Genomic DNA, 56,448 nt, shown 5'->3' on the forward strand with positions numbered 1-56,448 from the left:
GGGACGTCTCGTTTCGGTAATATTCAATCGTCAACGTATCGAAGTTGTTGAGACCGCGCTGCGACGGCAGATCCTTGCCCCAATAGTCAGGGTTGCGCTTGTAGATAATACGCTGGCCGGGCTGTACGCCGGAAACGAGATACGGGCCGCTGCCGACAGGAGGTTTCAGGGATGAATTGCCGAAGGTTTCGCGATCAATGGCGTGCTTTGGCAGCACGGGCATGATGGACGCGATCAGCATCGGAAATTCTCGATCCGACTTGTCGTTGAAGGTGAAGCGAACGGAGCGCTCACCCGTCCTTTCGATCTTATCGATTCGACTCATCCGGTTGTTGTAGGGAGGGCGTCCCTTTTCCGTCAGGATATCGTAGGTGAAGAGAACGTCATCTACCGTCACCGGCTGGCCGTCTGACCATTTCGCCTTCGGGTTCAGGGTGAACTCGACCCATTTGCGATCAGGGTCGATGGAGACTTTTTCTGCAAGCAGGGGATAGAGCGTGAAAGGTTCGTCACGCGACCGCTGCATCAAGGGTTCGAAAACCAGATTGCCCAAATCACCGTCGAGAAAAAGGCCGCGCGCTGTCGTACGCATGCTTTTCAGAACAAATGGGTTGAGACTGTCGAAAGTGCCGACAACGCCCATTGTGATGGCGCCGCCCTTCGGGGCGTCGGCATTTGCATAGGGGAAATGGGTGAAGTCAGCCGGCAGCGCCACATCTCCATGCATGGAGAGCGCATAGTTCGGCTGTGCTTCGGCTATCGCCTGCGCCGGCAGCACGCCGACGACAGCTCCGGTAAGGCTCGCAAGAACCACTTTGCGGAGAAAGGCAATCAATCCGTTCAACTTCAATCGTCCATTGTAAATAAGTTTGATGGTCGCCGCCTGGAAGCGTCGATTCGGAACCGAAAACTAGCATGATCGTACATTAAGTGCGGAATTAGGGCGTGTCCGTCACGCGACAGTAGGGGCTAAAATAAAGATTTTGGCGGATTCCGGGCATGGAATGTCGAAACTCATCTGGATTCATACCCCTAGTCGTTGTAACACGGCTCCGGATTGGGGCCCGCAAGGGTCCGGATGGGGGCTAAAATCCCCAAGGTCACGCTGTTGCCGCATTTTAAAACCAGTGACGGTCTATCGCTGACTTATAATACAGAACGGGAACTATAGATCAGAGCGTTGAAAGGAACCTGTTGATCATGTCCAGCACTAAGACAATCGCTGCCGCATCTGCCATTGCTGGCGCGTTCGCCCTGCTTGCCTCCGCGACGATGCCTGCATCGGCACAGCAGCCGCCACAGGGCTGGTTCAAGGTTTGCTCGAAGCAGGAAGACAATGACATCTGCAACACGCAGAACATCGTCACCGCGGATTCTGGCCAGCTCCTGACTGCCGTCAACCTCATCGAGATCAAAGGCAAGATCAACCGCAAGATCTTTCAGGTGACCGTTCCTATTGGTCGTCTGATTCCTGCCGGCGTCGGCCTCCAGATCGACAACAACAAGCCGGTCAAGCTTGAATACGGCATCTGCTTCCCGGATCGCTGCATCGCAGAAGCTCCGCTGACCGACGATCTCATTAATGCGCTCAAGAAGGGCGGCAAGCTAACCCTGACTTCGGTCAACTATCAGAACAAGCCGAACCCGATTCCGGTTGCACTCACCGGCTTCTCTGGCGCTCTGACCGGCCCGGCTCTCAAGCAGTCGGAACTGGAAGAACGCCAGAAGGAACTTCAGGACGCCGTCCAGAAGCGCCAGAAGGATTTCGAAGCCAAAATGAAGGCTGAACAGGACAAGGCAAAAGGCGCAGCCAACTAAGCTGCTGTCTGTCCAGTGTGTTATGAAAAAGGGGCGCTTTGAGCGCCCCTTTTTTGAACCATCACTTTAGAAGATAGTGCTATATTAGTTAGAATGTTGCGACTTTACGCGATAGGAACCATTGTCCTGTCGATCAAACATCTCCTCGATCTGAGGATGGCGCAAAGGCTCGCCGCTTAAATCCGGCACCAGGTTCTGCTCCGATACATAGGCGACATATTCGGATTCCGCGTTTTCTGCGAGCAGATGGTAAAACGGCTGGTCGCGATGCGGGCGCGCTTCTTCCGGAATGGACTCATACCATTCCTCCGTATTTGCAAATTCGGGGTCTACGTCAAAGATAACCCCGCGGAAGGGGAATAGCCGGTGCTTGACGACCTGACCGATCTGAAATTTCGCGTGCTTTATCTGTGTCATACCCATGCAACACTATGTAGTTCACCGCGTGACAAATTAAAGTCGGCGGCAACCGGCAATTCTGTCTGTTCGATGTCTCGGATGGTCCGAAAATCAAGTTAGCTTGAACGTTTGCCGTCGCTTCGGTGTGGAAGGCTTGGCAGTTTCGGTAGCAGATGCGAGAAACCGCTGCCAGGACGAAGCCCCTCACGCATGAAGAATGCGCGCAGCGGTGCGAATGAGCGAAGCATTTCCAATCCCACTCCACGCGCGATCTGCGCCGGAAGCATGCCGGAGAGAAGCGAACGATTGAGCGCATCGACAGAGCCGGTGCGGGCTAGAATATCCGGACGTCTTGCGCGGTCATAGGCGCGAATGACCCGATCTGAGCCCGGGTCGACAGGATCGCTTTCGATAGCCTTGACCAGCGTTTCGACATCGCGGGAACCCAGATTGAGGCCTTGTGCGCCAATCGGTGGAAACACATGCGCGGCTTCACCAATCAGGATCGTGCGCTTGGCTGCAAAGACATGGGGCACGAGGCCGGAAAGGGGCCAGGCTTGCGGCTTGATCTCGAGGTTAATCTTGCCCAGCATGGACTGCATCATGTCTTCAATGCGCTGAGCGAGCGTGGCTTCGTCAAGCGCAAGCAGTGCTTCGGCGCGACCGGGATTGACCACCCAGACGAGGCTTGAGCGTTTGCCTTTCAACGGCACTTGAGTGAAAGGGCCTTCTTCGGTGTGGAACTCCGTCGAAATATTTTCGTGGTCGACGCTATGCGAGAAGGAAAGCACGACGGCTGTTTGCGGATAGCTCCAGCGGCGTGTGCGGATGCCTGCCGCTTCGCGGGCCATCGAATTGCGCCCGTCGGCAGCCACGACCAGCCGCGTATGCAATGTGTCGCCACCCGAAAGCGTGATGGTTACGTGGTCACCATTGTGGCGGTACTCGATGACGGAGGCATTGATGCGCTGGATATTCGGATTGCGGGAAACGGCTTCAGCCAGCTTCTCGTTCAAAACGGCATTGGGGATATTGTAGCCGAACGCAGTCTCATCGATTTCGCCCGCACGGAAGGTGACGACAGGGCTTCTCACGAGGCGCCGCGTTGCGTCGACAATGCGCATGGAAGCGAGGGGGGCTGCTTCCGGCTCGATATCCGACCAGACGCCCAGTCCCTCCAGTAGTCTGATGGCAGGCATCATGAGTGCGGTGGTGCGGCGGTCACCCTTATCGGTCTCCGGTCCAAGCAACACGGTGCGATAGCCTTTTGCGCCAAGCGCCAGCGCTGCCATCATCCCGGCAGGCCCGCTGCCGCTGATGACAATGTCAGTGAGAGGCTTGTTCACAACAAGATCGTTCATCGTGTTTCATCCCTGGTCCGACAGTGCAGACCTCGTGACCGTTCGCTATGCATATCGCATTGTCTGATGATTCCAGACGGATGCGTTTGAGCTGCACTTAAACCGAATTGCAGGCAAAAGACCATTCTTCCGTGGGATTATGGCGGATTTGCCTCACGCCTTACTTGCTCTTTTGTGCTTATTCAGGGAAAGCTGCTGCAGGATCATGGCTTTTCCTGGGGGAGAAGCTATTCAACGATCTTGAGGGTTGGGGACGTCAGTTTGTTTGGTGTACGCGTTCCCCGTTTGATGAAATTTACTCGCTGCCTTAGAGCGCCGTGCGTCCTTGCGGACGCACAAAGGACGCTCTAACTTGTTGAATCTACGCATCGTGCTTTTCAAAAAGCGATTCCGATTTTTGAGCCGATGCGGGGAATGTCTTGGGCGGGATATGCGCGGCGACAAACTGAAATGGCGGACGGCGTGAAAACCAAACTGACCGGAAAACTCAAAGCCAAAAAAGTCACCGCGCCGCAAGCCAAGGCGTTTTCGGTTCATCTTCTGACGGCATCGGGTTCGTTTCTGGCGTTCCTTTCCATCGTGGCGGCCAGTGATGGGCGCTATACGGCGATGTGGTGGTGGCTGGGGCTGGCGCTTTTCGTCGACGGCATCGATGGCCCCATCGCGCGCAAGCTCGAAGTCAAATATGTTCTGCCGAACTGGTCTGGCGAGCTTCTCGACAACATCATCGACTATGTCACCTATGTTCTGATACCGGCTTTCGCGCTTTATCAAAGCGGGTTTATGGGGACTTATCTGTCCTTCATATCCGGCGCGATCATCGTGGTTTCGAGCGCGATCTATTATGCCGACACCGGCATGAAGACGAAGGAGAACTTCTTCAAGGGGTTCCCGGTCGTCTGGAACATGGTGGTCTTTACGCTTTTCATCGTCAAACCGGGCGAGTGGGTCGCCTTCGCAACCGTTGTCGTATCGGCAATCCTGTCGTTCCTGCCGATCAATTTCCTGCATCCAGTGCGCGTTGTGCGCCTGCGACCGCTTAATCTGACGGTTTTCCTGCTCTGGTGTGCCTTTGGCGCGGCTGCGCTCTATTATACTCTGGACGCGCCGCTGTGGGTTCGCGTCGGTATTTCCGTGACGGGCCTCTACATCTACTTCATCGGCGCTGTCATGCAGTTTTTCCCAGGATTGGGACGGACTGCGACCGTCATCGCGGCTGAGAAAGCCGCTGCCGCAAAGAAGAGTGGAGAAGCATGATGATCAATGCCATTCGCGTCCATCAGACCGGTGGGCCGGAAGTCATGAAGTATGAACAGATCGAGATAGGCGAACCCGGTCCGGGCGAGGCAAAAGTGCGCCATGAAGCCGTCGGTCTGAACTTCATCGACGTTTATTTCCGCACCGGGCTTTACAAGGCAGCCCAGATGCCTTTCACGCCCGGCAATGAAGGCGCGGGCACAGTCATTGCGGTTGGTCCGGGCGTTGAGGGTGTTCGTGTCGGTGACCGTGTTGCCTATGTGGCGACACCGGGCTCCTATGCAGACGAGCGCATTCTGCCAGCGGACCGGCTGGTCAAGGTTCCGGATAATGTCGATCTGAAAACCGCCGCCTCCATGATGCTGAAAGGCATGACGGCGCAATATCTTCTGCGGCGTACATTCAAGGTGGAGCCGGGGCAGACGATCCTGTTTCATGCCGCTGCTGGCGGTGTAGGCTTGATTGCCGGACAATGGGCGAAGCATCTTGGCGCCACCGTCATCGGCACGGCGGGATCGGAAGAAAAGATCGCGCTGGCCAGAAAGCATGGCTACGACCATGTCATCAATTACCGCACCGAGAACTTTGCCGAAAAGGTGAAGGAACTGACGGGCGGAGCGGGTGTCGATGTTGTCTATGATTCTGTTGGGCGCGATACCTATATGGGCTCGCTCGACGTGCTGAAGCCGCTTGGCATGTTTGCCTGCTTTGGCCAATCGTCGGGTGTCATTCCGCTGTTTGATCTCGGCATTCTGGCGCAGAAGGGTTCGCTCTTTGCCACGCGTCCTACGCTGTTCAATTATATAGCCAAGCGTGCGGACCTCGAAAAGTCGGCAGCAGAGCTTTTCGACGTGGTCGGAAGCGGAGCCGTCAAGATCGAGATCAACCAGACCTACGCGCTCAAGGATGCGGGCAAGGCGCATGAGGATCTGGAAGGCCGCAAGACGACGGGAACCACCGTTCTGCTTCCATGATCGGGCTGATGATTGCAGCAGTGTGTATATGTCCACCGCTGCTTGCTTTTGGGCTTTTCAAGAGCCGAGTTGCTGGATAAGGTCGCTCAAAAATATAATTTTGGGGAACAATGACAGCGCCTTTAACCGACCGGCCTCTTCTGGATGTCCGCCGGCTCACGAAAGTATTTGGTCAGCTGCGGGCCTGCGATGGTGTCGATCTCACCATCGGGGAAGGCGAAATTCACGCGCTTCTGGGTGAAAACGGCGCCGGAAAATCCACCTTTGTGAAAATGTTGTTCGGCGCGTTGCAGCCACTTGAAGGCGAAATCGTCTGGAAGGGGCAACCTGTCACGATAGACGAACCGGCCGCCGCAAGAAAACTTGGCATAGGCATGGTTTTTCAGCATTTTTCGCTGTTCGACTCGCTGACTGCCGCTGAGAACATTGCCTTGTCGCTCGACCGTTCGCTGCCGCTTTCAGACGTTGCGAAGCGTGCGCGTGAGGTTGGCAAGACGTACGGTCTTCCGGTCGACCCGCAGGCCCATGTTGGTGATCTGTCCGTCGGCGAACGTCAGCGTATCGAAATCGTGCGCTGTCTTCTTCAGGAGCCGGATCTCATCATCCTTGATGAGCCGACTTCGGTGCTGACGCCGCAAGAAGCCGACAAGTTGTTTGAAACGCTGGAGCGCCTGAAAGCCGAAGGCAAGTCGATCCTCTATATCAGCCATCGTCTGGAGGAAGTGAAACGCCTCTGTGACCGCGCAACCGTGTTGCGGCATGGCAAGGTCGTTGCGCATTGCGATCCGCGCAAGGAAACCGCCGCGTCGCTCGCCCGTATGATGGTCGGTAATGATATCAATGTTGTAGCACGCAGTCCTATCGCGGCGGCGGTAGATGTCGGTAATGACGCGCTTTTTGAAATCAAGTCACTGTCGCAACCGCCGCGTGGGCCATTTTCGACGGCATTGAAAGATATTTCTCTCTCGGTCGCCGCAGGCGAAGTCGTTGGCATTGCCGGTGTTGCAGGCAACGGGCAAGGTGAATTCTTCGAAGCTGTTTCGGGTGAAGTGCTGCAGTCAAATCCATCGAATGTGCGCATTCGCGGGAAGGATGCAGGCAAGGCCGGCATCAGCGACCGCCGCATGATGGGGGCAGCCTTCGTCCCGGAGGAGCGGCTTGGTCACGGTGCTGTTCCGACCATGACGCTGACCGACAATCTGTTCTTGTCGCGATACAAGACCGACGCAAAGATGTTCCTGCGTGGTGGCAAGATGAAGCTGATCGCAGAGAGCGCGCTTCGATTGGCTGCAAAACGCATCATTGAACGGATGGATGTGCGCAAGAGTGCTGAAAATCCGCCCGCATCTGCACTTTCTGGCGGAAACCTGCAGAAATTCATTATCGGGCGCGAGCTTGATCGCTCACCATCGGTCATGGTTGTGAACCAGCCGACATGGGGCGTGGATGCCGGTGCCGCAGCACATATCCGGCAGGCACTTGTCGATCTTGCGCGCTCCGGTTCCGCAGTTCTCGTCATCAGTCAGGACCTTGATGAGCTTCTTGAAATCAGTGACCGCATTGCCGTGATGAATCATGGCCAGCTCTCCGATCCTCTGCCGATTGCCGATGTAACGCTGGAAAAGATCGGTCTTTTGATGGGCGGTATCTCAGGAGAGGCGGGAGCTGCATGATGCGGATTGAACTCGTCAAACGCCCGCAGCCGTCGAGACTTTTCAGTGCTTTGTCACCATTGCTGGCACTGTCGTTGACACTGATTTTCGGCGGACTTGCTTTTGCGCTGATGGGCAAGGATCCGTTGCATGCGCTTTATGTCTTCTTTGTCGAGCCTTTGTTCGACATCTGGTCTTGGCATGAATTGCTCGTGAAGGCTGCGCCGCTGATCCTGATCGCGGTCGGCCTCTGCGTCTGCTTTCTGTCCAACAACTGGAATATCGGTGCCGAGGGGCAGTTCATCGCCGGTGCCATAGCGGGATCGATCCTGCCCGTCATGTTCCCTGATCTGCAGTCTTGGGTGGTTCTGCCCCTGATGATGCTGATGGGGATGGCAGGCGGCGCGGCCTATGCATCCATTCCCGCTTTGCTGAAAGTGCGCTTCAATACCAATGAAATCCTGACCAGCCTTATGCTTGTCTATGTCGCGCAGCTGTTCCTCGACTGGCTGGTGCGCGGGCCATGGCGCAACCCGGAAGGATATAATTTCCCGGAAACTCGCCAGTTCAGCGATAGTGCCATTCTGCCGGAAATCTGGAGCGCATCGGGCCGCGCGCATTGGGGCTTCATCTTTGCGCTCGTTGCAGCGGTTGTCGTCTGGCTCCTGCTCAAGCACACGCTGAAGGGTTTTGAGGTCAAGGTGATCGGTCAAAGTCCGAGAGCAGGGCGTTTCGCGGGTTTCAGCGCGGGCAAGATAGTGTTCTTCGTCTTTGCGGTTTCCGGTGCCCTTGCCGGTCTCGCGGGCATCGCGGAAACCTCCGGTGCCATCGGTCAGCTTCGTCCGGTCATATCTCCGGGCTACGGTTTTACGGCGATCATCGTCGCGTTTCTGGGACGCCTCAATCCGCTGGGAGCAATAGCAGCCGGTCTGGTGTTGGCGCTTTCCTATCTTGGAGGCGAAGCTGCACAGGTTGCTATCGGCATCTCCGAAAAATCTGCGCGCGTGTTTCAGGGCATGATCCTGTTCTTCGTTCTCGCTTGCGATACACTCATCCTTTATCGCATTCGCTTCATATCCGGTCGCCAAGCGGGAAAGGCCTGATCCCATGGATTTGACGCAGGCTATTCTTCTCACAATTGCAACAGCAGCGACGCCGCTCCTGATCGCTGCCATCGGCGAACTGGTTGTTGAACGTTCCGGCGTGCTCAATCTTGGTGTCGAGGGCATGATGCTGATGGGGGCCGTGTCCGGCTTCGCCATTGCACAAATGACCGGTTCGGCCTGGTTGGGCTTGTTTGCCGCCGTTCTGGTCGGTGCGCTTTTCTCCGCTATTTTTGGCTTTCTGACGCTCATACTCGTCACCAATCAGGTCGCAACCGGGCTGGCGCTGACGATCCTTGGCGTTGGAGCATCGGCCTTGCTCGGTGAAAGCTTTGTCGGGCTTCCCGGTGTCCGGCTTGAAGCCATCCATATTCCCTATCTGACCGATCTGCCGCTTGTCGGGCGGTTCTTCTTCGGACAGGATCCGATCTTCTATCTTTCGATCCTGCTGGTCGTCGGCGTGGCATGGTTTCTGTTCCGTACGCGGGCAGGGCTTACATTGCGCGCCATCGGCGACAGCCATGGCTCGGCCCATGCGCTCGGCGTGCATGTGGTGCGCACGCGCTTTCTGGCGGTTTTGTTCGGCGGTGCTTGTGCTGGTCTTGCAGGCGCGCAATTGTCACTCGTCTACGTGCCGCAATGGGTGGAAAACATGACGGCCGGTCGTGGCTGGATCGCACTTGCGCTTGTCGTGTTCGCATCGTGGCGGCCATGGCGCGTATTGATCGGCGCTTACTTGTTCGGTGCGGTGACCATCGGTCAGCTTCACGCGCAGGCGCTGGGCTTTGGCCTGCCATCGCAGTTTCTGTCTGCGCTGCCTTATCTCGCGACGATTGTGGTGCTGGTCATCATATCGCGCAACAAGCGCCTGACGATGATGAATACGCCGGCTTCGCTCGGCAAGCCGTTCGTGCCAGACCGGTAGAACGAACGGCTGAGGGGTAGACGTAAACCGTCCCAAGGGTTTTCGTTTTGGTTAGAGGGTAAAAACAAGGAGTGCAGGGAACATGAAAAAGACGCTTATGGCGATTGCCACTGCGGCGAGCTTTATGCTCGGCGGCGCGGCGCATGCAGAAGAAAAACTGAAGATCGGTTTCATTTATATCGGACCTCCGGGCGATTTTGGCTGGACCTATCAGCACGATCAGGCCCGCAAGGAACTGGTCGAGGCACTCGGCGACAAGATCGAAACCACCTTTCTGGAAAGCGTTCCGGAAGGTGCCGATGCTGAACGTTCCATCGAACGTCTGGCGCGTGCTGGCAACAAGCTGATCTTCACGACGTCGTTCGGCTATATGGATCCGACCCTCAAGGTTGCCAAGAAATTCCCGGACGTGAAGTTCGAACATGCGACCGGCTACAAGACTGCCGACAACATGTCTGCCTATAATGCGCGCTTCTATGAAGGCCGTTATGTGCAGGGCGTGATCGCCGCCAAGATGTCGACCAAGGGTGTTGCCGGTTACATCGCCTCCGTACCGGTGCCGGAAGTCGTTCAGGGCATCAATGCGTTCATGCTCGGCGCGCAGTCGGTTAATCCCGACTTCAAGGTCAAGGTGATCTGGGTCAATTCGTGGTTCGATCCGGGCAAGGAAGCTGATGCAGCCAAGGCACTGATCGACCAGGGTGTAGACATCATCACCCAGCACACCGATTCCACCGCTGCCATTCAGGTGGCGCATGATCGCGGCATCAAGGCTTTCGGTCAGGCTTCGGACATGATCAAGTTTGCGCCTGACACGCAGCTTACCGCTGTCGTGGACGAGTGGGGCCCTTACTACATCGATCGCGCCAAGGCTGCTCTCGACGGTTCGTGGAAGAGCCAAAACATCTGGTGGGGCATGAAGGAAGGCCTCGTGAAGATGGCGCCTTATACCAACATGCCGGACGATGTGAAGAAATTGGCCGAAGAAACCGAAGCCAAGATCAAGTCGGGCGAACTGAAGCCTTTCACCGGTCCGATCACGAAGCAGGACGGTTCCGTCTGGCTGAAAGAAGGCGAGCAGGCTGACGACAAGACCTTGCTTGGCCTCAATTTCTACGTCGCTGGCGTGGACGACAAGCTGCCGCAGTAAGCGGTTCCATACAGAAACAAAGAAGGGCGCTCAAAGCGCCCTTTTATTTTCTTACAAAATATTGAAGCTATTTGTTAAAGCGATAGCTTAAGTCCTTCATGACTATCGGTGAAGCCGAGCGACTGATAAAAACGCAGCGCGTCGGAACGCGACTTATCGGTCGTCAGTTGCACAAGGCCGCAGCCGCGTTCACGGCATTGCTCGATTGCCCAAACGATCATCTGACGGCCTACTCCGCCGCCACGAATATGGCTCGCAATCCGCACGCTTTCGATCTGTCCGCGCCACATGCCCATCCGCGACAGGCCGGGTATAAAGCTGATTTGCATGCAACCAATGATCTCGCCATCATGTTCAACGACAGCCAGGAGCTGATTGGGATCGGCATCGATTGCCGCAAAGGCGCTGCGATAGGAATCCCGCAAGGGGAGGCTCGCATCTTCGCGCTGTGCGCCGAGCGCATCATCGGCGAGCATGGCGATAATTGCCGCCACGTCAGCCGCGGCGGCTTTTCTGATCGCTATGGCAGCTTCCGCCGCCATCAGACCGCGATACCATGCAGATCGTAAGCGTCGCTCGCCTCGATCTTCACCGTTACGATGTCGCCGACGCGTAGCGGGCGGCGCGACTGGATGTGAACGCTGCCGTCGATTTCCGGAGCGTCATAGCGTGTACGGCCTTTGCCGATTGTGCCGTTTGCTTCATCAATGATGACCGGCAGGCGCTTGCCAACTTTCTTCTTGAGGAGATTGGTCGAAATCTGCTGCTGCTTGGCCATGAAACGATGCCAGCGGGCTTCCTTGATTTCTTCTGGAACCTGCTCAAGACCGAGGTCATTGGCTTTTGCGCCCTTGACCGGTTCATATTTGAAGCAGCCGGCGCGTTCGATCTTGGCTTCATCGAGCCAGTCGAGAAGTATTTCGAAATCGTCTTCCGTTTCGCCGGGATAGCCGACGATAAAGGTGGAACGCACGGCCAGGTCCGGGCAGGTCTCACGCCAGGCCTGAATGCGGCGCGAGGTCTTTTCCTGATGTGCCGGACGGCGCATATTCTTCAGAACCGCCGGGGAGGCGTGCTGGAAAGGAATATCCAGATAAGGCAGAATCTTGCCTTCAGCCATCAGCGGAATGACTTCATCGACATGCGGGTAAGGGTATACGTAGTGCATACGCACCCACACGCCCATATCGCCCAGTTCACGCGAGAGGTCGAGGAACTTGGTGCGAACCGTGCGGTCCTGCCACATGGCTTCCTGATACTTGATGTCGAGGCCATAGGCGCTCGTATCCTGCGAGATGACGAGGATTTCCTTCACGCCTGCATTGACCAGCTTCTCCGCTTCACGCAGCACCTGATCGATCGGGCGCGAGACGAGATCGCCGCGCAGCGCCGGAATGATGCAGAAGGAGCAGCGGTTCGAACAGCCTTCGGAGATTTTGAGGTAGGCATAATGGCGCGGGGTCAGCTTCACACCCTGCGGCGGCACCAGGTCCACAAATGGATCGTGCGCGGGAGGGACGGCTTCATGCACCGCGCTCATTACGCTTTCATAAGCCTGCGGGCCGGTGATGGCCAGTACGTTCGGATGGCGCTCACGGATGACATCGGGTTCTGCGCCAAGGCAGCCGGTTACGATGACCTTGCCGTTCTCGTTGAGAGCAAGGCCAATGGCATCCAGCGATTCATCGCGTGCGGAATCAAGAAAGCCGCAGGTATTGACGATCACCAGATCGGCACCGTCATGCTTGCGGGAGATTTCATAGCCCTCGGAGCGAAGGCTGGTGATGATGCGTTCGGAATCGACAAGCGCCTTCGGGCAGCCAAGAGAAACGAAACTGACGCGCGGTGCGCTCATTGGGAGAACCTTGCAAAATATCGGAAATTGCGCGCGCAATATCACGATAAAGGGGCAACGGTAAAGTTGAGATGATAAAAAAAGCCGGAGCGCAAAGCCCCGGCTTCCATTCGCAAAGCGGATTTGGCTTACTCAGCCTGATCGGCTGGAGCCGCATTGAGCTGGCCATAACGCTCTTCGCCGATCTTGGCGAGGAGGTCGAGCTGGGTTTCGAGGAAGTCGATATGACCTTCCTCATCCGCCAGAAGCTCATCGAAAAGCTGCTTGGAAACATAGTCGCCGAGTTCGTCGCAGATTTCGCGGGACTTCTTGTAGGAAGCGCGTGCGTCGTACTCACCTGCAAGGTCGGCTTCGAGAACTTCCTTGACGTTCTGGCCGATGCGCAGCGGAGCTACGGTCTGCAGGTTCGGGTGACCTTCGAGGAAGATAATGCGGTCAATCAGCTTGTCTGCGTGATGCATTTCTTCGATGGATTCTTCACGTTCCTTCTTGGCAAGACGCGTGAAGCCCCAGTCGTTGAGGAGGCGGTAGTGAAGCCAGTACTGGTTTACAGCGCCAAGCTCGAGGAACAATGCCTCGTTAAGCCGCTCGATGACCTTTGGTTCGCCTTTCATTCCATGAACTCCCGAATTTGTCGCGTAGAGAACGTACACGATCCATGAACTGGACCACGTTTTCGTCCATTTGGTTATGACGAAGATGATACTCTTCAGTCACCCTTATGATCGTTTCCACGACGTTTGGGAAGCAGCCACAGCAACGGCCGCGTTTGGACATGACATTATAGACGGTGCCAGGAACGATAAGTTGCCAGCAATCCTGATCGAGAAGCTCAATAACAACGGCTTCAATGTCTTTATCGGTAATAACGTTACAGCTGCAGACTAGCATGAGGAAGTATCTCCCATGCCCACAAAGCAGAAATCAAACGCAAAAAGCGTCGACTGGAGAGACTTTACCGGCTCGCTCTTTACTTCAACTGTGTTGCTGACCTGAAAAACTGGCAGCTTTATTTTACTCGTGGCGCAAGGCCGAACTGAACCGGTCAATGGTTCCTCCAACTGCAAGGGTTAAAGGCCCGAACATTAAAGGCATTACTTAAGTGGCGTTTATAAAACCCACCAAATTAAGTCAGGTTATGGCCGGTAGGGCTCCGTTCTGTCAATTTTTATGTTTTTGAAATGTTCTAAAAATCAATAAGTTAGAATCATTCTAAATATGAGTTAACTACCCATCTTTAAAAGATAATTGGTGCTTTACTATCGTCATAGCGGCCTCCAAATGGCGCCGCTATGACATTATGCGCTATTTCGCCGCACCTTGTGGATAGGCGTTTCTACCGTGCGTCAGGAGCTGAGAACGGCGCTGAAGCCTTCAAACTGCGGAGGTCCCAGATAGAGCGGCTTGTTGTCTCCGGCATTGCGATGCGCATCGCGAAACTGTTCGGACTTCGTCCAGGCGACGAAATCATCGCGGTTGCGCCAGACCGTGTGCGAAGCATAAAGCGTGTAGCCTTCCTCTTCATTGGTAGCACCGCGGAGAAGGTGAAAACTCTCGAAACCGGGAAGTTCGGACAGTTTCGAGTCGCGGTTTTTCCATACGGTCTCGAAGTCGGCTTCGCTGCCGACGCGAACCTTGAAGCGATTCATGGCTATGAACATTGCTGATCCTTTTCCATCAGGTTTGGGATTGGCTACTTTATATAACTTTTGGCGAGTGCAGCGGTAGGGGCCGCACCCGCCGCGTCACATCTCGGGATCAGAAGGCCGCCGCGGTCAGGTTGGTCGGTCTTCGAAGATGTGACGATCATGAACGGGAGGCGAGAACGCCTCCCAAAGTTTTAGAACTGGAACTGTGTCGAGACGAGGAATGTACGTCCGCGACCAGAACCATAGGTGCTGAGGGCAGGGGTATATTCCTTGTCGGCGATGTTCAGCACCTGAAGCGAAAGATCGACCGTGTCGGTGAACTTGTATTTCGCGAAGACGTCGACCAGCGTGTAGGGATCGGTATCGTTTCCGCTGATGCTTTTGCCGCTCGAAACGTGCTGAACGCGCAGACCGCTTTCGAGCTTGCGCTCGAAGAAACGCGCACCGGCGGTAACCGTTACGACATCTTCCGGCAAATACTGGTTTGCGCCCATGCCAGCTGTCTGCTCAGGCAGTTCAGAGGTGGAATGCGTATAAGCAATGCCACCGAACGCGAAGCCCGCATCATAACGCGCGTCGAGTTCGAAGCCCTTCACTGTCGAAGTGCCGTCGACATTGATGAACTGGCTGTAGTCGGATGCAGCCGTGATGTAATCCTCAACACGCATCGTGTAGTAATTAGCCTTGAGGCGTAGTCCGTCTTCAGCAGTCAGGATGCCATCGCGAGCGATATTGACGCCGAATTCCCAGCCGCGCTGCTTTTCAGGACGAAGATTGGGATTGCCGTGCATTGGCTGCTGACCGGTATGCGCCACACCACCAAGGAATGTTTCCTGTAGGCTCGGCGAACGCATGGAATGCGCATAGGTGATGTAGGGCTGCAACCAGTCGGTCAGGTTATAGGCAACGGTGACTTTGGGGCTGAACTCGCTGTCGCTGTTCGAAATCGAGCTGTCGTCGCTTTCGAGCTTGAAATAATCATAGCGGAGACCGGTGACGACCTGCAGGGCCTGATAATTCCATGTCGCTTCCGAGAAGACCGCGCCGCGATTGGATGTGGCATCTGTCGGGTTGACGCCCGTTTTGGTGCCGCCAGCGGTGTCGCGGTTGATTTCAAAGCCGTTCTTCCACGCGACCGCCACTTCGCCGAAGGTGAAGCGCGACGTGTTCGAGGCCGTCATGCCGGTGGTTTCGGTCGAAACCTGCCGTCCTACGAAGCTACCATTGCCGTCTTCCCAGTTCTGCAATGTGCTGTTGTGGTAGAGGTTGACGTCGAGGCCGATAAGATCGTTGTCGGACGGATTGTAGTTGTACTGTGCGAAGAACGTGCGGTTCTGCAGGAACATATCGTAGATCGTATAGGTTCCCGGACGGTAGCCGTTCGCATATGTTCCGTAGTGGTTGTTGTAGAGCACGCCACCAAGCGTCAGCTTCTGGTCTTCGCCAAGGCCGAACTCAGCTTTGAACAGGCCGGAAGTCAGTTCTTCGCCGGTTTTCTCGACGGTCACGCCGTCGCCGTTCTTGTAATCGTTGGAGTCGTGACGACTGATGGCAGCAACAATCCCGATGGAATTGACGCGGGCGGCACCGGCCAGCATTTCGGAGAAGCCGGTTCCATTGCTACCCCAGGAAGCGCGGCCGAGAACACCCTTGTCCTTGCCATCCAGAATGACATCATCGACGCCGAGCGTGCGGAAATTGACGCTGCCTGCAAGGCCAGTGCCGCCTTCGGTCGTCACAGCGCCGCGCGCCACGTCGATTTCAGATAACAGGTTCGGGTCGATGTAGGCATAGCCCTGCGCATCGTGCGCGGTGTTGCGGTAGCTCTGCGGTACGCCGTCGATCATCATGTTGACGCGGCCGGAGCCTTCAAAACCACGAATATTGACCGCAACGCCGGGATTGGAAGCATTCTGCAAGGTAAACACGCCAGCGGTGCCGCGCAACACGTCGTCGAGCTTCGCGCCGCCGAAACGATTGATCTCTTCGCGGTCAACCCTGCCAACCGGTGCCGCAACGGAAGTCGGCGCCTGAGCGTCGTTCGCTCTGCGAATGGTGATCGTCTTCAACGCGACGCCAGCTTCTTCTTCAGAAGCTTTCTGTTCCTGCGCAAAGGCTTGTGACGTCAACGCCACAAGAATGACAGCAAGCCCCGTGCTCGCCAGAATTGACCGTTTGTGAACCCCACCAGTCGCCCGCATTTCCAATGTTTCCTTCATGACCCAGACGCGCTTCGCCGACCCGATGGGTGACGAAGAAATTAAAAAATTCAATTGTTTATGACTTCCCCCTCGGGAGAAGGCGCGTGCTGGCTGGGAAGAGGATTTCTTCCGGGCTTGCGCGGAAAAAGCGAGATTTAAACTTGACTCGATTATTCCAGTAATGCAGTGATTAATAAACATGACTGTTGATGTCAACAAAACAAATTTGCTGTCATCACCGTGTGGAAAGTCGATGCTGAGGCGAGAAAATGAACAGGCGAATCCATATCGACATGCAGGTGCGGTTACCACGCGGACCCGTTTCCGAACGAGCCGCAAATCGCATTCCTGAAAGCCAGCTCCGCAGCGATTCAACCGGGTCTGTCCCAGTTCAGGCGAAACCTCGCTTCGGCGAAGGCGGTCTTGAGCCGCAATTGAAAACCTATGGCAGCCGCGAACTCTTCGACGGCTCCCGGGAAGTGGGCATAGAGCACGGCGGTTCGCTCTATCGTCTCAAGATCACCCGCCAAGGCAAGCTCATCCTAAACAAGTAGGCAACCATCAGATGACGACCCATTCCAAGCCCTCCCCAGAGCAAATCCTCAAGGCACGGGCTGATAATCCGAAAATGCGCGAACGTGATTTTGCGCAGAGCCTCGGTGTATCAGAAGCCGATTTTGTAGCAGCACATTGCGGACAGGATATAGCAGCCCCCATTTCGGCGCGGCGTATTCGCGCCGATGTCGAAACGCTGTTGAATCGCATTGCTGCTGTCGGCGAAATCATGGCGCTGACGCGTAATGAGAGCGTCGTTCATGAAAAGATCGGGCCCTTTGAGAAGACGATCTGGGGCCAACATGCTTCGCTGGCGCTCGGCAAGGAAATCGACCTTCGTATTTTCCCGAAGCATTGGGTTCACGGTTTTGCCGTTGCCAAGCAGGATGGCGAAGCAACGCGTCGCAGCCTGCAATTTTTCGATGCCACGGGCGAGGCGGTTTTCAAGATTCATCTGCGCCCAGCTTCGAACGTTGAAGCCTATGAGGCTCTTGTCGCCGATTTGCTGCTGGACGATCAGTCGCCAGCTGTTGAGACCAGCGCGCTTGCAACAAAGGGACCGAAGGCAGACGTATCGCTTCTCGATATCGACGCATTCCGCGAACGCTGGGGCGCACTCACCGATGTACACCAGTTCGTTGGCCTGTTGAAGGATTTCGGTGTGGACCGCCATCAGGCCGTGCATCTTGCCGGTCATGATTTTGCCTGGCGTGTCGATACGTCCTCGGTCGAGGCCATGATGAACCATGCGGTGCAGGAAAAGCTGCCCATCATGTGCTTTGTCGGAAGCCGTGGCTGCATCCAGATTCACACTGGCCCAATCCATGAAATCAAGATGATGGGCCCGTGGCTGAACGTGCTGGACCCGACGTTCCATATGCATCTGCGCATCGATCACATCGCTGACGTCTGGGTTGTGCGCAAGCCGACGAAGGACGGGCATGTGACGTCGCTGGAGGCCTATGATGCCAATGGCGAACTGATTGTTCAGTTCTTTGGTGAGCGTCATGAAGGCGAAGCCGAACTGGCCGACTGGCGCATGATCGCGGAAAATCTTCCGCGTTTGCCACAGTCTTCCGCTGCATAAGGTGACGGCAATGTCGTTCATTTCCTTGCGCTTCAGGCGCGGAGCTGCTCTGGCTGCCATCGCTTTGTCGCTGGCAGCTGGTGGTGCTGCACGCGCAGAAGCCGTCGACCATTTCGGCGATACGTCGCGCATCGTTTCCGTCGGCGGCTCGCTGACGGAAATCGTCTACGCTCTTGGCGCAGAAAAGATGCTCGCCGCGCGCGACCAGACAAGCGCCTATCCCGACGCGGTAAAGAAGCTGCCGGATATCGGATATATGCGTCAGCTTGCACCAGAAGGTGTGCTCTCGGTCAATCCGACCGGCATTCTGCTCCTTGAAGGCAGCGGCCCACAGGATACGCTCGATGTTTTGAAGAAAGCGTCTGTGCCAATGATCGTTGTGCCGGAAACCTATACCGGCGAAAGCGTCGTCAAGAAAATCGAGATCGTGGGCGAGGCTCTCGGTCTGGAAGAGAAGGCCAGGGCGCTTGCGAGCGAAGTCTCACGCGATATCGAAGCGGCTGAGAAGGCCGCAGCTGGCCACAGTTTGCGCAAGCGTGTACTTTTCGTTCTGTCGGCGCCCGGCGGGCGCATGATGGTTTCGGGCACAGGCACTGCGGCCGATGGCATGATTGAGCTTGCCGGTGGTGAAAACGTCATCACCGAATTTCACGGATATAAGCAGCTAACCGACGAAGCCGTCGAGAAGGCCGCGCCCGATATGATCCTGATGATGGATACGGGAGCGGACGGAATGACGCCGGAATCGCTGTTGAAGAATCCCATTATCGCTGCAACACCGGCAGGGCGTAACAAGAATGTCGTTTCGATGGAAGCGTCGTATCTGTTGGGATTTGGGCCTCGAACTGGTTCTGCCATTCGGGACCTGTCAGCAAAACTCTATGGCGCCTCTGCAGCGCAATAACATAATCAGACTTGCGGGATTGAAGAGCACGCAAGTCTGATTGTAAGGATTATTCGAAATGACCAGCCAAGGTCGCGTAGCGCGCGAACAGCGCTTTGCAGCGCGTCAATCAGAAAATGAAGTCACCACCTCAGAAGGTGACATCACGGGAGACCGCGCTGCACGTGCACGGTTCACCATCATATTGCTCGCCGTTGCTTTATGCATCGCGGCTTTGTTCAGCCTGACAGCAGGCGCTTCGGATGCGTCCGTGCTTTCGGTTCTGCGCGCTCTGACCTCCTCCGGCGCAGCCGAAGGCGCGGATGCATTCCGTCGCGATCACCTGATCATCATGGAGATTCGCCTGCCGCGTATCGTCATGGGTATGCTGATAGGGGCGGGGTTGGCGGTTTCCGGTGCCGTGATGCAGGGCCTTTTCCGCAATCCGCTGGCCGATCCGGGTCTCGTCGGGGTGTCTGCCGGGGCAGGACTTGGCGCGGTATCGATGATTGTTCTGGGCGGCACTTTTCTTGCTCCCGTTATTGCGATCCTTGGCGTCTATGCCTTGCCTCTGGCTGCATTTCTGGGCGGGCTTGCCAGTACCTTGCTGCTCTATCGTGTCGCGACGCGTCGGGGCCGCACGTCTGTTGCAACCATGCTGCTCGCAGGTATTGCACTTGGCGCCCTGGCGGGCGCTGCAACCGGCGCGCTCATCTATCTGGCTGATGATCGACAGTTGCGCGACCTGACATTCTGGGGGCTTGGTTCGCTTGCAGGTTCCACTTGGGCCAAGATTGGCGCTGCGGGACCAATCATCGCCATCATTCTGGTGGTTTCACCTTTGCTTGCGCGTGGTCTCAACGCACTGGCGTTGGGCGAGGCTGCAGCCGGTCATCTCGGCATTCAGGTGCAACGCATCAAAAACATCGCTATCGTTACCGTAGCGGCAGCTACCGGCGCGACTGTCGCCGTTGCTGGCGGGATCGGCTTTGTCGGCATTGTGGTGCCGCATATGCTGCGCCTCAGCATTGGTCCGGACCATCGCTATCTCCTGCCAGCGTCAGCGCTGCTCGGCGCTACGCTTCTGCTTCTGGCGGATGCGGTAAGTCGGACGATTGTGGCCCCGGCAGAATTGCCGATTGGCATCATCACCGCACTTTTTGGCGCGCCGTTCTTCCTCTGGATATTGCTGCGCCAGCGCGGCCTGCTCGATCTGTGAGGTTATCATGATTGAAACAAAGGCATTGGGCGTAAGCCTGTCAGGCAAGACCATCATTAGCGACATTGCCTTCTCCGCTAATCCGGGCGAGGTGACCGCAATCGTCGGGCCGAACGGTTCAGGCAAAACTACGCTGTTGCGTGCGCTTGCCGGTGACGTCGCTTACACGGGAACAGCCTATCTGGACGGTCGCTCCTTCGCTGAAATCAAGCCGTGGCAGATGGCGGCGCGGCGGGCGGTACTTCCACAGGCAAGCGCCTTGTCGTTTCCCTTCACGGTCCGCGAGATCGTGAAGATCGGGCTCACCGGCGGCTATAGTGGCGTTTCTCGCGAAGAAGAAAAGCGCTTGCCCGATCTCGCTTTGCAAAGGGTTGATCTCGCTGGCTTCGGCGGTCGGCTTTATCAGGAACTTTCCGGCGGAGAACAGCAGCGCGTGCAGCTTGCCCGTGTTCTTTGTCAGGTCTGGAAACCGGTTGTGGATGGTGAGGCGCGCTATCTTTTTCTGGATGAGCCGATTTCAAGTCTCGATATACGTCACCAGATTGTGGTGATGGAGATTGCAAGAGATTTCGCGGCAGCGGGCGGCGGGGTGATTGCTATCCTGCATGATCTCAACCTGACTGCCATGTTCGCCGACCGTATTGCGGTCATGAACAGAGGCAAGCTTGATGTGATGGGCACACCGCGCGAAGCACTGACCGACGAGCGGCTCGAACGTGTTTATGAATGCACGTTGCGGGTGGGTGTCCCGCCGGAAAAGGGGGTGCCTTTTGTATTGCCCCAGTCTGCCTATCGCGCAGCCGCAGAATAAAAAAGGTCCGGCGTAAAGCCGGACCTTTTCATTTCAAACTTCGCGCTGAATTATCAGCTCGCTACGCGCTCTTCTTCCATTTCATCGAGACCAAGCAGGTGTCGCACGTTCGGGCGCGCCTTGACGAGGTCTGCGATGCTGTACTTCATCAGCACGGCGAAGAATGCATTGAGTGCCTCGCGCAGCGCTGAATTGAGTGCGCAACTGTCGACCAGTGGGCATTCGGTGGCATCGTTCTCGAAGCACTCCGCCATGGCGAAGTTTTCTTCGGTCACACGCACAACATCGAACAGCGAAATGTCCTGTGCTGCACGTCCGAGGCGTACGCCGCCATTGCGGCCACGCACAGTTTCCACCAGCCCATGTTCAACGAGCGGCTGAAGAATCTTGAACAAAAACAGCTCAGAAACGCCGTAGGCGCGTGCGATTTCCGGAATGCGGCTGAGCTTGCCGTCATTGGCAGCACAATACATGAGCATACGAACGGCATAATTCGTCTGGCGGGTAAGACGCATCACTGTTCCTTTCAACACGTCTCGGAACAACTGCAACCTCGATGCCGAGGACGCGATGCTCCAATCCTTGAGTTCGCAATTCCAAACCGAAAGCGGTTTATCCCTGTTTCGGAACTGCTCCAAAATTCTGGTCTTGTCGCATTTGCGATCCGGAAAGGTTCAAGGCTCGATCGGATCATGCGCTAAAGCGGATATCTGTTTCTTAACCCACTTTAGAATCATTCTTAAAATATATGAAGTCTTTTCTCACCTTTAAAGGGGAAAAGTTGTTACCGGTATCAAATAACCGCGAGTTCCTCCCAGACCCGCTGCAAAAGCCCATTCTGACCTACTGGCAAACGTCTATCCATTCGGCGCTGACCAGCTCAGCCATTTTGTGCGGAGCGATGCGCACGGCACTGTTGGTCGCTCCGGCAGCGGGCACGACTTCCTCGAAATTCTTCAGCGATACATCGCAGTAAACGGGCAGGGCGCTCGGCAGGCCGAACGGACATACGCCTCCGACCGGATGGCTGGTTTCGGCAAGAACGGTCTCGGCATCAAGCATACGAGGCTTGGTTCCGAACTGATCCTTGAACTTGCGATTATCGATACGCGCATCGCCACGGGTGACAATAAGAATGGTCTGGTTTTTGGCGGAAAAAGAAAGCGTCTTGGCGATCTGTCCCGGTTCCACGCCATGTGCTTCGGCGGCGAGAACAACGGTGGCGGTGCTCGTCGGCAGTTCAATCACTGCGATTTCAGGCGCTTTGGCCGCAAAAAAAGCCTTAACGGAATCCAGACTCATAGCTTCCCTTTTTCTTATTTTGATTATTAAACTCAAGTTTAAGCCGCAATATGGCAAAGGACAAGCCCGGTCGCTTCCTTGCGGCGTTTTGGCATTGAGTTTCTAACAGATCGAAGTCTCGATCTGCAACAATGCGCCAGGACCGAGAATGGGAAGCAGGTGAGGGGAGTTTGTCTCATAACACGGCTGCCATTGGCCCCGTGTTATGAGGGGCTTTGCGCTTTGCTTCAAAGATCGACAGGGCGGCCGGATGCTTCCTCTTCCAAGGTTACTGCAATATCTGCATTAGCCGACAATCTCACCTTGTCACCCTCGACGTCGGCAACAAAGCCGAGTTCGATATAGTGATGATGGTCGCTGTGCATACCGGAATTATCGGTTTTCTTCAGCTTGATGCGGTTATCTTCGATGTGATCGACCGTGCCGACATGTACGCCATCGGCGCCGATGACTTCCATATTCTCCTGGATTTTGTGCTGCATGGGGAATCCTCCGTGTTGAATGATGCCGGAACGGCAATCTGCAATTGAGGCTGCGTGAGAGAAGTTAGCGCGTTTTCAGAAACTGACCATGGTGGCCACACTGAAAGTTGTATTCCTGAAGGCTGGATCGAACTCTTTTGATCGTGATCGGATGCTGGTTTCGTTCCGTGTTGTTCAGAATGCTGGCAAATGAAACAGTGCACGTTGACGCCGCAAGAAAAGCTGCTAAGAAGTCACTCGCTAAGCAATTGGGCGCAAATCGATAGCTTGCTGTGATTTGCTGTTTTTCCAGACTTGTGAAAAGCATAGATAAAACAATTGCCTGGAGGGGTGGCCGAGCGGTTTAAGGCACCGGTCTTGAAAACCGGCGTGCAGGAGACTGTACCGTGGGTTCGAATCCCACCCCCTCCGCCATTTACCTTTATAAACCATTGAAATCATTGATTAAATGAAGCGCGGGCGAAGTTGCCCCGCACATTTACCCACAAAACCAAATCCGCATCCATACCGCAAATATGCGTCGGCTGGCGAGTCGAGTGCCGCCAGTTGCCCGGGGGAGTCTTTTCCTCCGCTTCTAACGTTATGACTCCCAACGCCATCGCCGCATTATGACTCATTAAGACGTTTGACAAGCGAGTAAGGATAGGTCAACGTAAATCAAATAGAAAGTATAGATGGTTATGGCTCCGCCATTCAACTGTCTTAATGAGGTTTTAGGTATGGTTCTACGCTTGATGCGTTAAGCCATATCACCCTCAATCATCGATGAAATCTTTGAGTTCAACGTAAGTTAGAGTCTCCTTTGCTCGGGTTTGGATCACCTAGCGCAGGTTTAGTTCCGCAATAAACAAAGTATGGTCTTTTAATATTTTTATTAGTTTAATTACTTTAGAATAGTATTCTTTTTACAATAGTAAATAGGAATATATTGTCAATTTCGCATGGGTTTCGCTGGGGAAGTCTGGAGATGTGCTTTTGACAATCGGAACGTTTCAACATTTACTATGCATTATCGGATCGCACCGAAAGAATAGTGCAAGTAAATGCGGAGACGCCAACATGAAAACTTTTATTCGACTACCTGACGTGCGCCGCGCCACCGGCCTTTCCACATCCACCATTTACGAGGGGATGCGGGATGGCTGGTTCCCAAAGCCCGTCCGGCTCGGCCCCCGCGCTGTTGGCTGGGACGAGGATGTGATTGCGGCATGGCAGGAGAATTGCATCGAACGAAGCGGCGCGGCGAGCGCATAACTTTAGGAGGCGAAAGCCATGAACCACATTTCAGACGACAAGATCGAAAGCGCTCGGCTGGAGGCCAAGCTCGGAAGTTTTCGATCCGGCCCCGGCATTTCAGCGACTGATCACCTGAACGGCCAGACGGTGCCGGAATACGACAAGTCCTCGGACACGGTGGCGCTGGGCATCAGCGATTGCGCCGCAATGCATAACCGAGAGATGGAACGGGCGAAGGCACGAGAAGCGGTGCGGGCCTCGGTCTTTGCTGCTTTCCCCGAAGCTCCAGCGGAGCTTCAGTCCATTATGTACAACCATTCAAAAGTTGAGGCGTGGCTCGCCGCGCTGGCTGAAAAGGAGCAAGCCCGATGAAATCCGAAGACTTCTATCATGCCGCCAGCGCGCGCCTCTTCACCCGCCAGCAACTCGACCAGATTGCGTACCGCTATCAGCAGTCGGCGGCGCTTTACCCAGAAGAGCACGAGCGCGTTGCCCGGTACATTCAGGACCATAAGCTGGTCGGACACCGCGAAGTGCTGGAGCACTATCTGCGTTCTAATCTGCCGATGAGCGACCACGCCCTGAACGTCATCAACGCGTTTGCCGACTCCACCGCCACTGGTGCTTATGACCGAGGGGCGGAGCGCGGTGCGCCGACGCATGGGCTGGAGACCTATGGCGGCGTTGAATCGGCAGCAAGCCGTCTGTTTAGCAGCACGGTGAAACCGGAGGAACGGTGATGGCACGGACTCCGTTCGGGGCGCTGCTGGAGGAAGCCGAGGCTGCGTTCATTGCCGGGGATGATGCGGGCTGGCGGGACGCCATGCGGGTGGCGCACCGGGCCGTGGCGAAGGTTCGGGCCTCGTCCGATCCGGTCAAGCAGTTCATGGCAGGACTTCGAGGGCTGCGGGAGTTGCGGGACTGGCATCGGCGGGCGGGTCGGGAAGTGTTGGCGCGGGATGCGGAGCGAGCGGTGGAGGTGCTGGAGGACTTGGCCGCGAAGCTGGTGGCTAGGTCGATGAATTGAGGCGCGGGCATGGCCCCCGCGACGGGGACTGGCGGGAGGTATCTAATGTCTCGTTCCGCCAGTCCTCTTTTTCCAAAGGTAGCGAGGTGAACGGTGATGACTGCTGACGTAATTTCACTGGACGAAGCCCGGAACCGGTTGCGGGTGCAGCCGGAGCTGGTTGCACAGGCGGAGTTTTTCCGCGGCATGTATTTGCTTCGGGAGGCTTTGGAGCTGATCGAAGCCCTGCCGGGAAAGCGGGCCGAAGATGCCTACGACCGCCTATGCCAAGGAATGCGGGTGGTTTTTGATCGCGAACGGAGGCTGGGCCGTGGGTGAGGTTTTGAAAATGGACAAGGAAGTGATGGCAAGGGTGGTGCGGGTGCTGGATGTCACGGACCTTACGCTGGTGACGGCAGACGATCTGGCTATGAAAGACTTGCTGCCGGTTTCGTCGAAGCCGAATGAAGTGCAGACCTTTAGCTCATTTTTGGACCGCAAGCAGGCGCGAAAGGGCAAGGCGCAGGCGGAATTGAACCGCCAAGCAAATCCGGGCGGCTTCGCGCCTTCGGTGGCGAACGCGAAGCTGGCGATCAGCAAGCTCGGCATTAGCATGAAGTTTGACAAGTTTCACATGCGGATGGAGATCGAGGGTTACGATAAGCCCGTTGGTGAGGCTTTTGCGGACACGGTGCTGAAGCTGCGCGATGTTGTGATTGAGAATTTCGATTTTGATCCCGGCCAGCGAAACGTGGAAGACGCGGCAAGGCTGCTTGCGATGCAGAACGCGTTCGATCCGGTGCGGGATTATCTTGATGGGCTGGTTTGGGATGGAACGCCGAGGCTGGACACTTGGCTTTCGGTATATCTTGGCGCGGCAGATGACGAATTGACCCGGGCCATTGGCCGGGCCGTGCTGGTTGCCGGGGTTCGGCGCGTACGGCGTCCCGGCTGTAAGTTTGATGCAATGCTGGTGCTGGAAGGGCCGCAGGGCCGCGGAAAGTCATCGGCGCTCAAGGTGTTGGCCGGAGGCGATGACAATTTCACCGACGCCCTCGATTTCCGCCAGAACTATAAAGAGCATCAAGAGCTGCTGCTGGGAAAGTGGATTGTCGAAGCGCCGGAGCTGGATGGGCTGGGCCAGTCGGACGTGCGGCGGGCAAAGCAGTTTATTTCAAAAACCCATGACCGAGCGCGCGCGGCCTACGCCCGGACGGTTGAGGAAGTTCCCCGTCGCTGCATCCTGATCGGCACGACGAACGACGACCATTACCTGAAAGACCCGACCGGAAACCGGAGGTTCTGGCCGGTCGTGACGGGAAAGATTGATCTGGCGGCGCTGCGCGATGCACGTGATCAGCTTTGGGCCGAAGCCGCGATGGTGGAACCGGGTGAAGCCGACCCGGTGACAATCCCTGAGCATCTGTGGACGGTTGCCGCCCAGCGGCAAGCCGAACGCGTTGAGGCCGATCCGTGGGAAGATACGCTCGCCGCGCTCCTACCGAAGCTTGCTAAGCGGGCAGAAGGCGAGCTTCGCATCGCCACGAGTAACATTTTCGCATCGGCGTTGGCGATGGAGATGCCGAACGTAACGACGCGGGATAGCCGGAGGCTGGGCGATTGCATGAGGCGGCTGGGGTGGACCGGGCCGAAGCTGATCTGGGCGGGAGGTAAGCCGGTTAGAGGGTATGTTAAAGAGGATGGTATGGCCCTAACGGATGATGAATGAAAAAGTGCAATAAAAACAATGATCTAACAGCCTAACTGTTCCTAACGGTTATAACACGAACTTTATAGACTTCCTAGAACACTAAATTCCTTCAATCCCCCTATCAGTTAGATCAGTTAGAACGGTTAGGATTCATTCCATCCCATTGAAAACATAGGATTTTCATCTCTAACCGAAACCGGGGCATTGTCCCTTTCATAACCGTTATGTGGAGGCAGAAGAATGGCCGAGGGTGAAATCCTAAGCCCGGCGCTCGCCGCGCTGTTGCAAATCATGACCTCGACCGAGGTAGCAGAGGCCAAGTGCGTCGAGGCCGCGAAAGCGATTATTGAGTATGAAGCGCCGCAAGGGGTCTACGACCTCACCCACCGATATTTGATCGGCGTGGCCGAGGATGACGAACAATCAACGGATTTGCGGCTGGAGGCGTTGAAGCTGCTGCGGAAGGTGGAGGCGAGACGGGTTGTTCCGGGAGTGGCGAAAGGCGAAGATACGGAAAAGGCGAAGCGGCTAGCGCAAAGGCTGGAAGCAGCGCGAGAGCGGGTGGAAAGGTTTCGGAGGGGGATCAGTATCTAAGTTGTTGAAATCTTGTTACTTCCCACCCGCTAATTCCGTGAAATAATTCCTAAAACCTCTCCGGTTGCATAGAAACTTTAAGCATATCTCACCTCTGGCATAGGATCATAAATTGAAACATCTATTATTCTCTTCATTAAATCGCTATCGCTGTAATTTTCATATATAATATTAGCAATCCTTACACATTCACGTCGGGTTAACGTAAGAGAAATATTTCTCTGCTCGTCATCTGATTGTATATCGTATGAATAATCTGACCATATGACAGACACTCCTTCAATCAGACGATCTATTCCGTCGCTGTCGATGCTCTTACTTATTAATAGTTCTCGTGCTGTACCTATATTGTAATATAGATGCGGTTCCTTCATGGTTTCACATGCTGATATGATGTCTGAGACCAATAATTCAGGAACAGTGACGTTGGATTCGCGCGCTGCTTTTGCAAAGCAACGAACAGCAAAGAGGCCTGATCCAATAGTCGGCGCATCTTTGCTGTAGATCGATTTCCTAATCGCGCGAACAGCATCCTGCAACTTGTCTGGAAATATTCGACTGTATTCATAAGCCGTTGCAACAATTTGCCCATCCATCATGAGCTTCTGACCCCATAACTGCTTATCTTCCGCTGTAAAATCTTCCGCAGACATCTCTGGCAGTATCGCAGAAGATAAGGTATTTGAGATTGCAAATCTCATATTATCATTTTCTAGCTTTGAGTTATTCCAGAATAAAGGAGATTTCTCAGTCTTCTTATTCCAGTTTAAGCATGATCGGAAAATAAAAATAAACTTATCTTTAAAAGAATTTACAATTTCATTGGAAATAATAACTCCGCCGTGAAGCGTTAATAATGTGTCTGCGTGTAGGTTTCCGTTGGATATTACGTTAATTACTTTAAATCCAAATATGTCTATTGATTTCCCGGGCTTATCTTCAGGAAGCTGTAAGAAGATATGTGGCAAAAGTCCGGTGCATTCCGGCCAGCTCTGGTCGTTGTCTGACTTTTGCCATATGGCTGAAGCTAGTTCCGAATTTTCATCATCTGTTAAAGCATGAGCTTGATAGAGAAGACGGAGTCTCATAAGAGCGCGAGATCGGTTAAGTGAATCCCCCGAGCGAACTGCATTAATTAGTTGAGCAATACGTTCCGACCATCTAAGGTTATTGGTAGGACGCGCGATATCATTAGCTTCAAATTTACTAATAAGTTCTGGCCAGTCGCGCTCCAAGCCGCCGTTGCTTATGTCCCCCGGAAGCGGCAAGAATAGTGCAGTTTCTGCCAATTCTGCTTTTGCATGTCTCGGGATGGCTTCTAGTGCGCGCTCCAGCAGATTTTCCAAATTTTTGAATAGTGTCCAATGAATATTTTTCTGCTCGCTGATCCAATCAATGGTCCAATTGTATAACTCTTTCGCTAAGTCAACAGAAAGACGGACAGAAAGTCTGGACAGGATCTCAATGCCGACTTTTATTTCTTCTATATATTCGAAGGTATTTTTGGAATTACCCCTGTTAGTAAAATATGTTACGTAAATTTTTATTCTATCTACAAGGACATGGACATCTGAAATATCCATATTTGCAATCTCAATTCGATTAAAAGCAGTGTCAATCAGTCCTTCTTTTGCATTGTGAATAAGTGTTGATGTTAAAGAAATGCTTTGTCTCCCTGATGCCCATTCAGCTTCCATGGACGAGGATAGACGCGTTTTAAGTAAGTTCGTGTAAGCTAGACTACTGGGGATACCCACGGTTTCTTGTAGCCGGATAAAGATGTCCAGCGTGCTGACATTTGCATGGTTCACAAAGTATGTCGTATTGCTTGAATCTCTGTAATCTCCGGCGTTAAAGCCCGGTGTCTTCCTCACGCGCTCCTTATGAAGCTTTTGAAAGGCCTCTGAAGCAAGTCGGTCCGTATAAGATATATACTCCCACGGGTCGCAATTTTTGATTGAGAAACGAGTCGGCCAATCTCCAATATAAGGTTGCTTTAAATTTCGACTACGGAGCACATGCTGAGCTGAATGATAAATCCAGAGTGCCCATGCTTCTCGGGATAACAACCAGATAGAATCTCTATCTTTCGTGCGCCGTTTTTTTACCTCTACTAGCGCTGAATGAATACAATCAGCAGATACTTCTTCGTCACGAAGAAAAGAATAGATCATGCCTTGACGCAGCTTCCATATTGGATCGTCGCCAATTATCTGAGGGGCCAGCTTTTCCATGGTTTCGTAGTCAAACTCTCTCCTCGCATTTAGAGCTCGATTGTATACGGCTTCAACTGTTGCCACCTGATCCTCAAATGATTTTAAAGTCGAAATCCAGAATTCAAATCCCTCGTGATCTTCATCTCGCCGACATTCGGCAGTCAAAAATGCGCACAGTCTAACTTGTTCGGCTCTTGTTAGATATCCAGCGTGACCTTGAAGGTACTCTTGTCGAATGGCATCGCGATAGCTACGGGACAGCGGCCAAAAACATGTTTCGTGACGCCAAGCTAATTCAAACAAGAACGACATCCTCTCGAATGGATTAACCTCGCTAGCCTGTGGCAAAGAATAGTGGCGATCTGTTTCGTAGCGGCATGCTGCTTGGATGGAGCCGGGAGTAACGAGCCAGCCCGGGTGGTTCTCACGATCTTGTCGCCATGACTCAATGATTTCCTCCAGAGTAGGGTTCGTGTCCGCAGTGCCGCTGTTCGTCTTAAGCTGCTTAGATGAAGGCCTATTCCATTGGCGGATGTCGCGAGGTTTTGCGGCGAGCAGCGCCTCGAGAAAGTGTGACAAAGCGATAGAATGTTTCACGTCTCGTGGTTGGTTGGTGACTAATGGCGCCAGATCAATCGCTGTGACGTTTTGTTGCTTTAACATTTCTCGCCGGGAGGGCGACAATTCCAACACGCCGACGAGCCTAACTTGGCGAGACGAATCTCCCAAATGGTCCCGGACCCATCCTGCCCATTGGAGAAAATTCGGATCATCACCAGAAAATCCAATGAGACATAATTCATTTTCTAACAGCACTTGCTGAGCTAAATTAACGAAGGGTGCAAAGCGCTTTGGGTATGTGCGATAGTCTTCCTCTGTAAATATAAAGGGTTTGTTGGCAGGAAAACTCCCATGCAATTTGACAATACGTGGCGATCTGGTGCGGGCAATATCATCCACAGTCCTTACGACTTCATATGCACGTTCTGTGTCGAGTAACTCAGTGCGTTCCAGAAGTGTATCCCAATTTGTGGTCAAAACATCAGCCCACGGCAGAGAAAGTAATGCTTGATGCATTTCTCCTGGCTGCCATTGATCGTCTCGAATGAGACTTCGGATAAGGCCGTCAATCGCTACCTCACCTAAAGCTGCTTTATATTCTTGCGCGAGTCTTAACGGGTCGTCAGGCGAGGCACCGTGTGGGTAGAGCTTTTGCTTCATCGCGTCGCTAAAGTTATCCCAGAGAGGCGGATAAGGTGTTAATTCAGTGTTGCGAAGGGCCATCCTACTGAAGCCCGCTCCCACCATAACAGCTGCTCCTCGCACATCGCCTTTCTGCCATAAAGAATCTTGAATTTGTTGTATTGCGGGAAAGTCTGGAAGTTCCGAAATGTCCATATGTTGCCCCTGCCGCAAAAAAAAACATCGATCATAACCAGTATGATCACTTTATGAATGTCGCTCGAATCCGACAACTTCTGATCAGCGCTCCAAAATGTCTCTTCAAGACCTAAGCTTATCGATCCTCGTTTCACTCCGGTCAGATTGCGCGTTACTGCCGTAGATTCGCATGCATATTAGCATGGCTCCAAGGGACAATTTTACTCATGTTGACGAGCTATAACGTAGCTTCAAAATCCTAAACACGCTCGCCCGACCGATCCCCAGCTTCGTCGCGATTGCGTCAGCCGTCATTCCTCCAGCCTTCAACCGCAGCACTTCCTCCGCTTTCGCCCGCGCAGTCGGCGCTCGCCCCTTATATTTCCCCTCAGTTTTGGCCTTCGCGATCCCCTCGCGTTGCCGTTCCAGCATCAATTCCCGTTCAAACTCCGCAATCGACCCTAGCAAATTAAGCATCAGCTTGCCGGTCGGTGTGGCGGTGTCGAGGCTCATCGATAGGATGCGGAGTGCCACACCCTTCGTGCGAAGCGTCTCGGTGATCGCCACGAGGTCTGCGACGGATCGCGCAAGGCGGTCCAGCTTGGTGACGATAAGCGTGTCGCCCTCGCGTACGTAATCCAGCGCCCGCTCCAGTTCCGGGCGCTTGGTAGCCACAGACGACAACTCCTCTTGGAATATGCGCGAAGCACCTGCGGTTGACAGATCGCGGAGCTGGGCTTCAAGTCCAGCTTTCTGGTCGGTGGTTGAAGTGCGGGCGTAGCCAACTATTGCGGCGGTGGACATGATGGACTCCGATAGTCTCACATAACTCTATAAGATAGTGATACTGGTGTATCAAAAAGTCAACTCCAATGTGTGTGATACCATCAGTTGGCTTTTCTCCGAGAATCGCTAGGGCTTGCCCTATTGATACTGCGCGGAGATACGGTGCTGTGAGGTTGAGCCATACGCATGGGTTCGGGCGTAGGATGGCATGGCTAGCCATGGATAGAATGTATCGGGAAACGGGACGGAATGGTGCCGCCATCAAGCGCGGGGATGATAGCCCCTAGTTCTATCCATCGAATGACATATCGCGCCATGCGCCGAATGCGGGGCGAAGATCGGTATGGTCCAGCATTGCCCTACCGAGTTTCATTGCTTATTGTGTTCCATTATGGGACTGGGTGGGACTGACATTTATTCGGCAGTCTGCATGGCCGTGCGGAAGGGGGAACTGGCGGAGCCGTTTCGCGCCTTAGATGTGCGACGGGTTGCACCCGGCTGGACCTATCCTCGGTATTTCGAATTCCTCGCTGACCATTGCACAGACAAGCAGTCGCCAGATGTTGCGCTGTTCGTTCGCGTCGCCAAGGGACGCTATCGGCTCAACGATCAGAAGGCTGAGTAGGCAGAGGCCCTCCCGCCCCCTTAAGGTTTTGGGCGGCGATGGGGCCGTTTCGCCGGATGGCACCCCCCGTCTGCCTGACCATGCCCCTCGCAAATTTTGTGAAGCATTTTGGATGGTATGGCTCAGCCTGAGCTACTGCTAACTTTTACGCCTGCCTGCACCGAGCGGGGCGATTGGCTCAGCATCTTTCGGGGGAATGGCGAATAACTCGGAAACGTCGCAATCGAGAACCGTAGCCAGTTTATAGAGCGTGACGATTGTCGGATTTTTCTTGCCGCGCTCGAGGTGGCCGACATAAGCGCGCTCGACCTCTGCGGCAAACGCAAGGTGATCCTGCGATATACCTTTTTCGACCCTTAAGCGTCGAAGGTTCCAGCCGACTCGTTCTCTGACATCCATATTATCAGAGCACCATCTGGACTGTTATGAAACCACGTCCTATAAAACCATGATTGGGAAACTTAAGAGGGACTGATATGGGGATCGATGAGAACAGAACCAGCAAGCGTGTAATTGCCGTCGCAAGCTTGCTTCTTCTATCCGGTAGAGCGTTTGCGGGGAATGAAGCGTACCCAAGTTTGGACGGCCTAACCTTATCTGAGAAAAAATCAGTCGTGTTGTGTGTGCGCGGAACAATCAGCAATAACTATCGCGACACTGTGGCCCATAATCTGGCGGAAGGAGGAAGCGACGCGACGTGGGCGATGAAGGTCAACGCCCTCGAGAACGTTCAAATGTCTGATTTAGCTCGAGCGGCTGACTGGATTGATTTGGAAACCTATTACCGGCAAGAGACTGACAACATCCAAGAACTGATCCGGGGTAAATCCGACATCGAAAATTACAAATCTGTTTCGAAGCAGAACTCCCTGAATCTCGGCAAAATTCTGGAAAAAGAGCAAGCCAATCAAAGCGAACATAAGAAGAATTTTCAAAAATTTGCATCGGTTTGTAAAAGCATCGCTTCAACAATAGTGGCGAAGGCGAAGGTCGTTTCTTCGCAGTAATTTCGAGCTGATCGGCCAATGCATATGTGTCTAGTCGAACAAAGCTACCAGTTCTTTTCCTAAGAGTGCTTGACGACTGTGGCACTAGTCTGATTGAAAAATCGTTGATCAGAAAGCTTTTAAGGGGGGTATAATGGGTCCGATAGTGCTGGGCTGGGTATTTGCTGGATTTATCTATTTCAAGGTCGCATTTCAGGCGGGGACAAATGCAGGAATTTCAATCCTTGCCTCACTGCTTATCGCCGCGATCCTCGGACTGACGGTCTTTCTTGCATCAGGCATCTATGCGGCGAAATTACTGCCTTACAATTGGGAGCCCGGACGCGTGAATGCATCTTGGGGACAGCTAATTGCAAGGACCCTTTTTTGGTTTTTGATAGTGACAATCGGTTTTGTTTTGATCAGCCGGGTTATCATTTTCGGATTTTCCGAGGAACTGAGCCGCGCTATCAAGATGTATCGCTGGAGGAGACTGAACGACGAATTTATCACTTTCGTCATAATCAGTGTTCTTCCAGTACTCGTGCATTACATAATGTGCTTATTCTCAACGCATCGCAACGCGAACCAGTCCGTCTGACGCGGAGCAATTTTAGCTCATGCTCTTGCGGGAGAGAGGAAGCACATTCTGGCTTGAAGCAGGGGCGCTGACCAAAAAACTAGCCCACGCGCTCATGAGCCTGCGTCGCTTTTCCAGCATGTCGCCACGCTGATATGCCGCCTCGGTTTTGTCGCGGACGGTGTGGGCGAGCGCGGCTTCGGCAATCTCGCGAGGGAAGCTGGAACGCTCCGCCGCCCAATCCCTGAATGTGGAGCGAAAGCCATGAACGGTTAGTCCCTCAGTGCCGTCCATTCCTCGAAGAACTTCTAGCATTGCCATGTTGCTCAGCGGCTTGCCTCGTTTCGCGCCGGGGAACACGTAAGGGCTGCGGGCCTCCATCGGTGTTGATTGCAGGATTTCGACGGCGCGGTCGGACAGAGGGACGCGGTGCGGCCTATCCGCTTTCATGCGCTCTGCCGGGATCGTCCAGACCTTCTCGACTAAGTCGAACTCGGCGTCGGTTGCGCCGATGGCTTCGGACGTGCGGACAGCCGTGAGGATTGTGAACTCAAGGGCACGGGCGGCTATGCCCGACACCTTTCGGAGTCGGGGCATGAAGGAGGGGAGGTCAGTATATGCCATGGCTGGGTGATGCCGAACTTTGGAAACCTTGGACCGGGCGGGAAGCAGCTTGTCTAGGTGGCCGCGCCAACGAGCGGGGTTTTCGCCGTTCCGGTAATGGCGCGCTTTGGCCCAATCCAACACCAACTCAATACGTCCGCGTACACGGCTCGCGGTTTCGGTTTTTTCTGCCCAGATCGGCTCGATGATTTTAGTGATATGGGCGGTGTCGATGCTGGCGACTGATAGGGAGCCGATGACGGGGTAGGCGTAGGTTTTGAGGGTGTTGCGCCACTGGTCCGCGTGCTTGGCATTTTTCCAGCCTGCCGCGTGCGCCTTGATGTAGCGTTCGGCGGCATCCGCGAAGGAGATTTCGTTCGCGGCCTTCGCTCGCGTGGTGGCTTGGCGTTCCCGGCGCGCCTCAATTGGGTCTATTCCATCCGCCGTAAGTTGCCGAGCTTCTCGCGCCCGTTCCCGGGCTTCCCGAAGTGAAAAATCGTGGATGGAGCCAAGTCCCATTTCGCGGGCACGGCCAGCAAGCATGAAGCGGAAAATCCAAGACTTGGTGCCGCCCTTGGCGACCTGCAAATACAGCCCGCCACCATCATTATACATGCCTGCGGGGAGTGCTTTGGCAACCATTGCGGCGCTTAATCTGTTGATGACGCTGGCCATTTCAGACCTCAAAAAATGGGATTCGAAATAGTTATAATAAGCTGTTGAGATGCTTGAGTCTATTGAAAATGAAAGAATTTCACGTACAACATTTTTGAGTTTATGAGATTAGAGCAAAAAGTATACTTTTGTACCCATCAGACCTACCCACAAATTCATGTCGGAACCCATCGGAACTAAGCGCAGATGACCGGCACGAAAATGATACGAAAATATTGATTTTATTGAGCTATCGGAATTACTCGGAATTACTCATAAGTTCGAATGACAGACACCCCCTCCGCCATTTCGGTATAAAATCTAAACACTGGCACTAGCCGCCGCCTGTCGTTTCCAAACCGAAGCCGATCGCGTTACTCCGGTTGCGAGCATGGGTGCTTCGGTGCAAGCTGCACGGTCCAGAGCCTGCTTCCATCAACATTTCTGGTAAGACGCAAAAAGCCCGCCCCGGTTTGGGGGGGCAGGCTTCGTGTGGTGGTGGCCCGTTCGGAAACGAACTTCTCTTCACTGGGTAACGTGGGCAATCGCCTCAAGAATAACTTCTGCGACTTCCGACGGTTGGGAAATGTGCGGTGCGTGCCCGGCTGGCAGAGTAGTCACCTTTGCGGAGATTTTCTGCGCCATTGCTGTCTGGAGATCTGGTTGGATCATGCGATCCTGTTCACTCACCACATACCAGGACGGTTTCGTCGTCCACGCAGCCACGGACACCTTGCCATCGAAACTACTGGCGTGGGTTGGGTGCTGTGTGGCGAATATCACCTTGGTTTGTTCGGGTGCAATGTCCTGAACAAGATGCTGCTGCACACCTTCCAATGTCAATGTCAGGAAGCCATCCTTGTCGGCTTGGACGTGGTTAAAACCGGAAGGAGGCGGATAGTCCTTGGCCGTCTGGTTGACCGACATACCTTCGGAAAGCGCGAAGGCTGCCACATAAACAAGTGCTTTCACATTGTCGTTCTGGCCAGCTTCGGTAATCACGGCCCCACCATATGACCAGCCGACCAGCACAATAGGGCCTTGCAGTCTTTCAAGCGCGCGCCGGGTGGTCGCGATATCGTCCACCAGGGAGGTCAACGGGTTCTGTACGGCTACGACATTCACGCCTTTTTCCTGAAGCAGGGAGATCAGTCGGCTCCACGTCGATCCATCGGCCCATGCTCCATGCACGAGGACTACAGTTGGTTGCTGTGCGCTGGGACGGATCGCGGTGCTTGTTGTATCAGAGATGGGTTGCATGGCTTTGTGCCTTTCCTTCTAAATGGTGCTGTCCCGGTTGATCGCGGGATAATGGCAGCTTCATGCATATTGTAGTTATGAAACACTGAGGATAAAATGGTTCATATTTTTCAATAATGGAAATGGATTGTTTGTAATGGATCGGTTGACTGGCATGAGAGTCTTCGTAAAGGCAGTCGAATCCGGGTCCATCTCGTCGGCAGCACACGAGTTGGAGATGTCGTCACAGCTTGCCGGCAAGCAGATACGTGCCTTGGAGCTCGGACTGGGCGTAAGACTGCTGACAAGGACGACGCGTCGGCAAAGCCTTACTGATAGCGGGCAAGTGTTCTACGAGCGCGCGAAGAACATTCTGGCGGAAATGGACCTTGCCGAAGCATTGATGGCGGAGACAAGGTCTGAACCAAGGGGAAGGCTTCGCATCAGCGCTCCGGTGACTTTTGGAAGCCACGCGCTTGCGCCCGAACTTTCGGAATATCTCAGGCGGCATCCCGAGGTGTCGGTAGACCTCAATCTTACGAACAGAAATGTCGATCTGGTGGAGGAGGGGTTTGACGTGATTTTTCGCGCTGGCGATCTCCCCGACAGCAGCCTTATCGCCAAGCGTCTTGCGCCCTATCGTCTTATTCTGTGCGCTGCGCCTGCCTATATGGATTCTGCAAGCAGCCTGAAGACACCACAAGATCTGGTCGAACATGAATGCCTGATCTTCACGCATTCATCGCTCCGCACTCATTGGTCATTCATTGGGCCGGAAGGTGAGGTGACTATTTCAATCACGGGCCGTTTCTGTGCCAACAGCGGTGAAGCACTGCGTGCTGCAGCACTTTCTGGTATGGGTATCCTCTTTCAACCGTATGAACTGGTTGCTGATGAGATATCGTCAGGAAAGCTGATCCGGCTTCTCCCTGAATACGAACCCCCATCGCGCGCCCTGCATGCGCTTTATGCATCAGATCGACAGATGACCCCCAAGCTCAGAAGCTTCCTGGATTTCGCAGCCGAGAAATTTGGTGACGGAAAGCGTTGAGAGGTCGCCTCGCAGATATCTCCCGAATTACTACGAATGTTTTCTGTCTTTTTAAGTACCTCTTGTCCTGGAAATTGTTTCACATTTTTCCAGATACGTTCCAGTGAAGCAGATCGTGATTAAATCACAATGTTCCATTGGTATTTATGCCGATAAATATCATGAACATTATCACTATCACGACTGCAAACAATGCAAGAGATTGAAGAACAGAGAATGTATCAAGTCCCATATTTATAAATCCTAAAATATAATATAGGTAAAACATATCATAAAACTTAATTTATGGCCAGTAATTGATTCGTTATAAGTAAATGAAAGTCGTCAAAGTCAATATATATTCATCTTTTATTTGCGTAATATAGCAAATGGAGGGTGTTTTCATATGTGCCGTGGATCTGAAAGCCGGGCCACTTTCACACGTGCGTCCATTAGAGCTCATCCCGAAAAGTGTGAAACGGTTTTCGGATAAGATGCGCGTTAAAACAAATATTTAGAGCGCGTTGCGCGCCCACAGCCGGACGGCACGCGTTAACACCGGCCGTTGCTGTTGCAATCGTATGTGAAGCTTATGATGCTTCTTCTTCGATTACATTCTGCGCAACCTGTTCGATACCACCATTGAAGCGTTCTGCGGCAAGCAGCCCGAGCCACACGGCGATCAGGCAAAGCACAACCGAAAAACCGATATTGAACAGGGCTTTGCCGGGTTGTCCAGCGCGCAGAAGATCCATCGTTTGCAGGCTGAAAGACGAGAAAGTGGTGAAGCCACCGCACACGCCGACCATGAAGGCGAGGCGCCAGATTTCCGGTATGGGAAAACGGCCTTGCTCCAGTGTCAGCGCACCGAAGAACGAGATTGCAAAAGAGCCGACAATATTGATGACGATGGTGCCCCAGGGAAGTTCGCGGCTTATCGGCAGCATCAAGAGGGCCAGCCAGTACCGCGCGACACTTCCGATCGCTCCACCGAGCGCTACCATGAGGGTTGCTTGCATTGTTCTGTGTCCATTTCAATAATGGATAGAGATTAGTCGGTGACGTCTGGAAATTCGATAGAATATCTCACTTCGAGAGGTCTTGCGACGCACTCTTCTCCTGTTTCAATTCAAGCAGGAGTCATCAGCCAATTGCTGGCAGTTTCGGGAGAACCCCATTCCCATCATGTACGGCGAAAACCGTCATTGATTTATACTGAAATATCGGACTGTTCGTCAACGTGATGGGCGCGAATGCGGCGCCCATCCCGATCACAAACCGGTAATCAGTTCAGCGCGCCGCTCTTGCGGCGTCCCAGCCGCCGTTTCACCGCGTCGCTGGCGCGATAGATGAACGCAGCGGGTGCAGGCAAAGTGCGCCGCATGAAGGCGACCTTGCGCAGATAATTGTCGATTTTCCAGGTTGCCCATGTGCCGCCCCGGAAATAGGCAACGTCGCCAGCCCGCAAGGTGCGTGTGCCGCCGTCCGCGTCGGTGACGTGCACTTCGCCTTCCAGAATATAGACGGTTTCATCCCAGCCGAAATACCAGCGGAAAGTGCCTGCGGTGCAATCCCAGATGGCCGTATAGGCGGCTCGGTCCCGGCTTACCGATTGCTCGCTGGAGCGCGCATGCGGAGTGCCGTCCAGCACCCAGTCAGGATTGATCGGTGCGGGTTTCAGTTCCATTTCCATTGCATTATCGGAGACCACAGCCGGTCCCGTGGGCGCAGCGAAACCCCTCGGCATCGTTCGAGTTACAGCAAGAACGGCACTTGCAAGCATGAATTTCCAAGCCATGATTTCCCCCGAATGGCAGTCATCTTTCCAAATAACGGCTAATCGTCAGGAATGCGTTAAAGGCTTGAAAGAAACGATCTTTCCCCGCAACTCATGCGAGACTCGCAATTGGCTCTAGTAATTATTTTATGTCTTTGATTTTACTTTGTATTCACAGAAAACGAAAAACAGAATTCGGTTGTTGCTTCAAACAGGCGTGGGATAGAGACGCCACCGGAAATTGCTCCGGTGGCGAGGTGTCATGCTGCCACTATGCCATCACGGCGGGCAGGCAGTTCGAAGAGGCGGGCACCATTGTCGGTTCCTTTTTCTTGGTAACCAATGATCTTGAACCATTTTACGATGTCGGATCGGTCGAGCCAGCTTCGTGAATGGATTGGCAGGTCACCGGCCAAAGCCTGAATCTGCCGGATATGCTGCTTGCAGAAACGCACGGTATTTCGGTTGAAAAATTCTTCCTTCGCCGCAAAAAGCGTATCGGTGGCGCCATCCCCCTCATGCCAGGCGATGATAGCAACTACCTTGCCGTCCTGCAGCAAAGCATGCGCACGGCCTTCCCGCAGGTTCATCATCAGGTTGTCATAGGCGGCTTTGGTATCCTTGCCGGCGGCGATATATTCGATCGCCATACGCCTCGAAAGGTCGTGAAAAACGCTTTCAAGATCACCGACAGTCGCTGTGCGTGCCTTCATTTTTCTGACCTCCCTTCGTTTCACTCCAGTCGCGTGCAAACCGCGACAGCACCATAATGGCCACTTCCGGCCATCGCTTTCAACGTGAAAAGCCGCTGCCGGTTCCGGACAGTCGAACCCAATTCAGCTTTGACGGGTGATCGTGACTGCAAGACCGGGCAATATGTGGCGGGCAGGGATTGTCTTCACGTGATTGTGAAAACTGCCCGCGCCTCGGCGTCATTCAACCGGATTTTCGTCGTTCTCCGGGCCTTTTCGGATTGCGCTAAGGCTCTAGTCTTATAGCGAACGCAGGTTGGTTATGCACAACTAGGGTACAAGTTGTTTGAACAATTCTGGAGGCTTGTGTATCCAGAGCGTATGTTTCTCATCTGCGTATCGTGGAATTTTCTCGGAAACACCTCCAAAAGTCTTACCCACCTAATCGGCAGGAAACGACAATGACCGACCTTCCCGGATATCCGAGTCGTCGCAGTTTTCTGAAAGCCTCCGCAGCAAGCGTGATGCTTTCAGGGCTCGCTGTCTCAGCCAAAGCGGAACCACAAACTCCCCCGGTTCCACTCGAAGAATATGAACGTCAATATTTCAACGAAGTCGAATGGGCTTTCATTCTCGCCGCAACGGCAAGACTGATCCCGTCTGAAGGCGATGGTCCTGGCGCTATCGAAGCCCGTGTTCCTGTCTTCATCGATCTTCAGCTTGCCGGTGATTACGGTCGCGCGGATGACTGGTACATGGTTGGTCCCCACGATGCGTCCGCCGATCCGACGCGCGGCTGGCAGACGCCGCTCAACCCTGCGCAGATTTACAGGCAGGGTATTCCTGCCTTCAATGCGTGGTGCGAGCAGAAGCATGGCGCTGCGTTCTCGGCCTTGACGGCGGAACAGCAAGATGCGGCGCTGACCTCGCTGCAGAAGGGGGAGGTCGGCTTGCAGCCTGAACTGCGCGACTTCTTCACAGTCCTGTTGCAGAACACCAAGGAAGGCTATTTCGCCGATCCGATGTATGGCGGCAATCACGGCATGCAGGCCTGGAGCTATATCGGCTTCCCCGGCGCGCGCGGCAGCTACAAGGAATGGGTCGAACGCTACAATGTTCGCTACCCGTTAGGCCCAGTTTCGATCAAGGGCGAGAGGGCTTAACAATGGCACGTCAGGAAAAGAAAAAAGACGTGGTCGTCGTCGGCCTCGGCTGGACCGGCGCTATTCTGGCCATGGAACTGGCTCAGGAAGGGCTTGAAATCGTTGCGCTAGAGCGCGGTCACGACCAGAACACGGTCCCCGATTTCAAATATCCCAACATGATCGACGAGCTAAAATATGGTGTGCGCCTCAAGCTGATGCAGCGCGCCAGCCAGCAGACGGTCACGATCCGACGCAACGAGAATGAAGTTGCATTGCCGTATCGCAGTTTTGGTTCGTTTCTGCCTGGTAACGGCGTTGGCGGAGCGGGCACGCACTGGAACGGCCTGAACTGGCGTCCGCAGCCGGAAGAGTTGCGCCTGCGCTCCTATGTAAGGGAACGCTGGGGCGAACAGATCATTCCGGAAGACATGCTTCTGGGCGATTATCCGATCCATTACGACGAGCTGGAACCGTTCTTCGACCGTTTCGAGCGTATTGCCGGTATCTCCGGGAAGGCTGGCAACCTCAAGGGCAAGATCGCCGAAGGCGGTAATCCGTTCGAGGGATGGCGCTCAAACGACTATCCCATGCCACCGATGCACACGACCTGGGACGGCCGGAAATTTGCCGATGCCGCGCAGGGCATGGGGTATCATCCGTTCCCGTCGCCCGGCGGCATCGCGTCGACGGCCTATGTCAATGAATATGGCATGCAGATGGGACCGTGCAACCATTGCGGTTTCTGCGAGCGCTTCGGCTGCTACCAGTATTCCAAGTCTTCGCCTCAGACAGCAATTCTCGATGCGCTGAAACGCATGCCGAACTTCTCCTATCGCACGGAGTCGGAAGTTCTGCGTGTCGAGATGGCGCCAGATGGCAAGACGGCTACGGGCGTGACCTATTTCGACGAGGCGACGCAGGAGGAAGTGTTCCAGCCCGCCGATATCGTTATTCTTGCGTCCTTCTCGCTCAACAACGTGCATCTGGCGCTGCTTTCCGGCATCGGCCAGCCATACGATCCGGCAACGGGCGAAGGTGTAACCGGGCGCAATTATGCCTATCAGATGAATGGCGGCGTGACGCTTTTCTTCAAGGATGAAGAGTTCAATCCGTTCATCGGCACCGGCGCGAACGGCATGTGCATCGACGATTTCGGTGTCAACCAGATCGATTTCGGACGAGAAGGCTTCATCGGCGGTTCGTACTGGCGCGCAGGCCAGACCAACGGCCAGCCGATCCGCAGTATGCCACTGCCGTCCGGTACGCCGGGCTGGGGCGGTGCATGGAAGAAGGCCATTGCCGAATGGTACGGCCATGCCATGTCCATCGGCAGCCATGGCTCGCATATGGCTTACAGGACCAACCATCTCGATCTGGACCCAACCTACAAGGATCGTCACGGTCGCCCGCTCATGCGCATGACCTTCAACTGGAATCCGAATGATATCCGGATGACCCAGTACATGAAGACCAAGATGGAAGAACTGGCCAAGACGATGAACCCGGACCTGATGCAGTCGTCCTTCAAGAAGGAAGGCGCGCAATATGACGTGCGTCCCTATCAGACGACGCACAATACGGGTGGCCATAGCATGTCGGAAAACCCGCGTGAGGGCGTGGTCAACCGCTACTCGCAGGCATGGGACAAGCACAATGTGTTCATGACCGGCGCGGGCAATTTCGTGCAGAACACGCAGTACAATCCGACAGGCCTGCTCGGCGGGCTTGCCTATTCGACTGCGCATGCGATCCGCACGCAATATCTGTCCAATCCGCGTCCGCTGATCTGAGGAGAATGGTGATGAAAACTTTTCTTCGCATAATCGGCGCTCTGGTCGTCATCGGTATTGTCGCGCTGCTGGCCTTCATCTTCGTGCCGGTACAACTGACTAAACCGACCAAGGAACTGGCCGCAGACTGGAAGCCTGCCGAAGGGCAGGGCGAATATGTCATGTATGCCTCCGACTGCATGGCCTGCCATACGGCGGAAGGCGGCAAGCCCTTTGCCGGTGGCCGCCCGATTGCAAGCCCGATGGGTACGATCTGGACGACCAACATCACTCCGGATAAGGAAACCGGCATTGGAAACTGGACACTCGATCAGTTTCGCGCCGCTCTTTATGACGGCATTCGTGCCGACGGCTCGCATCTTTATCCAGCAATGCCATATGAGAACTATCGCAAGCTGACGGAAGAAGATGTCCGCGCTCTGTATGATTATTTCATGCATCAGGTGGAGCCGGTGAACAATGTCGTTCAGGAAACCAAGCTTGGCTTCCCGTTCAACATGCGTTTCGGCATTCGCGCCTGGAACTGGCTTGCTCTCGGTCAGGAAGCGGGCTTCAAGGCCGCCGGCAAGTCGGAAGCAGAGGATCGCGGACAGTATCTGGTCGAGGGACCGGCACACTGTGCTGCCTGCCACAGCCCACGCAATCCGCTGATGGCGCAGAGCGGTACGCAGGTCGGTGACAAGGACTTCCTAACCGGCGGTGTTGTCGATGGCTGGAACGCTCCGTCTCTGCGCGGCACCAATTCCGCTCCGCAGAAATGGTCCATCGAGGAACTGGCAACCTATCTCGCAACAGGCCGCAATTCCCATTCAACGGCCAATGGCGAAATGGGCCTCGCTGTCGAACATTCGCTGCAGCATCTCACTGATGCAGACAATCTGGCGATGGCCGCTTTCCTGAAGGGGATCGACGGTGCGGCTGTCGAAGTGCCGCAGAGCTTCGCTTCTAAGGCGTCGATGGCGCTGCCAGCGGCTCCGGCCGATGCGGCCGGTGAAGCAACGACAAAGATGCTGACGGAAGCTTCTCCGGATATGCCTCTGGGCGCACGTCTCTACATCGATAACTGCGCCGCCTGCCACTTCGTGACGGGCAAGGGCGCGCCGGAAATCTTTCCTGAGCTTGCCGGTAATGATCTTGTGACAGGTTCGGAGACGAAACCGCTGATCTCGATCATCCTGCATGGCGCAGAGGTTCCGTCCACGGCGAAGCGTCCGATGCGTCTGGTGATGCAGGGCTATGCCGACCGCCTGTCGGATGATGAAGTCGCCGAACTGGCAACATTCGTCCGCTCGGCATGGGGTAACAGCGCAGGACCGGTAAAGGCGACAGATGTCGCGGCGGTCCGCAACAGCCAGGGGCACTAACAATAGAACGGCGGAACGAAAGTTCCGCCGTTCTGCTATCTAAGCCGCTTCGATATCGCGCATCGGCGGGTTTCCATAGAAGCGGCTATACTCGCGACTGAACTGTGACGGGCTTTGATAGCCTACGCGATGGCCAGCCGTACCAGCATCCAGACGCTCGACCAGCATCAGCCTGCGTGCCTCGTTCAGACGCAGTTGCTTTTGATACTGAACCGGCGTCATTGCCGTAATCGCCTTGAAGTGATGATGAAATGACGACGCGCTCATATTGACGTGTTCGGCAAGCTGTTCAATCCGCAATGGCGCTGCGAAGTTCTGCCGAAGCCACCCGATAGCCCGTGCTATCCGGTTGGCCTGACTGTCGGCGGTTGCGATGTTGATCAAACGCTCGCCGCCGGGACCAGTCAGAAGGCGATAAAGGATTTCCTGTTCGATCAGGGGTGCCATCACCGGAATATCCTCGGGATTGTCAAGAAGGCGCAGCAGGCGCAGAGCCGCATCCAGCAGTCCAGCAGGTGCTGCATTGACGGTAATGCCCCATTGATCGCCATCTGCCATCACGTGCCTGCGAACGTCGGCGCGCCCGATCAGGTCGGTGAGCTTTTCGCTGTCGATGGCAAGCGCCAGACACAGATGTGGTGCTTCCGGGCTAGCTTCGACCACCCGCCATGTGACGGGCAGGTCCAGCGACGTCACCAGATATTCGCCCTTGGTATAATTGATCGTCTCGGAGCCGAGACGCAGGGATTTCGCGCCCTGCAACACCATGGCGAGACAGGGCCGATAGCTGCTGTGGCACGGTATGCTTGGCGTCGTCCGCCTGCTGATCCCCAGACCTTCGATCGGTGTTCGGTATTCGCCGTCCTGTGCGGTGAAACGCTCCGCCAGCGCGGCAAGTTCCTCGTAGGTGTCGTTCAGTGACGTCATAGGTGATCCGCTTCAGATGAGATAGAATACAGCAATTATTGATCAGGCAGGCATGCATCGGCAATCGCGAAGCAGGCAGTTTTGCAGGATCGTGCAAGAAGCTTGCAGGATCGGTCTACCGCTTCTGCCCTTGCTTCCGGCATATTCTGCCTGCTTCCCCAATCCAATAAATGGAGTCTATCATGGCCATAGCAAGAGGTTACGCTGCTACGGATGCAGATGAGCCGTTGGTTCCGTTCACTTTTGAACGGCGCGAGCCCAATGCAGATGACGTGGTCATCTCGATCCAGTATTGCGGCGTTTGCCATTCCGACATCCATACCGTCCGCAATGAATGGAAGAACGCAGTTTATCCCATCGTTCCGGGGCACGAAATCGCAGGTGTCGTCACCGCCGTCGGTGATGCGGTTACCAAGTTCAAGGTCGGCGACAAGGTCGGCGTCGGCTGCTTCGTGGATTCCTGCGTTGGCTGCGCCAGCCGGGATGTCGACAATGAGCATTATCTTCCGGGCCTCATCCAGACCTACAACACCTTCGACACCGAAGGAAAGGCGCGGACACAGGGCGGATATTCCGACCATATCGTCGTCAAGGAAGGCTATGTCCTTTCCATGCCTGACAATCTTCCGCTCGATGCGGCAGCACCGTTGCTCTGTGCAGGCATCACCCTCTATTCGCCGCTGCGTCACTGGAATGCAGGTCCCGGCAAGCGTGTGGCGATCGTCGGCATGGGTGGACTCGGACACATGGGCGTCAAGCTCGCCAATGCCATGGGCGCGCATGTTACGGTTCTAAGCCAGTCACTTTCCAAGAAGGAAGATGGCCTCAAGCTCGGCGCTCATGAATATTATGCGACTAGCGACGCGACCACTTTCGAAAAGCTGGCGGGATCGTTCGATCTCATCATCTGCACGGTTGGCGTCGCCATCGACTGGAATGCCTATCTTGGCCTGCTCAAGGTAAACGGAACGATGGTTGTCGTTGGCGTTCCCGAAGACATGGTGCCGGTGCATGCGTTCTCGCTTATTCCCGGCCGCAAGTCGCTTGCAGGATCGATGATTGGGTCGATCAAGGAAACGCAAGAAATGCTGGACTTCTGCGGCCAGCACAACATCGTTTCGGAAATCGAGAAGATCAACATTCAGGAGATCAACGAAGCCTATGAACGCGTTCTGAAGAGCGACGTGCGCTACCGCTTCGTCATCGATATGGCTTCGCTGGCAGCCTGAAATCGATAATCTGCGCGGCGCCAGATCACGGTGCCGCGCAGATCATTTTCATTCAACCTTGGTTACATCGTTATCGGCGCCGGAGATCGAGATCGTCGGTTCGGCGGAACCGCCTGCAAGCGACCAGGTCACCTGATGGTTCGCGCCGCTGACATCGAACTGCGAAGGTCCATCGACCTTCACATTGACGATATTCTCCGCGCCGGAAACCTCCAGAATTGAAGGATCTGTTCCTTTCTTCAAGGTGGCGGTTACCTGATTGTTCGACACTTCAACGATCAGATTTTGCGTTGCTCCACCCGAAACCGTGTTGTCCGTGCCGGATACCGAAAGCTTCCGGGCGTTTTCGAAAGTCACAGTATGAGAAACGCCATGTATGGTGACATGGCCGCATTCTCCCTTGAGCTTGACGTTATTTTCCGCACCGTAAATCCCGACATCGCCGGAGGTGCAGGTGATTTCCCTGCCGAGGCCCACGCCTTCGATTGTCTGTTCGTCGGCGAAAGACGATGGTGCTGCAAGAAGTGTCAGGCTGCCTGCCAGCAATGCAATTTTCAACATCTCGACCCCTTTTACCAAAGCCATGTATGGCGATTATTAACCATAGCTCATCTGTTCTGTATAGATATGGCATCATGTCGACCGATGGTTGATCGATTTAAACATATTGCTTATCGCTTATTATCAAGAGCTGAACTACACTTGGCTATGCAGCGGGGGAAGTGCAGCTTTGGGACTCGACCAGAACACTTTGTTTTTTGCGACAGGTATCTGCTCTCTGGCAGTAGGGCTGACGATTCTCAGCGTCTGGTATCAGAACTCGCGTGACAAATTTCTGCTCTGGGGCTGCCTTGGCATGATCCTGCTCGGCACGGGGGCAGTACTTTACTATGCGGGGCCTTTGCCGCTGGCTACGGCCTCCATTGTCGCCTTCGGTCTGGAGAGCGTCGGTTTCATCTTCCTGATTGTCGGGTCACGGCAGATTTCCGGACGTCCGATACAACGGAGCTTTCTGGTCGTGCTTGCGATTGCTGTCATATGCGCGACGACGCTGCCCATTCTGGCCGGACAGACGGGCACGGGCACGGCGATCTTCAACCTGACTTCGGCCCTGTTGCTCCTGCTGACGGCGAAAGAATATTTCCATGTCTATCGGGAAGCGCCGGTTCCGGTCATTGGCATGATCGTTCTTTATGCCCTGACAGCGATTTCATTCTCTCTGTGCGGCGCTGTCATCCTGCATCAACAACAGTGGGTCATGACTACGATCCCAAGCAATTGGGCCGAAGATATCAATGCCATCACTGCAATCATAGGCATTACGGGCATTGGCGCGCTGTCGCTGAATTTCACCCAGTCGCGCATTGCGCGTCGTCATGCCAATGAGGCGCGCACCGACAGCCTGACCGGATTGCTGAACCGGCGCGCGCTTTATGACGTGCTGAACGATAATGAACTGCAGCTCGGGGATTCAGTCGTGATCTTCGACCTTGATGCTTTTAAATCCATCAATGATACGCATGGCCACATCGTCGGGGATGAAGTGCTGTACACGTTCTCCGGCGTTCTGCGTAATCATGTCAAAGGTCAGGCTCTCATCTCCCGCATCGGCGGTGAGGAGTTCGTTCTGATCCTGAGGCAGAAACATAATAGCGATGTTCTTGCCTTGGCCGACACGATCCGGAAAGCCTTTTCGGCGATCGTGTTCGAGGCTTCGGCTGGAGATTTCTCAACGACGACCAGCGCAGGCATCGCTTTCTGCATGCCGGGTAACGAAGATTTCCAAACGGTCTTCCGCAGGGCAGATGCGGCGCTCTATCGTGCCAAGCATCTGGGCCGCAACAAGGTCTGCACCGAACTGCACAGCGTCGCTTGAGCTTCTTTCAAATGAAAAGGGCCTGAAACCAGGCCCTTTCGCTTTTCATTCCGTCATTACATCACGTACCGAAGCGCTCTTCGCTGAGCGCCGCCGCCATCAGAGCCTTGGTATAATCTTCGCGCGGGTGATCGAAGACCTGTTCGGTATCGCCCTGTTCGACAATCTTTCCGTTCTTCATCACAATCACATAGTCCGAAACGGCCCGCACGACCGCCATGTCGTGGCTGATGAAGAGATAGGACAAGCCGTGGTCTTTCTGCAGGTCGCGCAACAGGGCGACGATCTGCTTCTGCACCGAACGATCGAGCGCGCTTGTCGGTTCGTCGAGCACGATCACGCGTGGTTTCAGGATCATCGTGCGCGCAATGGCGATGCGCTGGCGCTGGCCGCCGGAAAATTCGTGCGGATAGCGATTGCGCATGGCCGGGTCCATGCCGACTTCCCGCAGGGCATCCTGCGCGCGGCGATCACGCTCTTTCGCCGAAAGGTTCGGTTCGTGGATCAGAAGCCCTTCAGTGATGATGCGTCCCACCGTCATGCGCGGGCTGAGCGAGCCAAAAGGATCCTGAAAAACGAGCTGCAATTCGCGGCGTTTCGGACGCATCGCCTGCGATTCCGTCGGCAATTCCTTGCCGAGATAAGCGATGCGGCCTTCTGATGGGAGAAGACGCAGAATGGCGCGACCGAGCGTGGACTTGCCGGAACCGGATTCACCCACAATGCCGATGGTCTGGCCTTCTTTCAATGTCAGCGAGACATTGTTGACGGCGGTGAGATAGTTCGCAGCGCCGAGCCATGGTTTGCTGATAAGAAAATTGACCTTCACATTGTCGGCGCGAACAAGCACCGGCGCGTCGTCACGGGGAGGGGCCTTTTCGCCTTCCGGCTCCGCATCGAGCAGCATCTTCGTATAGGGATGCTCCGGTGAGGTGAAGAGCTTTTCCGTTTCGTTGGTTTCAACCACTTCGCCGGAGCGCATCACATAGACCCGGTCGGCGAAGCGCCGCACGATGCCAAGATCGTGCGTGATGAAGACCACCGCCATGCCCAACCGCTTCTGCAGATCGGCCAGAAGATCGAGAATCTGCGCCTGAATGGTGACGTCGAGCGCAGTCGTCGGTTCATCGGCAATCAGGATGTCCGGTTCGTTGGCGAGCGCCATGGCGATCATGACACGCTGCCTTTGTCCGCCTGACAGTTCATAAGGATAGCTGTCGATGCGGCGTTCAGGTTCTGGAATACCAACCAGCTTGAGCAGTTCAAGAATACGCGGACGCGCCTGCTTCTTGTTCATGCCGCGATGATAGCGAAGCGGCTCGGCAAGCTGGTCGCCGATGCGGTAAAGCGGATCGAGCGACGTCATCGGCTCCTGAAAGATCATGGTGATCTTTGCGCCGCGGATGTTGTTCAGCTTCTTTTCGGACATGCCGATCAGATCCTGACCGCGATAGAGCGCCTGGCCGGTCGCCTTGCCGTTCTGGGCCAGAAGGCCCATCATTGCCATGGTGGTCTGGCTCTTGCCTGAACCGGACTCGCCGACAATGGCTATGGTTTCACCAGCTTTGACATCAAGATTGATGCCGCGCACTGCCTCTACCGGACCGTCATGCGTGTCGAATGTGACCTTCAGGTCGCGCACGCTCAGAATGTTTTCACTCGTCATCTCAGCGATCCTTCGGGTCAAGGCTGTCGCGCAGGCCATCGCCAAGGAAGTTCAGCGCAAACAGGATGATGGTCAGTGTTGCGGCAGGCCAGATCAATTGCCAGCTCGCGCCGCGCATGTTCTGGGCACCTTCGGAAATCAGCAGCCCCAGAGAGGTGAGGGGGTCCTGAACACCGAGACCGAGGAAGGAGAGGAGACTTTCGAGCAGGATTGCCTTCGGCACCAGCAACGTCACGAAAACGATGACCGGGCCAAGCGCATTCGGAATGATGTGGCGCGTGATGACACCGCGCCGTGTCGCGCCTAACGCTTCCGCAGCCTGTACGAATTCCTGACGTTTGAGGCTCAATGTCTGTCCGCGCACGATGCGCGCCATATCCAGCCACTCCGTCGCGCCGATGGCGATGAAGATGATGAAAATGGATCGCCCGAAGAAGACGAGCATCAATATCACAAAGAAGATGAAGGGCAGCGAATAGAGAATATCCACGAGCCGCATCATCACATTGTCGATGCGCCCGCCGAGATAACCGGAGACAGCCCCATAGGACACGCCCAGAACCAGTGCCATGGCCGAGGCAAGCAGGCCGATAGCAAGCGACATGCGCACACCGATGAAGATGCGCGTCATCAGATCGCGGCCCAGATTATCAGTGCCGAGCAGGAAATAATTGCGCGCCACGTCGAGGGTCAGCTTGCCCGACAGCCCGTCAGTAGCGATCTCGATTTTCGGATTGCTGAACAGGTCGGAGCGCTGGAAATAACGCAGCACACGCTCGTCCGTCGGACGCTGTGCGGTGAAGTCGACAACGACATTGTTGCCGTTCAGTTCCGGCTCGCCGGCAGCATTCAGCCGCGCGCGGGCAAGTTCGCGTTCAAGACCCGGCATGATTGTATCTTCACGCGGATAGGCTTCGAGGCTCGGTGCCACACGCACGAACTGCGGATAAATCTTGTCATAGGGGTGCGGGCTCAGCATCGGGCCGAAAATGCCCAGAAAAGCCATCAGAAGAAGGACGATAGCGCTTGCCACGGCAGCCTTGTTCTTGCGCAGGCGCAACCATGCGTCCTGCCAGAGCGAGCGGCTTGGAACTTCCAGCCGGGCTGTTTCCGTCGGTACAGTAAGATCAGTCATAGCGAACCCTCGGATCAAGCCATGCATAAAGAAGATCGACGATCAGGTTGAACACCACGACGAAGACCGAAATGACAACAACGGTTCCCATGACGAGGGTGTAATCGCGGCTAAGCGCGCCCTGCACGAAGTAACGACCGATGCCGGGAATGCCGAAGATCGTCTCGACCACGACCGAACCTGTGAGCAGGGCCGCAGCCGTCGGGCCGAGATAGGATACGGCGGGGAGCATGGCGGCACGCAAGGCATGCACGCCCACGACCACACGCGATGGCAAGCCATAGGCGCGGGCGGTGCGCACGTGATTGGCGCGCAATGCCTCAATCGTCGCACCACGCACGAGACGCGCAATGACGCCGACCTGCGGCAATGCAAGCGTCAGGACCGGCAATATCCAGTAGGTTATATTGGCCGAAGACCAGCCGCCCGCCGGAACCCATCCGAGAATGACGCCGAACAGAAGGCTGAGGAGAGGGGCCACGACGAAGTTGGGCGTGGTGATGCCGAATGTGGCCAGCGCGACGACGAAATAGTCGACAGCTGAGTTCTGCTTCAGCGCTGCCAGCGTGCCGAGAAATGTTCCGATGATCGCTGCAAGCGTCAGACCGAGTGTGCCGAGCATGATCGAAACCGGCAGGCCGGAAGCGAAAAGATCGTTCACCGAGAAGTCGCGTCGCGTGAAGCTTGGTCCAAGATCGCCGTGCAGAAGATTGCCCAGATAAATCAGATACTGCTGCCACAGCGGCGCATCCATATTATAGGCCTTCTTGAGGTTCTCCAGGATCAGTGGATCAATCGGCCTTTCAAGGTCGAAAGGTCCGCCGGGCGCAAGCCGGATCAGAAAGAACGTCAGCGTGATGATGATGAATATCGTGGGTATCGCACTACCCAATCGTCGGAGCGTATAGCCCAGCATGTTCTTTTCCCTTCTTTGCCGGACCGCTTTGAAACGATCCGGCAAATCCCACTAAGGGCTTGTTTCTTTTTTGTTTTTAATTCTTTGTCGATAACCAGCGCGTGCCGTGCGAATTCATGAGGTTATCTTCGTAACCCTGAACACGGTCGGCAACGAGGGCGGTGGACGAATAATACATCAGCGGTACGACAGCGCCGTCGCCGAGCAGTATCTTCTCTGCTTCAGCCAGGATTTTTGCACGCTCGGCGAGATCGGTCGTTGTTGCAGATTTCGCCATCAACGCGTCGTAATCCTTGTTCGACCATTCGGCATAATTGAAGTAATTGCCGGTGGTATAAAGCTCCAGGAACGAATTCGGATCATTGTAATCGCCGATCCAGCCGTCACGGGTGATGTCGAACATACCCTTTTCCTGAAGGTAGTTGTAGAAGGTGGCGCCTTCGACTTCGTTGAGCGTTGCCTTGATGCCGATATTGCCCAGCATGTTGGCAAGCGCCGCCATGGTATTCTTGTGATTTTCCGAGGTATTGTAGCGCAGCGTCACGGAAAGGCTGCCCGGTTGGACACCGGCTTCCTGCAGCAATTCCTTGGCCTTGTCCTCGCGGTCCAGCACATCCTCGTCGGCGAAATCCAGCTTCGGCGCGTCCTTGACGTAATTCGCAATACCGGGTGGCACCATGGAACTGGCTGGCAACATCACGCCACGCCAGACCTCATTGGCGAGGAACTCACGATCGACGGCCATCGATATGGCCTTGCGCACGCGCGGATCGCGCAGCTTGCTCGATGGCTCGCCTTTGATGTCGACATAATAGATGCCAAGATAGGGAGCGAGGCGGAACTGACCGCCGAGGTTCTTCTTCACATAGTCCATCTGTTCGGCAGGAACATCGGAACAGATATCGACTTCCTTCGCCTCGAAGCGGCGCATGCAGCTTGCCCGGTCTTCAAACGGTATCCAGTTCACCGCATCGATCTTCACATTGGAAGCGTCCCAGTAATTCGGGTTCTTCTTCATGGAGATCTTGTCATTGGGAGTGAAGCTGACAAGCGTATAGGCGCCATTGGTCACCATGTTGCCGGGCAGGGTGAACTTGTCGCCGAACTTCTCGACAGCCTTCTTGTTGACCGGGAAACCGGTCTGATGAGTGAGAAGTTCGAGGAAATAAGGGGCAGGGTTCTTGAGAGTGATTTGCAGCGTCTTGTCGTCAAGTGCCTTCACGCCGAGCTGATCGACCGGCATCTTGCCGGTGGCAACTTCCTCGGCATTCTTAATGGCGTAGAGGACGCTGGCATAACCGGCAGCCGTCTTCGGGTCCATGATGCGGCGGAAGGAAAACTCGAAATCGCCGGCGGTAACAGGGTCACCGTTCGACCATTTGGCATTCTCGCGCATGTGGAATGTGTAGGTGAGGCCGTCTTCGGAAATATGCCATGATACGGCCGCTCCGGGAATGGCTTCGCCCTTCTCGTTTTGCGCCAACAAACCTTCATAAAGATCACGAAGAACACGGTTTTCCGAAACGGTGGTTGTATGGTGCTGGTCCAGCGTGGCGGGATCGGTATCGTTGCCCCGGTTGAGCACTGTTTCTGCCGATGCGGCACCGGCTAGCGCCATCAGGCAAACGCCTGTCATCAAGAATCCGCGAACCATTGAAAACTCCCATATGCTTATTAAAAAATGTTAGCCCCGACAAAAGAGGGCCCTCCGGAACTGCCGGAAGAGAAAAGGGCCGCGCCAACAGGCGCAGCCCAAGCTGAAAATTTATTGCTTAAACGAGAGCCAGCGCGTCTTGTGGCTGTCCATGAGGTTGTCGTTCCAACCGTCGATCTTGTCCGAAACAAGGGCGCGCGACGAATAATAGAGGATCGGGATATTGCTCATCTCATCGAGCTTCAGCTTTTCAGCCTCAGCCAGCGTCTTGGCGCGCTCGTTGAGATCGAGATTTTTTTCTGCCTTCGCCATCAGCGCATCGTAGTCGGCGTTCTTCACCTTGGAATAGTTGAAGCTCACATTGCTTTGGCTGATGAAAAGGAAGTTCTGCGGATCGTTATAGTCACCGATCCAGCCTGCACGCGCGATATCGAACGGACCATCGTCGCGCATGAAGTTGAAGTAGGTCGCACCTTCGGTCTCGTTCAGTGAAGCCTTGACGCCGATATTACCGAGCTGATCGGCGATGGCGGCCATGGTATTCTTGTTGTTTTCCGAGGTGTTATAAAGCAGTTCGATCGAAAGTGTGTTCGGTTCGACGCCAGCTTCCTTCAACAGTTCCTTGGCCTTGTCTTCGCGTTCCAGCATGTCGTCGGAATAGTCGAGCTTCGGCGCATCCTTCACATAATTGGCGATGCCCGGAGGAACCATCGAATAGCCCGGAAGCATGGTACCCTGCCAGACCTGATCGGCAATGAAATCACGGTCGATGGCCATTGAGATGGCCTGACGGACGCGTGGGTCCTTCAGCTTGCTGTCGGCGGTCTTGCCCTTTACCGGCAGATAATAGACGCCGAGATAAGGCGCCATGCGGAATTCCTTGGAAAGGTTCTTCTTCACATAGTCCATCTGCTCGGCCGGAACGTCGGAGCAAATCTGCACTTCCTTCGCCTCAAAACGGCGCATGCAGCTCGCGCGATCCTCGAACGGTATCCAGTTGACCGTATCGATCTTCACCTGATCCGCTTCATAGTAATACGGATTCTTCTTCATCACGATCTTGTCGTTCGGTGTGAAGCTTTCCAGCATATAGGCGCCGTTCGTCACCATCTTGCCAGGCGTGGTGAACTTGTCGCCATTTGCCTCGACGCTTTTCTGGTTCATCGGGAAGCCGGTCTGGTGGGTCAGAAGCTCAAGGAAATACGGAGCAGGGGCGTTCAACGTGACCTTGAGCGTATGGTCATCGACGGCTTCAACGCCGAGCTGGTCAGTCGGCTTCTTGCCACCGGCAATATCTTCGGCGTTCTTGATGATGAACAGCATGCTGGCGTACCCGGCGGCTGTCTTCGGGTCCATCAGGCGGCGGAAGGTGAACTGGAAATCACCGGCCGTGACCGGATCGCCGTTCGACCATTTTGCGTCATCGCGCAGATGGAAGGTGTAGACCGTACCGTCTTCGGAAACATCCCAGGATTTGGCTACGCCCGGAACTGCTTCGCCGTTTGCGTTCTGAATAGTCAGGCCGTCGTACAAGTCGCGCATGACATTGCCTTCAGCCACCGTCGAGGTGCGATGATGGTCCAGTGTCGCCGGATCAGTGTCGTTGCCGCGATTGAGAACGACTTCAGCCGAAGCTGCGCCAGCCAGCGCCAGAAGACACACACCTGTCAGTAGAAATTTACGATACATTTGAGAACCCCTCCTTTGAAATTTTTGAAATGGCCCGCATCTTATGGATAAGCGCGCCACTTGCAAGAGAACTTATCAACACTTTGACTTAATTAACATATTCACATTTTCTTGAGCGAATTAAGTGCTCGCATTCTGGTACGGAACTATGGGTTTTCACCGGATTTACAAAGTAGAAATGGCCGCTGAGCGCGCCCGAAAAACGCCGTAATTTCCGCCGTTTGCGACGTTTGAATGTCAGCTGAAACGAGGTGGAAAAACGGTCCGATTCGCTGGAAGTTACATGCTCGTTTTCAGTGCCATTTCTCTAGTGTTTGGTGCCGCGGATATTCAGGGCTTAGATGTCGATAGCGCCGCAAGCGGTTGTCGCGATGTTTCAGGACAGATGGATATAGGGTAGTTCCATAATACATATTATCTGATTAATGTTTATAACAGCAATATACAGATGCGACAGATGGGCAAGATAGAGATGCGACATTTTTAGGTCGCGTGCTCTGTTCAGATCGAACGAGGAAAGGAAGACTGGCTCTCTATTGATGTGTATCAGTTTAGAGAGTTGCCATGTCTTGTTTGATTACTATGTCGCAGAGAGAACTCAATCGATTGGAAGTCATTCAGAAGATACGGGATCGCCGCCTGACCGTTATACAGGCCACCGCATTGCTCGATCTCAGCCGCAGCCAGATTCATCGTCTTTTACAGGCTTACGATAAACTTGGGAGTGCTGGACTGGTTTCGGGAAGACGCGGTCGCCTGAGCAATCATCGTTACAGCGAAGATTTCCGCAATGGTGTTCTGGATTTGGTGCGGGGTTATTATCGGGATTTCGGTCCGACACTGGCCTGTGAGAAGCTTGCCGAACGACACCAGCTTTCGGTCAGCAAGGAGACGCTGCGGCAATGGATGACGGTGGCTGGGTTGTGGACGTCGCGTCGTGAACGCAAGCGACAACTGCATCAGCCGCGCGGCCGGCGGGATTGTTTCGGTGAACTGGTGCAGATCGACGGGTCGCATCACTGGTGGTTTGAGGAGCGGGGTCCCAAATGCGCCCTCCTCGTTTATATTGACGATGCCACCGGCAAGCTTCTGCATCTGCGTTTTGCCGGATCAGAGAATACATTCGATTATTTTCATGCGACGAAGGCCTACTTGCAGGAATGGGGCAAGCCGCTGGCCTTTTACAGCGACAAGCATGGTGTGTTTCGCTCCACACATGGTTCAGAGAAAGATCGAACAAGCGGCCTGACACAGTTTGG

At 54.7% G+C, this 56,448-nt stretch carries 56 protein-coding genes, 1 tRNA gene and 1 riboswitch (2 of these 58 running past the window's edge); of the genes, 30 read left to right on the forward strand and 27 right to left on the reverse strand.

All coding sequences use genetic code 11. The features are described from left to right. Positions 1-850 carry the 5' end (the start) of an extracellular solute-binding protein gene (locus tag ABDF71_RS14455; RefSeq protein ID WP_373418743.1) on the reverse strand. 1,001 nt of this gene lie to the left of the window's left edge, so the window shows 850 of its 1,851 coding nt (coding positions 1-850); the start codon lies at positions 848-850; its stop codon lies beyond the left edge, outside the window. A gap of 350 nt (positions 851-1,200) precedes the next feature. Here ABDF71_RS14455 and ABDF71_RS14460 point away from each other — a divergent pair, with 350 nt between their 5' ends. Beyond that, positions 1,201-1,818 (forward strand): invasion associated locus B family protein, encoded by a 618-nt coding sequence (locus tag ABDF71_RS14460; RefSeq protein ID WP_010658835.1) that lies wholly within the window; start codon positions 1,201-1,203, stop codon positions 1,816-1,818. An 84-nt stretch (positions 1,819-1,902) separates the two neighbouring features. Here ABDF71_RS14460 and hspQ read toward each other — a convergent pair whose 3' ends face one another. Then, positions 1,903-2,241 carry a heat shock protein HspQ gene (gene hspQ / locus ABDF71_RS14465; protein WP_010658834.1) on the reverse strand — a complete coding sequence of 113 codons (339 nt, stop codon included), beginning with the start codon at positions 2,239-2,241 and terminating at the stop codon, positions 1,903-1,905. Between the two features lie 92 nt (positions 2,242-2,333). Beyond that, positions 2,334-3,578 carry a UbiH/UbiF family hydroxylase gene (locus ABDF71_RS14470; protein WP_029927373.1) on the reverse strand — a complete coding sequence of 415 codons (1,245 nt, stop codon included), beginning with the start codon at positions 3,576-3,578 and terminating at the stop codon, positions 2,334-2,336. A 450-nt stretch (positions 3,579-4,028) separates the two neighbouring features. On the opposite strand from ABDF71_RS14470, the gene pcsA reads away from it, so the two are divergent. From pcsA to ABDF71_RS14500, 6 genes are all read left to right on the forward strand, one after another. Next, on the forward strand, positions 4,029-4,835 hold the full coding sequence (gene pcsA / locus ABDF71_RS14475; RefSeq protein ID WP_029375958.1) for a phosphatidylcholine synthase: 807 nt from the start codon (positions 4,029-4,031) through the stop codon (positions 4,833-4,835). After that, positions 4,835-5,809, forward strand: a complete 975-nt coding sequence (locus tag ABDF71_RS14480) for a quinone oxidoreductase family protein (protein WP_151664305.1) — start codon at positions 4,835-4,837, stop codon at positions 5,807-5,809. Before pcsA ends, ABDF71_RS14480 begins: the two co-directional genes overlap by 1 nt. Positions 5,810-5,919: 110 nt before the next feature. Continuing rightward, the gene (locus tag ABDF71_RS14485; RefSeq protein WP_258124336.1) at positions 5,920-7,482 is read left to right on the forward strand and encodes an ABC transporter ATP-binding protein; all 1,563 of its coding nucleotides are present in this window, start codon (positions 5,920-5,922) and stop codon (positions 7,480-7,482) included. Then, entirely contained in the window at positions 7,482-8,564 is a 1,083-nt protein-coding gene (locus tag ABDF71_RS14490) for an ABC transporter permease (protein WP_029927383.1), read from the forward strand. Before ABDF71_RS14485 ends, ABDF71_RS14490 begins: the two co-directional genes overlap by 1 nt. 4 nt (positions 8,565-8,568) lie before the next feature. Then, positions 8,569-9,489 carry an ABC transporter permease gene (locus tag ABDF71_RS14495; RefSeq protein ID WP_029927385.1) on the forward strand — a complete coding sequence of 307 codons (921 nt, stop codon included), beginning with the start codon at positions 8,569-8,571 and terminating at the stop codon, positions 9,487-9,489. 82 nt (positions 9,490-9,571) lie between these two features. Beyond that, complete coding sequence (locus ABDF71_RS14500; RefSeq protein WP_010658827.1) at positions 9,572-10,639, forward strand: BMP family ABC transporter substrate-binding protein; 1,068 nt, start codon at positions 9,572-9,574, stop codon at positions 10,637-10,639. A gap of 74 nt (positions 10,640-10,713) precedes the next feature. On the opposite strand, the gene ABDF71_RS14505 is transcribed toward ABDF71_RS14500, so the two are convergent. From ABDF71_RS14505 to ABDF71_RS14530, 6 genes are all read right to left on the reverse strand, one after another. After that, positions 10,714-11,181 (reverse strand): GNAT family N-acetyltransferase, encoded by a 468-nt coding sequence (locus ABDF71_RS14505; RefSeq protein ID WP_010658826.1) that lies wholly within the window; start codon positions 11,179-11,181, stop codon positions 10,714-10,716. Next, complete coding sequence (rimO, locus tag ABDF71_RS14510) at positions 11,181-12,494, reverse strand: 30S ribosomal protein S12 methylthiotransferase RimO (protein WP_151664296.1); 1,314 nt, start codon at positions 12,492-12,494, stop codon at positions 11,181-11,183. Before rimO ends, ABDF71_RS14505 begins: the two co-directional genes overlap by 1 nt. A 128-nt stretch (positions 12,495-12,622) precedes the next feature. Beyond that, on the reverse strand, positions 12,623-13,108 hold the full coding sequence (gene bfr / locus ABDF71_RS14515; protein WP_010658824.1) for a bacterioferritin: 486 nt from the start codon (positions 13,106-13,108) through the stop codon (positions 12,623-12,625). Then, entirely contained in the window at positions 13,074-13,385 is a 312-nt protein-coding gene (locus ABDF71_RS14520; RefSeq protein WP_012093011.1) for a (2Fe-2S)-binding protein, read from the reverse strand. The genes bfr and ABDF71_RS14520 overlap by 35 nt, the downstream gene beginning before the upstream one ends. A 455-nt stretch (positions 13,386-13,840) precedes the next feature. After that, positions 13,841-14,155: a heme-degrading protein HmuQ gene (hmuQ, locus tag ABDF71_RS14525; RefSeq protein ID WP_029927389.1), complete on the reverse strand. Its 315-nt coding sequence runs from the start codon at positions 14,153-14,155 to the stop codon at positions 13,841-13,843. Between the two features lie 179 nt (positions 14,156-14,334). Then, positions 14,335-16,416: a TonB-dependent receptor domain-containing protein gene (locus ABDF71_RS14530; protein ID WP_235784332.1), complete on the reverse strand. Its 2,082-nt coding sequence runs from the start codon at positions 16,414-16,416 to the stop codon at positions 14,335-14,337. A gap of 272 nt (positions 16,417-16,688) precedes the next feature. Between ABDF71_RS14530 and hemP the strand changes: the two genes are divergently transcribed. The 5 genes from hemP to ABDF71_RS14555 are packed head-to-tail and all read left to right on the forward strand — an operon-like array spanning position 16,689 to position 20,899. Next, positions 16,689-16,898 carry a hemin uptake protein HemP gene (hemP, locus tag ABDF71_RS14535; RefSeq protein ID WP_373418745.1) on the forward strand — a complete coding sequence of 70 codons (210 nt, stop codon included), beginning with the start codon at positions 16,689-16,691 and terminating at the stop codon, positions 16,896-16,898. Positions 16,899-16,909: 11 nt separating this feature from the next. Next, positions 16,910-17,986: a hemin-degrading factor gene (locus ABDF71_RS14540; protein ID WP_012093009.1), complete on the forward strand. Its 1,077-nt coding sequence runs from the start codon at positions 16,910-16,912 to the stop codon at positions 17,984-17,986. A gap of 10 nt (positions 17,987-17,996) precedes the next feature. Further along, complete coding sequence (locus tag ABDF71_RS14545) at positions 17,997-18,890, forward strand: heme/hemin ABC transporter substrate-binding protein (protein ID WP_036586254.1); 894 nt, start codon at positions 17,997-17,999, stop codon at positions 18,888-18,890. A gap of 58 nt (positions 18,891-18,948) precedes the next feature. Next, positions 18,949-20,088, forward strand: a complete 1,140-nt coding sequence (locus tag ABDF71_RS14550; RefSeq protein WP_010658817.1) for a FecCD family ABC transporter permease — start codon at positions 18,949-18,951, stop codon at positions 20,086-20,088. Between the two features lie 7 nt (positions 20,089-20,095). Then, the gene (locus ABDF71_RS14555) at positions 20,096-20,899 is read left to right on the forward strand and encodes a heme ABC transporter ATP-binding protein (RefSeq protein ID WP_010658816.1); all 804 of its coding nucleotides are present in this window, start codon (positions 20,096-20,098) and stop codon (positions 20,897-20,899) included. Between the two features lie 53 nt (positions 20,900-20,952). On the opposite strand, the gene rirA is transcribed toward ABDF71_RS14555, so the two are convergent. The 3 genes from rirA to ABDF71_RS14570 form a co-directional block, all read right to left on the reverse strand. Further along, positions 20,953-21,414, reverse strand: a complete 462-nt coding sequence (gene rirA, locus ABDF71_RS14560) for an iron-responsive transcriptional regulator RirA (protein ID WP_010658815.1) — start codon at positions 21,412-21,414, stop codon at positions 20,953-20,955. 328 nt (positions 21,415-21,742) lie between these two features. Next, entirely contained in the window at positions 21,743-22,201 is a 459-nt protein-coding gene (locus ABDF71_RS14565; RefSeq protein ID WP_036586256.1) for a YbaK/EbsC family protein, read from the reverse strand. Between the two features lie 227 nt (positions 22,202-22,428). Further along, positions 22,429-22,683, reverse strand: a complete 255-nt coding sequence (locus ABDF71_RS14570) for a DUF2171 domain-containing protein (protein WP_029927397.1) — start codon at positions 22,681-22,683, stop codon at positions 22,429-22,431. A gap of 324 nt (positions 22,684-23,007) precedes the next feature. Between ABDF71_RS14570 and ABDF71_RS14575 the strand changes: the two genes are divergently transcribed. The 8 genes from ABDF71_RS14575 to ABDF71_RS14610 all read left to right on the forward strand — a co-directional run bounded on the left by ABDF71_RS14575 (position 23,008) and on the right by ABDF71_RS14610 (position 27,230). After that, a tRNA-Ser gene (locus ABDF71_RS14575) sits at positions 23,008-23,097 on the forward strand. A gap of 645 nt (positions 23,098-23,742) precedes the next feature. After that, positions 23,743-23,937, forward strand: coding sequence for a helix-turn-helix transcriptional regulator (locus ABDF71_RS14580; protein WP_121994584.1), 195 nt, complete (start codon positions 23,743-23,745; stop codon positions 23,935-23,937). 18 nt (positions 23,938-23,955) lie between these two features. Next, positions 23,956-24,291, forward strand: coding sequence for a hypothetical protein (locus tag ABDF71_RS14585; RefSeq protein WP_258124337.1), 336 nt, complete (start codon positions 23,956-23,958; stop codon positions 24,289-24,291). Then, entirely contained in the window at positions 24,288-24,659 is a 372-nt protein-coding gene (locus ABDF71_RS14590) for a hypothetical protein (RefSeq protein ID WP_122241819.1), read from the forward strand. The genes ABDF71_RS14585 and ABDF71_RS14590 overlap by 4 nt, the downstream gene beginning before the upstream one ends. Further along, complete coding sequence (locus tag ABDF71_RS14595) at positions 24,659-24,946, forward strand: hypothetical protein (RefSeq protein WP_258124338.1); 288 nt, start codon at positions 24,659-24,661, stop codon at positions 24,944-24,946. Before ABDF71_RS14590 ends, ABDF71_RS14595 begins: the two co-directional genes overlap by 1 nt. A 96-nt stretch (positions 24,947-25,042) precedes the next feature. Continuing rightward, entirely contained in the window at positions 25,043-25,264 is a 222-nt protein-coding gene (locus tag ABDF71_RS14600) for a hypothetical protein (protein WP_146097142.1), read from the forward strand. After that, on the forward strand, positions 25,257-26,654 hold the full coding sequence (locus ABDF71_RS14605; protein WP_258124339.1) for a virulence-associated E family protein: 1,398 nt from the start codon (positions 25,257-25,259) through the stop codon (positions 26,652-26,654). Before ABDF71_RS14600 ends, ABDF71_RS14605 begins: the two co-directional genes overlap by 8 nt. Positions 26,655-26,876: 222 nt before the next feature. Next, positions 26,877-27,230: a hypothetical protein gene (locus tag ABDF71_RS14610; RefSeq protein ID WP_258124341.1), complete on the forward strand. Its 354-nt coding sequence runs from the start codon at positions 26,877-26,879 to the stop codon at positions 27,228-27,230. Between the two features lie 77 nt (positions 27,231-27,307). On the opposite strand, the gene ABDF71_RS14615 is transcribed toward ABDF71_RS14610, so the two are convergent. Together ABDF71_RS14615 and ABDF71_RS14620 are read right to left on the reverse strand one after the other, a co-directional pair. After that, complete coding sequence (locus ABDF71_RS14615) at positions 27,308-30,844, reverse strand: SIR2 family NAD-dependent protein deacylase (protein ID WP_258124342.1); 3,537 nt, start codon at positions 30,842-30,844, stop codon at positions 27,308-27,310. Between the two features lie 207 nt (positions 30,845-31,051). Then, positions 31,052-31,630, reverse strand: a complete 579-nt coding sequence (locus ABDF71_RS14620) for a recombinase family protein (protein WP_258124343.1) — start codon at positions 31,628-31,630, stop codon at positions 31,052-31,054. A 412-nt stretch (positions 31,631-32,042) separates the two neighbouring features. Between ABDF71_RS14620 and ABDF71_RS14625 the strand changes: the two genes are divergently transcribed. Next, the gene (locus ABDF71_RS14625) at positions 32,043-32,237 is read left to right on the forward strand and encodes a hypothetical protein (protein ID WP_308669808.1); all 195 of its coding nucleotides are present in this window, start codon (positions 32,043-32,045) and stop codon (positions 32,235-32,237) included. A 138-nt stretch (positions 32,238-32,375) separates the two neighbouring features. On the opposite strand, the gene ABDF71_RS14630 is transcribed toward ABDF71_RS14625, so the two are convergent. After that, complete coding sequence (locus ABDF71_RS14630) at positions 32,376-32,636, reverse strand: helix-turn-helix domain-containing protein (protein WP_258124345.1); 261 nt, start codon at positions 32,634-32,636, stop codon at positions 32,376-32,378. Between the two features lie 77 nt (positions 32,637-32,713). Between ABDF71_RS14630 and ABDF71_RS14635 the strand changes: the two genes are divergently transcribed. Together ABDF71_RS14635 and ABDF71_RS14640 are read left to right on the forward strand one after the other, a co-directional pair. Further along, complete coding sequence (locus ABDF71_RS14635) at positions 32,714-33,244, forward strand: hypothetical protein (protein WP_258124346.1); 531 nt, start codon at positions 32,714-32,716, stop codon at positions 33,242-33,244. A gap of 133 nt (positions 33,245-33,377) precedes the next feature. Beyond that, a complete protein-coding gene (locus tag ABDF71_RS14640) occupies positions 33,378-33,824 on the forward strand; it encodes a hypothetical protein (protein ID WP_258124347.1) in 447 nt (148 codons plus the stop codon). A gap of 12 nt (positions 33,825-33,836) precedes the next feature. On the opposite strand, the gene ABDF71_RS14645 is transcribed toward ABDF71_RS14640, so the two are convergent. Continuing rightward, a complete protein-coding gene (locus tag ABDF71_RS14645; RefSeq protein WP_258124348.1) occupies positions 33,837-35,081 on the reverse strand; it encodes a tyrosine-type recombinase/integrase in 1,245 nt (414 codons plus the stop codon). Positions 35,082-35,585: 504 nt separating this feature from the next. Further along, positions 35,586-36,320 (reverse strand): alpha/beta fold hydrolase, encoded by a 735-nt coding sequence (locus ABDF71_RS14650; protein ID WP_151664450.1) that lies wholly within the window; start codon positions 36,318-36,320, stop codon positions 35,586-35,588. Positions 36,321-36,456: 136 nt separating this feature from the next. Between ABDF71_RS14650 and ABDF71_RS14655 the strand changes: the two genes are divergently transcribed. Next, a complete protein-coding gene (locus tag ABDF71_RS14655; protein WP_151664449.1) occupies positions 36,457-37,350 on the forward strand; it encodes a LysR family transcriptional regulator in 894 nt (297 codons plus the stop codon). A gap of 569 nt (positions 37,351-37,919) precedes the next feature. Here ABDF71_RS14655 and crcB read toward each other — a convergent pair. The 3 genes from crcB to ABDF71_RS14670 form a co-directional block, all read right to left on the reverse strand. Then, positions 37,920-38,348 carry a fluoride efflux transporter CrcB gene (crcB, locus tag ABDF71_RS14660; RefSeq protein WP_010658810.1) on the reverse strand — a complete coding sequence of 143 codons (429 nt, stop codon included), beginning with the start codon at positions 38,346-38,348 and terminating at the stop codon, positions 37,920-37,922. A gap of 108 nt (positions 38,349-38,456) precedes the next feature. Next, positions 38,457-38,520: riboswitch (Fluoride riboswitch) on the reverse strand. A 94-nt stretch (positions 38,521-38,614) separates the two neighbouring features. After that, a complete protein-coding gene (locus tag ABDF71_RS14665; RefSeq protein WP_029927400.1) occupies positions 38,615-39,127 on the reverse strand; it encodes a cupin domain-containing protein in 513 nt (170 codons plus the stop codon). A gap of 239 nt (positions 39,128-39,366) precedes the next feature. Next, positions 39,367-39,819 carry a hypothetical protein gene (locus ABDF71_RS14670; protein ID WP_010658808.1) on the reverse strand — a complete coding sequence of 151 codons (453 nt, stop codon included), beginning with the start codon at positions 39,817-39,819 and terminating at the stop codon, positions 39,367-39,369. Between the two features lie 440 nt (positions 39,820-40,259). Here ABDF71_RS14670 and ABDF71_RS14675 point away from each other — a divergent pair, with 440 nt between their 5' ends. The 3 genes from ABDF71_RS14675 to ABDF71_RS14685 are packed head-to-tail and all read left to right on the forward strand — an operon-like array spanning position 40,260 to position 44,097. Then, positions 40,260-40,961, forward strand: coding sequence for a gluconate 2-dehydrogenase subunit 3 family protein (locus tag ABDF71_RS14675; RefSeq protein ID WP_012093000.1), 702 nt, complete (start codon positions 40,260-40,262; stop codon positions 40,959-40,961). A 2-nt stretch (positions 40,962-40,963) separates the two neighbouring features. Then, positions 40,964-42,733, forward strand: coding sequence for a GMC family oxidoreductase (locus tag ABDF71_RS14680; RefSeq protein ID WP_029927401.1), 1,770 nt, complete (start codon positions 40,964-40,966; stop codon positions 42,731-42,733). A gap of 11 nt (positions 42,734-42,744) precedes the next feature. Further along, complete coding sequence (locus ABDF71_RS14685; RefSeq protein ID WP_258124349.1) at positions 42,745-44,097, forward strand: cytochrome c; 1,353 nt, start codon at positions 42,745-42,747, stop codon at positions 44,095-44,097. Positions 44,098-44,136: 39 nt separating this feature from the next. Here the strand turns inward: ABDF71_RS14685 and ABDF71_RS14690 are convergent, their stop codons facing one another. Next, a complete protein-coding gene (locus tag ABDF71_RS14690; protein ID WP_010658804.1) occupies positions 44,137-45,024 on the reverse strand; it encodes an AraC family transcriptional regulator in 888 nt (295 codons plus the stop codon). 182 nt (positions 45,025-45,206) lie between these two features. On the opposite strand from ABDF71_RS14690, the gene ABDF71_RS14695 reads away from it, so the two are divergent. Continuing rightward, a complete protein-coding gene (locus tag ABDF71_RS14695) occupies positions 45,207-46,253 on the forward strand; it encodes an NAD(P)-dependent alcohol dehydrogenase (protein ID WP_029927403.1) in 1,047 nt (348 codons plus the stop codon). A gap of 48 nt (positions 46,254-46,301) precedes the next feature. Here ABDF71_RS14695 and ABDF71_RS14700 read toward each other — a convergent pair whose 3' ends face one another. Beyond that, a complete protein-coding gene (locus ABDF71_RS14700; protein ID WP_151664447.1) occupies positions 46,302-46,814 on the reverse strand; it encodes a DUF3060 domain-containing protein in 513 nt (170 codons plus the stop codon). A 169-nt stretch (positions 46,815-46,983) separates the two neighbouring features. Between ABDF71_RS14700 and ABDF71_RS14705 the strand changes: the two genes are divergently transcribed. Further along, entirely contained in the window at positions 46,984-48,129 is a 1,146-nt protein-coding gene (locus ABDF71_RS14705; protein ID WP_151664446.1) for a GGDEF domain-containing protein, read from the forward strand. 61 nt (positions 48,130-48,190) lie between these two features. Here ABDF71_RS14705 and ABDF71_RS14710 read toward each other — a convergent pair whose 3' ends face one another. From ABDF71_RS14710 to ABDF71_RS14730, 5 genes are all read right to left on the reverse strand, one after another. Further along, entirely contained in the window at positions 48,191-49,795 is a 1,605-nt protein-coding gene (locus tag ABDF71_RS14710) for an ABC transporter ATP-binding protein (RefSeq protein ID WP_151664445.1), read from the reverse strand. Between the two features lies 1 nt (position 49,796). Then, positions 49,797-50,930, reverse strand: a complete 1,134-nt coding sequence (locus tag ABDF71_RS14715; protein ID WP_029927405.1) for an ABC transporter permease — start codon at positions 50,928-50,930, stop codon at positions 49,797-49,799. Further along, positions 50,923-51,846 (reverse strand): ABC transporter permease, encoded by a 924-nt coding sequence (locus ABDF71_RS14720; RefSeq protein ID WP_010658798.1) that lies wholly within the window; start codon positions 51,844-51,846, stop codon positions 50,923-50,925. The genes ABDF71_RS14715 and ABDF71_RS14720 overlap by 8 nt, the downstream gene beginning before the upstream one ends. Before the next feature lie 76 nt (positions 51,847-51,922). Then, positions 51,923-53,500: a peptide ABC transporter substrate-binding protein gene (locus tag ABDF71_RS14725; RefSeq protein WP_010658797.1), complete on the reverse strand. Its 1,578-nt coding sequence runs from the start codon at positions 53,498-53,500 to the stop codon at positions 51,923-51,925. 111 nt (positions 53,501-53,611) lie between these two features. Then, positions 53,612-55,189 (reverse strand): peptide ABC transporter substrate-binding protein, encoded by a 1,578-nt coding sequence (locus ABDF71_RS14730; protein WP_500061675.1) that lies wholly within the window; start codon positions 55,187-55,189, stop codon positions 53,612-53,614. Positions 55,190-55,753: 564 nt separating this feature from the next. Here ABDF71_RS14730 and ABDF71_RS14735 point away from each other — a divergent pair. Then, on the forward strand, positions 55,754-56,448 hold the 5' end (the start) of the coding sequence (locus ABDF71_RS14735) for an ISNCY family transposase (protein WP_151610612.1). It continues 727 nt past the right edge of the window; the window shows 695 of its 1,422 coding nt (coding positions 1-695); the start codon lies at positions 55,754-55,756; the stop codon falls past the right edge of the window.

It is taken from the genome of Ochrobactrum sp. WV_118_8 (assembly GCF_039631535.1).
Classification (GTDB): domain Bacteria; phylum Pseudomonadota; class Alphaproteobacteria; order Rhizobiales; family Rhizobiaceae; genus Brucella; species Brucella anthropi.

Coding starts and splice junctions, on each gene's coding strand:
- ABDF71_RS14470 (WP_029927373.1), bottom strand. CDS start 3,578: ATGAACGATCTTGTTGTGAACAAGCCTCTCACTGACATTGTCATCAGC.
- ABDF71_RS14650 (WP_151664450.1), bottom strand. CDS start 36,320: ATGCAACCCATCTCTGATACAACAAGCACCGCGATCCGTCCCAGCGCA.
- ABDF71_RS14630 (WP_258124345.1), bottom strand. CDS start 32,636: ATGGATGTCAGAGAACGAGTCGGCTGGAACCTTCGACGCTTAAGGGTC.
- hmuQ (WP_029927389.1), bottom strand. CDS start 14,155: ATGTTCATAGCCATGAATCGCTTCAAGGTTCGCGTCGGCAGCGAAGCC.
- ABDF71_RS14725 (WP_010658797.1), bottom strand. CDS start 53,500: ATGGTTCGCGGATTCTTGATGACAGGCGTTTGCCTGATGGCGCTAGCC.
- ABDF71_RS14675 (WP_012093000.1), top strand. CDS start 40,260: ATGACCGACCTTCCCGGATATCCGAGTCGTCGCAGTTTTCTGAAAGCC.
- ABDF71_RS14520 (WP_012093011.1), bottom strand. CDS start 13,385: ATGCTAGTCTGCAGCTGTAACGTTATTACCGATAAAGACATTGAAGCC.
- rirA (WP_010658815.1), bottom strand. CDS start 21,414: ATGCGTCTTACCCGCCAGACGAATTATGCCGTTCGTATGCTCATGTAT.
- ABDF71_RS14680 (WP_029927401.1), top strand. CDS start 40,964: ATGGCACGTCAGGAAAAGAAAAAAGACGTGGTCGTCGTCGGCCTCGGC.
- crcB (WP_010658810.1), bottom strand. CDS start 38,348: ATGCAAGCAACCCTCATGGTAGCGCTCGGTGGAGCGATCGGAAGTGTC.
- ABDF71_RS14700 (WP_151664447.1), bottom strand. CDS start 46,814: ATGTTGAAAATTGCATTGCTGGCAGGCAGCCTGACACTTCTTGCAGCA.
- ABDF71_RS14610 (WP_258124341.1), top strand. CDS start 26,877: ATGGCCGAGGGTGAAATCCTAAGCCCGGCGCTCGCCGCGCTGTTGCAA.
- ABDF71_RS14565 (WP_036586256.1), bottom strand. CDS start 22,201: ATGAGTCTGGATTCCGTTAAGGCTTTTTTTGCGGCCAAAGCGCCTGAA.
- hspQ (WP_010658834.1), bottom strand. CDS start 2,241: ATGGGTATGACACAGATAAAGCACGCGAAATTTCAGATCGGTCAGGTC.
- ABDF71_RS14540 (WP_012093009.1), top strand. CDS start 16,910: ATGACGACCCATTCCAAGCCCTCCCCAGAGCAAATCCTCAAGGCACGG.
- ABDF71_RS14695 (WP_029927403.1), top strand. CDS start 45,207: ATGGCCATAGCAAGAGGTTACGCTGCTACGGATGCAGATGAGCCGTTG.
- ABDF71_RS14625 (WP_308669808.1), top strand. CDS start 32,043: ATGGCCGTGCGGAAGGGGGAACTGGCGGAGCCGTTTCGCGCCTTAGAT.
- bfr (WP_010658824.1), bottom strand. CDS start 13,108: ATGAAAGGCGAACCAAAGGTCATCGAGCGGCTTAACGAGGCATTGTTC.
- ABDF71_RS14550 (WP_010658817.1), top strand. CDS start 18,949: ATGACCAGCCAAGGTCGCGTAGCGCGCGAACAGCGCTTTGCAGCGCGT.
- pcsA (WP_029375958.1), top strand. CDS start 4,029: ATGGCGGACGGCGTGAAAACCAAACTGACCGGAAAACTCAAAGCCAAA.
- ABDF71_RS14640 (WP_258124347.1), top strand. CDS start 33,378: ATGGGTCCGATAGTGCTGGGCTGGGTATTTGCTGGATTTATCTATTTC.
- ABDF71_RS14600 (WP_146097142.1), top strand. CDS start 25,043: ATGACTGCTGACGTAATTTCACTGGACGAAGCCCGGAACCGGTTGCGG.
- ABDF71_RS14620 (WP_258124343.1), bottom strand. CDS start 31,630: ATGTCCACCGCCGCAATAGTTGGCTACGCCCGCACTTCAACCACCGAC.
- ABDF71_RS14545 (WP_036586254.1), top strand. CDS start 17,997: ATGTCGTTCATTTCCTTGCGCTTCAGGCGCGGAGCTGCTCTGGCTGCC.
- ABDF71_RS14495 (WP_029927385.1), top strand. CDS start 8,569: ATGGATTTGACGCAGGCTATTCTTCTCACAATTGCAACAGCAGCGACG.
- ABDF71_RS14580 (WP_121994584.1), top strand. CDS start 23,743: ATGAAAACTTTTATTCGACTACCTGACGTGCGCCGCGCCACCGGCCTT.
- ABDF71_RS14645 (WP_258124348.1), bottom strand. CDS start 35,081: ATGGCCAGCGTCATCAACAGATTAAGCGCCGCAATGGTTGCCAAAGCA.
- ABDF71_RS14670 (WP_010658808.1), bottom strand. CDS start 39,819: ATGAAGGCACGCACAGCGACTGTCGGTGATCTTGAAAGCGTTTTTCAC.
- ABDF71_RS14665 (WP_029927400.1), bottom strand. CDS start 39,127: ATGGCTTGGAAATTCATGCTTGCAAGTGCCGTTCTTGCTGTAACTCGA.
- ABDF71_RS14730 (WP_500061675.1), bottom strand. CDS start 55,189: ATGTATCGTAAATTTCTACTGACAGGTGTGTGTCTTCTGGCGCTGGCT.
- ABDF71_RS14490 (WP_029927383.1), top strand. CDS start 7,482: ATGCGGATTGAACTCGTCAAACGCCCGCAGCCGTCGAGACTTTTCAGT.
- ABDF71_RS14460 (WP_010658835.1), top strand. CDS start 1,201: ATGTCCAGCACTAAGACAATCGCTGCCGCATCTGCCATTGCTGGCGCG.
- ABDF71_RS14690 (WP_010658804.1), bottom strand. CDS start 45,024: ATGACGTCACTGAACGACACCTACGAGGAACTTGCCGCGCTGGCGGAG.
- ABDF71_RS14715 (WP_029927405.1), bottom strand. CDS start 50,930: ATGACTGATCTTACTGTACCGACGGAAACAGCCCGGCTGGAAGTTCCA.
- ABDF71_RS14500 (WP_010658827.1), top strand. CDS start 9,572: ATGAAAAAGACGCTTATGGCGATTGCCACTGCGGCGAGCTTTATGCTC.
- rimO (WP_151664296.1), bottom strand. CDS start 12,494: ATGAGCGCACCGCGCGTCAGTTTCGTTTCTCTTGGCTGCCCGAAGGCG.
- ABDF71_RS14585 (WP_258124337.1), top strand. CDS start 23,956: ATGAACCACATTTCAGACGACAAGATCGAAAGCGCTCGGCTGGAGGCC.
- ABDF71_RS14480 (WP_151664305.1), top strand. CDS start 4,835: ATGATCAATGCCATTCGCGTCCATCAGACCGGTGGGCCGGAAGTCATG.
- ABDF71_RS14590 (WP_122241819.1), top strand. CDS start 24,288: ATGAAATCCGAAGACTTCTATCATGCCGCCAGCGCGCGCCTCTTCACC.
- ABDF71_RS14570 (WP_029927397.1), bottom strand. CDS start 22,683: ATGCAGCACAAAATCCAGGAGAATATGGAAGTCATCGGCGCCGATGGC.
- ABDF71_RS14555 (WP_010658816.1), top strand. CDS start 20,096: ATGATTGAAACAAAGGCATTGGGCGTAAGCCTGTCAGGCAAGACCATC.
- ABDF71_RS14485 (WP_258124336.1), top strand. CDS start 5,920: ATGACAGCGCCTTTAACCGACCGGCCTCTTCTGGATGTCCGCCGGCTC.
- ABDF71_RS14505 (WP_010658826.1), bottom strand. CDS start 11,181: ATGGCGGCGGAAGCTGCCATAGCGATCAGAAAAGCCGCCGCGGCTGAC.
- ABDF71_RS14615 (WP_258124342.1), bottom strand. CDS start 30,844: ATGGACATTTCGGAACTTCCAGACTTTCCCGCAATACAACAAATTCAA.
- ABDF71_RS14595 (WP_258124338.1), top strand. CDS start 24,659: ATGGCACGGACTCCGTTCGGGGCGCTGCTGGAGGAAGCCGAGGCTGCG.
- ABDF71_RS14685 (WP_258124349.1), top strand. CDS start 42,745: ATGAAAACTTTTCTTCGCATAATCGGCGCTCTGGTCGTCATCGGTATT.
- ABDF71_RS14720 (WP_010658798.1), bottom strand. CDS start 51,846: ATGCTGGGCTATACGCTCCGACGATTGGGTAGTGCGATACCCACGATA.
- ABDF71_RS14710 (WP_151664445.1), bottom strand. CDS start 49,795: ATGACGAGTGAAAACATTCTGAGCGTGCGCGACCTGAAGGTCACATTC.
- ABDF71_RS14655 (WP_151664449.1), top strand. CDS start 36,457: ATGGATCGGTTGACTGGCATGAGAGTCTTCGTAAAGGCAGTCGAATCC.
- ABDF71_RS14635 (WP_258124346.1), top strand. CDS start 32,714: ATGGGGATCGATGAGAACAGAACCAGCAAGCGTGTAATTGCCGTCGCA.